This is a genomic window from Rhizobium sp. NPDC092011, assembly GCF_044756305.1.
Classification (GTDB): Bacteria; Pseudomonadota; Alphaproteobacteria; order Rhizobiales; family Rhizobiaceae; genus Rhizobium.
In genome coordinates, this window is record NZ_JBIVSO010000010.1 from 114,059 (window position 1) to 171,729 (window position 57,671).

General features: G+C 58.6%; 50 protein-coding genes (2 of these 50 running past the window's edge). 13 read left to right on the forward strand and 37 right to left on the reverse strand.

Features of this window, described 5'->3' with window-relative positions; genetic code table 11:
• Window positions 1-192, reverse strand: the 5' portion of a protein-coding gene (locus ACIQJ2_RS28940) for a hypothetical protein (RefSeq protein ID WP_199143478.1). 183 nt of this gene lie to the left of the window's left edge; 192 of the gene's 375 nt are visible here — the first part of the coding sequence; the start codon lies at window positions 190-192; the stop codon falls past the left edge of the window.
• A gap of 308 nt (window positions 193-500) precedes the next feature.
• Here ACIQJ2_RS28940 and ACIQJ2_RS28945 point away from each other — a divergent pair, with 308 nt between their 5' ends.
• Both ACIQJ2_RS28945 and ACIQJ2_RS28950 read left to right on the forward strand, forming a co-directional pair.
• Window positions 501-1,499, forward strand: a complete 999-nt coding sequence (locus ACIQJ2_RS28945) for a Gfo/Idh/MocA family protein (protein WP_400672401.1) — start codon at window positions 501-503, stop codon at window positions 1,497-1,499.
• A 349-nt stretch (window positions 1,500-1,848) separates the two neighbouring features.
• On the forward strand, window positions 1,849-2,697 hold the full coding sequence (locus tag ACIQJ2_RS28950; RefSeq protein ID WP_400672403.1) for a sugar phosphate isomerase/epimerase family protein: 849 nt from the start codon (window positions 1,849-1,851) through the stop codon (window positions 2,695-2,697).
• Window positions 2,698-2,784: 87 nt separating this feature from the next.
• Here the strand turns inward: ACIQJ2_RS28950 and ACIQJ2_RS28955 are convergent, their stop codons facing one another.
• Window positions 2,785-3,672 carry a sugar phosphate isomerase/epimerase family protein gene (locus ACIQJ2_RS28955; protein ID WP_400746658.1) on the reverse strand — a complete coding sequence of 296 codons (888 nt, stop codon included), beginning with the start codon at window positions 3,670-3,672 and terminating at the stop codon, window positions 2,785-2,787.
• Between the two features lie 122 nt (window positions 3,673-3,794).
• Between ACIQJ2_RS28955 and ACIQJ2_RS28960 the strand changes: the two genes are divergently transcribed.
• Window positions 3,795-5,282 (forward strand): GMC oxidoreductase, encoded by a 1,488-nt coding sequence (locus tag ACIQJ2_RS28960; protein ID WP_400672409.1) that lies wholly within the window; start codon window positions 3,795-3,797, stop codon window positions 5,280-5,282.
• 147 nt (window positions 5,283-5,429) lie between these two features.
• Here ACIQJ2_RS28960 and ACIQJ2_RS28965 read toward each other — a convergent pair whose 3' ends face one another.
• The 4 genes from ACIQJ2_RS28965 to ACIQJ2_RS28980 all read right to left on the reverse strand — a co-directional run bounded on the left by ACIQJ2_RS28965 (window position 5,430) and on the right by ACIQJ2_RS28980 (window position 8,247).
• Window positions 5,430-5,861 (reverse strand): thioesterase family protein, encoded by a 432-nt coding sequence (locus ACIQJ2_RS28965; RefSeq protein WP_199143499.1) that lies wholly within the window; start codon window positions 5,859-5,861, stop codon window positions 5,430-5,432.
• Window positions 5,858-6,574: a glutathione S-transferase family protein gene (locus ACIQJ2_RS28970; protein WP_400672412.1), complete on the reverse strand. Its 717-nt coding sequence runs from the start codon at window positions 6,572-6,574 to the stop codon at window positions 5,858-5,860. Before ACIQJ2_RS28970 ends, ACIQJ2_RS28965 begins: the two co-directional genes overlap by 4 nt.
• A 490-nt stretch (window positions 6,575-7,064) precedes the next feature.
• On the reverse strand, window positions 7,065-7,652 hold the full coding sequence (locus ACIQJ2_RS28975; RefSeq protein ID WP_400672415.1) for a hypothetical protein: 588 nt from the start codon (window positions 7,650-7,652) through the stop codon (window positions 7,065-7,067).
• 115 nt (window positions 7,653-7,767) lie between these two features.
• Complete coding sequence (locus ACIQJ2_RS28980; protein ID WP_400672418.1) at window positions 7,768-8,247, reverse strand: hypothetical protein; 480 nt, start codon at window positions 8,245-8,247, stop codon at window positions 7,768-7,770.
• Window positions 8,248-8,465: 218 nt separating this feature from the next.
• On the opposite strand from ACIQJ2_RS28980, the gene ACIQJ2_RS28985 reads away from it, so the two are divergent.
• Window positions 8,466-9,518: a YwqG family protein gene (locus tag ACIQJ2_RS28985; protein ID WP_400672421.1), complete on the forward strand. Its 1,053-nt coding sequence runs from the start codon at window positions 8,466-8,468 to the stop codon at window positions 9,516-9,518.
• On the opposite strand, the gene cysG is transcribed toward ACIQJ2_RS28985, so the two are convergent.
• The 11 genes from cysG to ACIQJ2_RS29040 form a co-directional block, all read right to left on the reverse strand.
• Complete coding sequence (gene cysG / locus ACIQJ2_RS28990; RefSeq protein ID WP_400672424.1) at window positions 9,515-10,984, reverse strand: siroheme synthase CysG; 1,470 nt, start codon at window positions 10,982-10,984, stop codon at window positions 9,515-9,517. The genes ACIQJ2_RS28985 and cysG overlap by 4 nt on opposite strands.
• Window positions 10,956-13,610: a molybdopterin-dependent oxidoreductase gene (locus ACIQJ2_RS28995; RefSeq protein WP_400672426.1), complete on the reverse strand. Its 2,655-nt coding sequence runs from the start codon at window positions 13,608-13,610 to the stop codon at window positions 10,956-10,958. The genes cysG and ACIQJ2_RS28995 overlap by 29 nt, the downstream gene beginning before the upstream one ends.
• 27 nt (window positions 13,611-13,637) lie before the next feature.
• The gene (gene nirD / locus ACIQJ2_RS29000; protein ID WP_199143513.1) at window positions 13,638-13,988 is read right to left on the reverse strand and encodes a nitrite reductase small subunit NirD; all 351 of its coding nucleotides are present in this window, start codon (window positions 13,986-13,988) and stop codon (window positions 13,638-13,640) included.
• A 4-nt stretch (window positions 13,989-13,992) separates the two neighbouring features.
• Window positions 13,993-16,443 carry a nitrite reductase large subunit NirB gene (gene nirB / locus ACIQJ2_RS29005; RefSeq protein ID WP_400672429.1) on the reverse strand — a complete coding sequence of 817 codons (2,451 nt, stop codon included), beginning with the start codon at window positions 16,441-16,443 and terminating at the stop codon, window positions 13,993-13,995.
• Between the two features lie 4 nt (window positions 16,444-16,447).
• A complete protein-coding gene (locus ACIQJ2_RS29010) occupies window positions 16,448-17,245 on the reverse strand; it encodes an ABC transporter ATP-binding protein (RefSeq protein WP_400672432.1) in 798 nt (265 codons plus the stop codon).
• A 10-nt stretch (window positions 17,246-17,255) separates the two neighbouring features.
• On the reverse strand, window positions 17,256-18,110 hold the full coding sequence (gene ntrB, locus ACIQJ2_RS29015) for a nitrate ABC transporter permease (protein ID WP_400672668.1): 855 nt from the start codon (window positions 18,108-18,110) through the stop codon (window positions 17,256-17,258).
• Between the two features lie 38 nt (window positions 18,111-18,148).
• On the reverse strand, window positions 18,149-19,447 hold the full coding sequence (locus ACIQJ2_RS29020) for a CmpA/NrtA family ABC transporter substrate-binding protein (protein WP_400672435.1): 1,299 nt from the start codon (window positions 19,445-19,447) through the stop codon (window positions 18,149-18,151).
• Window positions 19,448-19,810: 363 nt separating this feature from the next.
• Complete coding sequence (locus ACIQJ2_RS29025) at window positions 19,811-21,085, reverse strand: CmpA/NrtA family ABC transporter substrate-binding protein (protein WP_400672438.1); 1,275 nt, start codon at window positions 21,083-21,085, stop codon at window positions 19,811-19,813.
• 34 nt (window positions 21,086-21,119) lie between these two features.
• Window positions 21,120-21,707, reverse strand: coding sequence for an ANTAR domain-containing response regulator (locus tag ACIQJ2_RS29030; RefSeq protein ID WP_199143525.1), 588 nt, complete (start codon window positions 21,705-21,707; stop codon window positions 21,120-21,122).
• A gap of 8 nt (window positions 21,708-21,715) precedes the next feature.
• Window positions 21,716-22,018, reverse strand: a complete 303-nt coding sequence (locus ACIQJ2_RS29035) for a hypothetical protein (protein ID WP_199143527.1) — start codon at window positions 22,016-22,018, stop codon at window positions 21,716-21,718.
• A 284-nt stretch (window positions 22,019-22,302) separates the two neighbouring features.
• A complete protein-coding gene (locus ACIQJ2_RS29040) occupies window positions 22,303-23,103 on the reverse strand; it encodes an aminoglycoside N(3)-acetyltransferase (protein ID WP_400672441.1) in 801 nt (266 codons plus the stop codon).
• Between the two features lie 472 nt (window positions 23,104-23,575).
• Here ACIQJ2_RS29040 and ACIQJ2_RS29045 point away from each other — a divergent pair, with 472 nt between their 5' ends.
• On the forward strand, window positions 23,576-24,637 hold the full coding sequence (locus ACIQJ2_RS29045; protein WP_400672443.1) for a Dyp-type peroxidase: 1,062 nt from the start codon (window positions 23,576-23,578) through the stop codon (window positions 24,635-24,637).
• A gap of 1 nt (window position 24,638) precedes the next feature.
• The gene (locus tag ACIQJ2_RS29050) at window positions 24,639-25,463 is read left to right on the forward strand and encodes a family 1 encapsulin nanocompartment shell protein (protein WP_400672445.1); all 825 of its coding nucleotides are present in this window, start codon (window positions 24,639-24,641) and stop codon (window positions 25,461-25,463) included.
• A gap of 134 nt (window positions 25,464-25,597) precedes the next feature.
• On the opposite strand, the gene ACIQJ2_RS29055 is transcribed toward ACIQJ2_RS29050, so the two are convergent.
• The 3 genes from ACIQJ2_RS29055 to ACIQJ2_RS29065 form a co-directional block, all read right to left on the reverse strand.
• Window positions 25,598-26,509: a glycosyltransferase family 2 protein gene (locus ACIQJ2_RS29055; RefSeq protein WP_400672447.1), complete on the reverse strand. Its 912-nt coding sequence runs from the start codon at window positions 26,507-26,509 to the stop codon at window positions 25,598-25,600.
• Window positions 26,510-26,514: 5 nt separating this feature from the next.
• Window positions 26,515-26,808 (reverse strand): hypothetical protein, encoded by a 294-nt coding sequence (locus ACIQJ2_RS29060; RefSeq protein WP_199143537.1) that lies wholly within the window; start codon window positions 26,806-26,808, stop codon window positions 26,515-26,517.
• Between the two features lie 417 nt (window positions 26,809-27,225).
• Window positions 27,226-28,614 (reverse strand): TIGR03808 family TAT-translocated repetitive protein, encoded by a 1,389-nt coding sequence (locus ACIQJ2_RS29065; protein ID WP_400672449.1) that lies wholly within the window; start codon window positions 28,612-28,614, stop codon window positions 27,226-27,228.
• A 692-nt stretch (window positions 28,615-29,306) separates the two neighbouring features.
• On the opposite strand from ACIQJ2_RS29065, the gene ACIQJ2_RS29070 reads away from it, so the two are divergent.
• Entirely contained in the window at window positions 29,307-30,203 is an 897-nt protein-coding gene (locus ACIQJ2_RS29070) for a fructose bisphosphate aldolase (protein WP_199143541.1), read from the forward strand.
• 184 nt (window positions 30,204-30,387) lie between these two features.
• Here the strand turns inward: ACIQJ2_RS29070 and ACIQJ2_RS29075 are convergent, their stop codons facing one another.
• On the reverse strand, window positions 30,388-31,281 hold the full coding sequence (locus tag ACIQJ2_RS29075) for a DMT family transporter (RefSeq protein WP_400672452.1): 894 nt from the start codon (window positions 31,279-31,281) through the stop codon (window positions 30,388-30,390).
• A gap of 170 nt (window positions 31,282-31,451) precedes the next feature.
• Here ACIQJ2_RS29075 and ACIQJ2_RS29080 point away from each other — a divergent pair, with 170 nt between their 5' ends.
• Window positions 31,452-31,913, forward strand: a complete 462-nt coding sequence (locus ACIQJ2_RS29080) for an Lrp/AsnC ligand binding domain-containing protein (RefSeq protein ID WP_199143543.1) — start codon at window positions 31,452-31,454, stop codon at window positions 31,911-31,913.
• On the opposite strand, the gene ACIQJ2_RS29085 is transcribed toward ACIQJ2_RS29080, so the two are convergent.
• Window positions 31,910-32,125: a hypothetical protein gene (locus ACIQJ2_RS29085; protein WP_400672454.1), complete on the reverse strand. Its 216-nt coding sequence runs from the start codon at window positions 32,123-32,125 to the stop codon at window positions 31,910-31,912. The two genes, ACIQJ2_RS29080 and ACIQJ2_RS29085, sit on opposite strands and share 4 nt — an antisense overlap.
• Window positions 32,126-32,299: 174 nt before the next feature.
• Between ACIQJ2_RS29085 and ACIQJ2_RS29090 the strand changes: the two genes are divergently transcribed.
• Window positions 32,300-34,444 carry an EAL domain-containing protein gene (locus ACIQJ2_RS29090; protein WP_400672457.1) on the forward strand — a complete coding sequence of 715 codons (2,145 nt, stop codon included), beginning with the start codon at window positions 32,300-32,302 and terminating at the stop codon, window positions 34,442-34,444.
• 49 nt (window positions 34,445-34,493) lie between these two features.
• On the opposite strand, the gene ACIQJ2_RS29095 is transcribed toward ACIQJ2_RS29090, so the two are convergent.
• From ACIQJ2_RS29095 to ACIQJ2_RS29105, 3 genes are all read right to left on the reverse strand, one after another.
• Complete coding sequence (locus ACIQJ2_RS29095) at window positions 34,494-36,404, reverse strand: potassium transporter Kup (RefSeq protein ID WP_400672460.1); 1,911 nt, start codon at window positions 36,402-36,404, stop codon at window positions 34,494-34,496.
• A gap of 505 nt (window positions 36,405-36,909) precedes the next feature.
• Complete coding sequence (locus tag ACIQJ2_RS29100) at window positions 36,910-38,730, reverse strand: ABC transporter ATP-binding protein (protein WP_400672462.1); 1,821 nt, start codon at window positions 38,728-38,730, stop codon at window positions 36,910-36,912.
• 905 nt (window positions 38,731-39,635) lie between these two features.
• On the reverse strand, window positions 39,636-40,307 hold the full coding sequence (locus ACIQJ2_RS29105) for a DAPG hydrolase family protein (RefSeq protein ID WP_400672464.1): 672 nt from the start codon (window positions 40,305-40,307) through the stop codon (window positions 39,636-39,638).
• 83 nt (window positions 40,308-40,390) lie between these two features.
• Here ACIQJ2_RS29105 and ACIQJ2_RS29110 point away from each other — a divergent pair, with 83 nt between their 5' ends.
• Window positions 40,391-41,086, forward strand: coding sequence for a TetR/AcrR family transcriptional regulator (locus ACIQJ2_RS29110; RefSeq protein WP_400672466.1), 696 nt, complete (start codon window positions 40,391-40,393; stop codon window positions 41,084-41,086).
• A gap of 131 nt (window positions 41,087-41,217) precedes the next feature.
• Here ACIQJ2_RS29110 and ACIQJ2_RS29115 read toward each other — a convergent pair whose 3' ends face one another.
• The 12 genes from ACIQJ2_RS29115 to ACIQJ2_RS29170 all read right to left on the reverse strand — a co-directional run bounded on the left by ACIQJ2_RS29115 (window position 41,218) and on the right by ACIQJ2_RS29170 (window position 55,020).
• Complete coding sequence (locus tag ACIQJ2_RS29115; protein ID WP_400746664.1) at window positions 41,218-42,330, reverse strand: helix-turn-helix transcriptional regulator; 1,113 nt, start codon at window positions 42,328-42,330, stop codon at window positions 41,218-41,220.
• A 281-nt stretch (window positions 42,331-42,611) separates the two neighbouring features.
• Entirely contained in the window at window positions 42,612-42,917 is a 306-nt protein-coding gene (locus tag ACIQJ2_RS29120; protein WP_400672471.1) for a hypothetical protein, read from the reverse strand.
• Between the two features lie 311 nt (window positions 42,918-43,228).
• On the reverse strand, window positions 43,229-43,567 hold the full coding sequence (locus ACIQJ2_RS29125) for a hypothetical protein (RefSeq protein ID WP_400672474.1): 339 nt from the start codon (window positions 43,565-43,567) through the stop codon (window positions 43,229-43,231).
• A 292-nt stretch (window positions 43,568-43,859) separates the two neighbouring features.
• Window positions 43,860-45,374, reverse strand: a complete 1,515-nt coding sequence (locus ACIQJ2_RS29130; RefSeq protein WP_400672477.1) for a malonyl-CoA synthase — start codon at window positions 45,372-45,374, stop codon at window positions 43,860-43,862.
• A gap of 362 nt (window positions 45,375-45,736) precedes the next feature.
• Window positions 45,737-47,182 carry an amidase gene (locus ACIQJ2_RS29135; protein WP_400672480.1) on the reverse strand — a complete coding sequence of 482 codons (1,446 nt, stop codon included), beginning with the start codon at window positions 47,180-47,182 and terminating at the stop codon, window positions 45,737-45,739.
• 125 nt (window positions 47,183-47,307) lie between these two features.
• Entirely contained in the window at window positions 47,308-48,447 is a 1,140-nt protein-coding gene (locus ACIQJ2_RS29140) for an ABC transporter substrate-binding protein (RefSeq protein ID WP_400672483.1), read from the reverse strand.
• Window positions 48,448-49,163: 716 nt separating this feature from the next.
• Window positions 49,164-50,189 carry an extracellular solute-binding protein gene (locus ACIQJ2_RS29145; RefSeq protein ID WP_400672485.1) on the reverse strand — a complete coding sequence of 342 codons (1,026 nt, stop codon included), beginning with the start codon at window positions 50,187-50,189 and terminating at the stop codon, window positions 49,164-49,166.
• Window positions 50,190-50,209: 20 nt separating this feature from the next.
• Complete coding sequence (locus ACIQJ2_RS29150; protein ID WP_400672487.1) at window positions 50,210-51,037, reverse strand: ABC transporter permease; 828 nt, start codon at window positions 51,035-51,037, stop codon at window positions 50,210-50,212.
• 1 nt (window position 51,038) lies between these two features.
• The gene (locus ACIQJ2_RS29155; RefSeq protein ID WP_400672489.1) at window positions 51,039-51,956 is read right to left on the reverse strand and encodes an ABC transporter permease; all 918 of its coding nucleotides are present in this window, start codon (window positions 51,954-51,956) and stop codon (window positions 51,039-51,041) included.
• A gap of 4 nt (window positions 51,957-51,960) precedes the next feature.
• On the reverse strand, window positions 51,961-53,028 hold the full coding sequence (locus tag ACIQJ2_RS29160) for an ABC transporter ATP-binding protein (protein ID WP_400672492.1): 1,068 nt from the start codon (window positions 53,026-53,028) through the stop codon (window positions 51,961-51,963).
• Window positions 53,025-53,999, reverse strand: coding sequence for an agmatinase (gene speB, locus ACIQJ2_RS29165; RefSeq protein ID WP_400672495.1), 975 nt, complete (start codon window positions 53,997-53,999; stop codon window positions 53,025-53,027). The genes ACIQJ2_RS29160 and speB overlap by 4 nt, the downstream gene beginning before the upstream one ends.
• A 103-nt stretch (window positions 54,000-54,102) precedes the next feature.
• Complete coding sequence (locus ACIQJ2_RS29170; protein ID WP_400672498.1) at window positions 54,103-55,020, reverse strand: LysR family transcriptional regulator; 918 nt, start codon at window positions 55,018-55,020, stop codon at window positions 54,103-54,105.
• 152 nt (window positions 55,021-55,172) lie between these two features.
• Between ACIQJ2_RS29170 and ACIQJ2_RS29175 the strand changes: the two genes are divergently transcribed.
• The 3 genes from ACIQJ2_RS29175 to ACIQJ2_RS29185 all read left to right on the forward strand — a co-directional run.
• Complete coding sequence (locus ACIQJ2_RS29175) at window positions 55,173-55,538, forward strand: cupin domain-containing protein (RefSeq protein WP_400672500.1); 366 nt, start codon at window positions 55,173-55,175, stop codon at window positions 55,536-55,538.
• 66 nt (window positions 55,539-55,604) lie between these two features.
• The gene (locus tag ACIQJ2_RS29180; protein ID WP_400672502.1) at window positions 55,605-56,993 is read left to right on the forward strand and encodes an NAD(P)/FAD-dependent oxidoreductase; all 1,389 of its coding nucleotides are present in this window, start codon (window positions 55,605-55,607) and stop codon (window positions 56,991-56,993) included.
• A 29-nt stretch (window positions 56,994-57,022) separates the two neighbouring features.
• On the forward strand, window positions 57,023-57,671 hold the start of the coding sequence (locus tag ACIQJ2_RS29185; protein ID WP_400746660.1) for an aldehyde dehydrogenase family protein. 794 nt of this gene lie beyond the right edge of the window; 649 of the gene's 1,443 nt are visible here — the first part of the coding sequence; its start codon is at window positions 57,023-57,025; the stop codon falls past the right edge of the window.

Here is a 57,671-nt window from a genome sequence, read left to right on the forward strand (position 1 = left end):
GATCAGCAGGTTGCGCATCACGCCAGTCTCTTCCTTCAGGCGCTCCAGCTCCCCAATCAGAGGGGAAGCTTTCAACCTATGACCAATCACCTCATCGATCGCCTTCTCGGCCAGCCGCGTTCGCACCGCAAAGAAGCGTGCAATGAAAAACGTGCAAACAACTGCGCATAAGGTGAGAATGAGGTACGGCATGGCGAGGCTCCTGTAACCCAATAGAGATTGGGGTGGAGAGCCGAGGTTTCAATAGATGTGACGTGCTGGCACGAGCGATAAGGCCTTGGACCAGCCCTTAGGGATGGGGTGCGGCAGTCCGGCTGGCTGTGCGCCGCGTCCGGGTCCGGATCCTCAGTCCCAAGTCGGTCCTTATCCGTCTGGGCGCAGGGCGTAGCCCAGATACTGGGATGGTAGATTTTCTGTCGCTGCTGGCAGATTTAAAGCGCTTTCCTTCTCCTTGGGCAGCAGGTATCGCCTTTGCAAGACGATGAAACTGGGGGCATGGCATGTTGCGTTGGGGTTTCTTGGGGACGAGCTTCATTTCCCATACGATGGCGAAAGCGGTTGCCAGAAGCGCTGGGTCCCAGTTAGTGGCGGTTTCAGGGCGTGATCAGGATCGGCTTGACGCCTTTGCCACGCAATACGAAGTGCCAAGACGGTATGACAGCTTGGACGTCGTCGCGAAGGACGGAGATGTCGACGTGATCTATGTCGGTCTTCCCAACAACCTCCATGCCCACGCTGTGATTGCCGCTGCCGCGCAAGGAAAGGCGGTTCTCTGCGAGAAATCGCTGGCAACGAATATGGAAGACGCACGTGCGATCGCAAAAGCGGTTAAGGATAGCGGGATATTTTTCGTCGAAGGGCTGATGTATCTCAGTCACCCGATCATCGCCGCATTCGGTGATATTGTCGAGTCCGGCCGCCTGGGGCGTCTGCGCACGGTTTCGGCGACTTACGCCGCAGATATTTGGGATGTCGTCAATCCGAATGGCAAAGGAACCATCTTCAATCTTGGGTGCTATCCGGCCTCTTTGTTACACTATGTCCTGAAAAAGGGTTGCGGTGACGCCGTGTTCGCGCAAAGGCATGTCCAGGCTACCGGCAATCGCTCTCCAAAGGATCGGAACATTTGTGATGCCACCGCGATCCTCAAGTTCGACAACGGACTTATTGCTGGCATAACGAGTACCGACAGCTTCGGTATGTCCCACGAGTTCATCGTTAGAGGGGAGCTCGGCTCGGTACGGTTTCTCACCAACCCATGGCTGCCCGCGGTGGGCGAAAACAGCCTCGAAATCGAAATTTACGGCCATCCGATCGAAAGGCTAACGCTCTCATCGGGCTATGATGCTTTCGATTATCAAGTCCAGCTTGTAGAGGCGGCCATCAGAAATGGGCAGCGCGAAGCCATGTCGCCGTCACCAAGTCTTGAGGACTCGCTGCAGATAATGGACTTTCTGACAGAATGGCAGGCGCTGACCGAAAGCGCCACTCCCGATTGATGCAGATAGTCTCGCTTGCGTGTGAGCGCATACGCGGGCAAATCGCCATTTGACGGGCGACGTTTGCGGTCGAGTTGCATGGCATCAATGATGTAATGAATGCGATGAGCGCCAATACCATGATCGCAAGCGCCAAACTCAACATTGTCCACACCAATCCGGCAGCCCGCGATTGCTGCAGGGGCGCGGATAGCGGAACGATCCGCTCAAGACCCACTGACGTCGCGGCGATCCAATGGCTAGGGCGTGGCGCGTATTGCTTCTTGCCTTTCAATGGCCGATTGATCGGTTCCATATTGGCTGACATAGTTCCGACGCACTTCCGCCCATAGCAAGCAAAGATCCATCGATGACCGAATCTGCCAATCCCCCCGCATTGTCCGTTTCCGCTCGCCCCTTGGCGAAGATCAGCCTGAAATGGGGCATGGTCGATGAGCCTTCGCTTTCTATCCTGGAAAAGTTCCAACTGTTGCGGGATCTCGGCTATGACGGGGTTGAACTCGACTCGCCCAATGATTTGCCGCTCGACGAGGTTCTGAACGCCCGCGACAAGACAGGTCTTGCTATCCCCGGCCTCGTCAATTCTGTGCACTGGAAGCATCCCCTGACGGATCCCGATCCATCGGCGCGCCAGGCCTGTGTCGATGCGATGGTCAAAGCGCTCCATGAGGCAAAGCTTTACGGAGCCACGACGGTGCTGCTCGTTCCCGGCGTCGTCAATGCAGGTACAAGTTACAAGACCGCTTACGAAAGAGCCGGCGAGGAAATCGCCAAGATCTTGCCCGCGGCGGAAGCGAGCGGCATATCGATCGCGCTCGAAAACGTGTGGAACGATTTTCTGCTGAGCCCACTCGAAGCGGCGGATTTCATCGATCGCATCGACCATCCGAAGCTCGGCTGGTATTTCGATGTCGGCAATGTCCTCCGCTATGGCCGGCCGACGCATTGGATCGAGGCGCTCGGCAAGCGCATCCTGAAGATCGACATCAAAGAATACAGCCTTGAGAAGATGAACAGCGAGGGCCCGTGGAAGGGCTTCGATGTCGAGCTGGGCGAGGGCGACTGCGGTTGGGCTGAAGTGAACAGGGCCCTGTCTGATGTCGGCTATTCCGGCTGGGCCTCGATCGAGGTGCCGGGAGGCGATCGGAAACGCCTCGCCGATCTCAAGAAGCGCGTCGACCGGATCGCCGCGCTCTGATTTTCAGATTGCAAGAGCAATTCCAGGAAAAGTGCGTAGCGGTTTTCCGCCCGGAATTGCTTAAAACAAAATGCTAGAGGGCAATGTTCAGCGGCCGGCCGCGGCCGCAAACATTGCCTTGGCATTCTTCAGCCCGATTTCGCAGCCGAATTGCGCCGGCTCGTTGCCTTCATATTCCAGCGAGACGAAGCCGTCGTAACCCGAGGCGACGATGTCTTCGACGATCGACCTGACCGGCAGATCGCCATAGCCGAAGACCGCGCCGCGGATTGCCTGGCCGCCGATGGTCTGCAGCCAGTCTGCGCCCGGCGCTGTCTGGCGCACGTAGAAATCCTTGATGTGGATGAAGCTCGCTTCCGAGAGACAAGCACGCGTGCCGGTGAGCGGATTCTCGTCGACGCACAGGAAATTGCCGATATCGACCGTCAGTTTGAAATTCGGCAGGTTGACGGCATGCTGAAGCCGCTTCATCCGCTCGCTTGAATTCATGAAGAAGCCGTGATCCTCGATACTGGTGGTGACGCCGTAGCGGCCCGCATGCGCGGCAAGCTCATGGGTGGCCTCAGTGATGACTGGGAACGCCGCTTCGAACTGGCCCGGGTCGGTCGCACGCAACGACCATGGCACGACATCGTGGCGCAGGAAGCGGACGCCGAGCTTGTCGCACAGCTCGACATAGTGCTTCAGCCGGCTGAGCTGGAATGCCCTCTCACCGTCATCGATGAAATTTCCGGACGTGCAAATGCCGGAAATGGGTACGCCGCTTCTCTGCGATGCGTCGGTCAGCCGTTTCAGCATTTCCGCATCATTGCCGAGTTCATACTGGACGTCCTGGCCTTCGGGCGCGACGGAATGCGTCGACAGTTCGACATGATCGCCGCCATGTTTGCCGACCCACGCAAAGATATCCTCGATCTGCATGGCGCCGCTTTGCATCAACGAACGGAAACTGTATGAACTCAAACCTATCTTCATCATGCCTCTCCTCGAGCGCTTTCATCAAAACTTTGTTCGACAACTTAACAATGCCTGTTGACTTCGGCTACGATACATCTTTGTCTAAAATCAAATTGATTTAACAATAGGGAATAGCAGAAATGTCTCGTCAGTCTGCCGACGTCGTCATCATCGGAAGTGGCCCGACCGGCTCGGCCTATGCGCGTGTCATCAGGAATAATTGGCCGGAAGCGCGGATTCTGATGGTGGAAGCCGGTCCGCAGATTCTGCCGCAGAAGGGCGCGCATCTCGACAATATCGCCGACCTCGACGAACGCGCAGCCTTCGAAGTGCGCGCCCAGGGTGGTGACCGCAGCCCGCGCATGCCGATCAACAAGGAGGAATGGGAGGCTCGGCGCGCCGGTGGTTTCGATCATTCGTTGCTGCGCCGTTCGGGTCTGTTCATCGCCAACGACGCCGATGCCCAGGATGAGAACCTCTTTGCCGGCTTCTCGGCGGCCAATGTCGGCGGTATGGGCACGAAATGGTCGACCGGCACGCCTGTCCCATCCGAGATCGAACTGGTGCCCTTCATCCCCACCGATGAAATGCACGGGGCTCTCGCCTTATCGGCGCAATTGCTCGGCACCAACAAGGACCCGCATGCCGGCGATGCTGCAGCCATCGCAATGCGCGAGCGCCTGGGCGAGGCCTTCAATTCCGGCCGCACACCCGATCGCTTCGTCCAGCCGATGCCGCTTGCCGCAACGCCCGGTCCCGGTGGCCTACGCTATCATGGCACCGATGTCGTGCTCGGCGATCTCGTCGATGAGCCAGAGGAGAGCTTTCAGATACTCTCCGAAACCGCATGCCGTCGGGTGATTCATGAGAATGGCCAGGTCACGGGTGTCGAACTTACGCGCGCCGGCTCGGAGGAAAGTTTCACCGTCCGCGCGGGCACGGTCGTCGTTGCTTGCGATTCGCTGCACTCCCCGCAGTTGCTCTACGCCTCGGGCATCCGTCCCGAAGCTCTCGGCCGCTACATCAACGACCACTATATCGTCTCGCAGATCACTGAGATGCAGACGGATGAGTCCATGAGCGCGATGAGCTGGATTCCGGCCACCCGCGATCTTCCCTATTCGGTCACTATTGCCCCGGCCAGCCTGCGTTCGATACCGCATACCAGCGAAATGAGTGGCCAGCCGGTCGGCATGGGCGTTTTCGTACCCTCCGATATCAGCGCCGAGAACCGCGTCACTTTCGACGACAATCGCCGCGACTGGCTTGGCCTGCCGGCCATCTCCATCCATTGGCGTCAGTCGGAAGGCGACAAGGCGCGCCTGGAAGATGCCAAGGGCCTCGCCCAGCGGGTTTCGGCCATTATCGGTCGCCCGGCAGCCGGCTTTGCCACTTTCGTGCAGCCCGTCGGCTCGTCGCTGCATTATCAGGGCACGATCCGCATGGGCGAACGCGACGACGGCACCAGCGTCTGCGACAGGAATTCCAAGGTTTGGGGCTTCGCCAACCTGTATGTCGCCGGCAATGGTGTCATTCCGACGATGACCGCCACCAACCCGACCCTGTTCAGCGTCGCTCTCGCCAGCATCGGCGCCCGCCAGATCGCCGCCGCGCGCCGCACCGCCTGACCGGGGAACCGTCTGAGCGGCGACGCAGGAATTTGAGGTTCTGATCGTCGGATCCGCCCAGATGAGGCAGATCTCTGTCGTCGACAGTGGCTATTCATCGAATGGGCCGAAGGGTCGCATTCATATATTGAGAGGTCGGATCATCCGCTAAGATGGACCGGCCTCCGTGTGACGGCTCAGCCATTCGGTGGCGCCAGGCGAAAGCGGGCGGGATTTTCGCGTTGCCTCATCGACCTGCACGATGACGGTTTCGGCCGTTGCCGCCAAGCGACCGTCCTGAAACACTGCCTGCGCCAGAGTGAGAGAACTCCTGCCGACGGAAGCGACGCGAGTACCGATTGTCACCTCGCCTGGCCAGAGGATCTCTGCGCGAAAATCGAGCGCCAGTCGGGCGACGACAAAGGCGCAGTCGGGCTCAGCCACTCGGGCCCTCGCATCATAGAGAACTTCGACGCGACCGGTTTCAAGAAAGGTCGCAAAGACGGCATTGTTGACGTGACCCTGTCGGTCCGTATCTCCATAGCGGATCTTGTCTACGGAGTGCCATGGGAACTGTTCTATTCTAATATCGGTCGTCACGGCCTTGTCCTGTCGGAGGCAATTTGTCGGGCGGAGCGAGCAAGTCCTCCGAAAGCGTCGAGAAGGCGATCCCGCCAATGGAAAACCGGATCGTCGGCTTCGAGCAGCTCAACCGGGCTCGAACAGCGCGCCCACATGAACATGCCGAACACGCAATAATCAGCATAGGCCGGCGCCGCGCCGGACACATAGGGGTATTGCCTTAAAACATCGCGCAGCGGCGCCAAGCTCTTCCGCAATGCCAGGAGATGCGCAGGGCGATCCGCGACGACTGCTTCAAGGCTCTCGCCGAAGCGCTTCTCGCGCGATGCGCGGAAATAGGCCTGATCGACGGGGGACAAACAGTCGTGAATGTCGAGCAGAATGACCCGGGAAATCAGCGAGAGCAGCGTCCTGTCGGCCCAACTGTTAACGAAGCCCGCGAGCGGCACCGTTGCACTTGCTTCAAACAGAAGAGGGGTATTCGGGTACCGTGCGTCCAGATGCTGGGCGATGCGCCAGGAATCGCTTACGATCTCTGCGCCATCGATCAGCACCGGTACATTGCCCTGACCGGAGAAGGAGATGGCATCCTTTTCGGTGAAGCGCCAGGACCGGCTTTCCGCCACCAACCCCTTATGCGCAAGCGCCATGCGCACCTTCCAGCAATGTGGGCTGAAAAGCAGCTCCGGGTCGGCACCGGCAAGTTCGTAGAGTATCATGCCCGAGCTCATGTCATTGGCCTCCGACAGCGCTAGCAAACTGACCGAAGAGGCACATGCTGTCACTCTTGATCGGGTAAATGCAGTTGAAAATCAAAATGAGGTCTTCTGTGGTTCGGATGCTTGCGCAGGCAGGCCCAATCTCGCGGCCGTTCATACCTGTCTCACTACGGCGGTAGATCATCTCCAGTCCTCGGCAGCATCGTCGCGACTGCTTGTTTCAGACGATCATCAGCTTTGGTTGAGGTGTCAAGAACGAAGCGAGATGAGCGTCGCGAAAAGGAGGCCGATTGTCGTCGATGAAATCACAGCGGCTGTGTCAGTAGTTTGCCGGCGAGGTGGAACGCATCCTAGGTGAACGCGGCGCTGCGAGCCTCCGCCGTTCGCTGGTCGCCGATACTTTCGACATCGTTCAACGCGGCACAGCCGGCCGTCATTGGCTCCGACAATCGTGCCCTCCGCCTTGAACCTACGCGGCGCCAGCTGCAATGCCGACAGCTTGTTAGTCGCTTCGGTTCGCGGGCAGCTTCTCCGCCAAAAGGGCGAACAGCACATGCCGGTTGCGCAGATGATCCTCATCCACGGTCAATTCCCGCTGCTCATCGGCAATATGCAGGATGCGGCTTTGCGCCCCCATATTGGATTGGCTGACGAAGCGGATTGTGCTGATTGCGGCGATTGGAATGCTGCCCTTGCGCAGGGTCAAGAAATTCTGGTCCAAAGATGCACCCGGACCGAATGAGACCTGTTCGCCCCTCTCCAGCGCATGGTGCGCCTTGCGCCAGAGATGCGGCAAGGTTCTGTCCTCCAGTAATCGTTCCCAGATGGCTGCGGCTTGCCAAATATCCCAGCGCAGCAAAAGCCGCTTGCCATCAGACAGTCGAATTTCGGTCGCAGCCTTGCTGACGTAGGATCCAATGCCGGTCATATCCGCATAGGGATAGGTCTTCCCGCCATAGATCATCGCCTGTTCGTCGAAGGTCAGCCGCTTTGGGCTGAACACATAATAGGCAAGGGTCGACCATTGGCCGATCATCATCAACACCATCAGACCGCCAAGGATCGCGACGCTGGCCGGAAGTGTGGCCAAGCCATAGCGTCCGGCATAAGCACCGATGGCGCTGGCCGCGATTGCGCCCGTCAGGCTTATGAGCAAGGAGCGAAGAGGGAGCCGCCGTTTCGCGTGGAGCGCAGAAAATTGTGCGTCACCCATTGGATTGTGCGTGGCTGGCCGCTGCCGCATAAAGGCTGCATAGCCGCAAATATTCGTCGCGCTTTATGCGGAAATGCGTGGCGACGACAGTATGGCTCTTCGCGGGATCGCCACCCCGCAGGGAGATGATGCTGCTCGTCTTGATCACGCGATAGGTATCGATCCAGTCATTCTCGACCACGGTTGGCCATGCCATCAACTTGTCGAATCTGCGCGTGCGCAGGTGCAACCCGGCCTTTGAGAGCACGATGATCGGTTGCCTCACATAGCGAAACTGCAAAAGCAGGGCCGCTGCGGCCGCCAGAAAGAGGATGGCAAAGCCGATCGCCCAATTCGTCTTGTGTGTGGACATCAACAGCGCGCTCAATGCGCCGCCGGCGATGATGTAAAGTGCCAGCCGGATCAGGATTTTCGGTACGGACGCGAAGATTTCATAGGGCTGCTCCAGTTGGCGCAGCGTATTTTCGTTCAAATATATGGAAGTGTCCGAAGTCCGGGTCGCAGATGAGGTTGTCATGGGAATCATAATCCATTCTTCATATGGAAGACGTCGAGATTAAAAGCCGATGCGGCGGCGGAATCATCTAACGCCACCGTATGTCATGGATATAGTCGGATAGATGCCTATGTCGATCCTGGCGGCGATCGTCGATCTGACGTGATCGGGCAAAAAGTCTGCTGGAGAAAGTGATGAACAGACGTCTTCCGCGCACTCGCGAAGAACTTCGTGCTTCCCTACAGGAAACGGAACTGCCCGAGGATGTCGTGTCGCAGCTGGTGGCTCAGGCGCGGCAGGCGCTTCTCCTGACCACGACGGATGCGGACACAAGCGAGATTGCGCTTGGAGAAAGCCGGCTCGGCGGCGCACCCGACCTGCCGGTCGGGATGGCGTGGCCGGAGCGCCCGGCCTATCCGGATGGAGCATTGCGGGCCGCACAGCACCGGCAGCACGCCGCCTATCTGCTGGAGGCCTCGCAAAAGCCCGGCTCCTGGATGACGCAAGAGCAAGGGGCGGAATTCAGCCGGAACGAACAGCTCCGTGCCGATGCGATGGAACGGCCCTTTCCACTCGCATTCTTCGGCCAATTCGACCTTGCGGCGCTCTCCAAGATTGAGGGGTTCGATGCGATGCTGCCGGCCGAGGGGCGTCTTCTCGTCTTTTACGACTCCTGGGAGCTCCCGGAGGAGTTTTGCCCCGAAGCGGCCCTTGGCTGGCGCGTGATCTGGGACCGGTCCTCCGCCGCATCGCTAAGGCGTGCTTCGATCCCCGAGGCACTTCTGACAGTCGCAGGCTGGACGACGGTCTTCAAGCCGGTGCCGATCTCGGCCACGCCGATCGTCACGCCGATCTCGCCGGACGACAGGAATTGGGATGCCTTCGATCTCACCGATGACGAGTTGTACGACGCCTATGACGATTGGCTTGCACAGTTCGGCAAGCCGGACAAGAAGGGCGGCGAGAACCATCAGCTCGGCGGTTATCCGCGCACGCTGCAGAACGGGTTGCAATCGCGCGCTCAACTTGCCGCCAACGGCATCAACTGCGGCCGCAGCGATGCTTGGGACACGCCCGAGGCGCAGGCGCTTCTACAGGGTGCGGGGAAGTGGCGGCTCCTGCTTCAAATCGGCGTCGACCAGAACGCCGGGATGGAGGGGCCGGGGGCCTTTTACGTGATCATCCGCGACGAAGATCTTGCTGGCCGCCGCTTTGAGCGCGCGCGTGTAACCTACCAGTGCGATTAGAGCCATTCCACGGCCCGAGCCGGAGTTGCGGTAGGATGTTCGGTGTGCGGGGCCGCCGCTGCCCAGGCTGAAACAGCGCCGCCGACGGCGATCAATACGGGGTTTTCGTAGCCGATCCTCCCTATGCCCTCGGCAAGAATTTCGAGGCTGCCATGCCATTGCTGCTGCGTGCTGCGACTGATGTCGGCCATGATGACGGCTGGAGTAGAAGGCTCAAGGCCCTCAGTGATCAGCCTGTTGGCGATGAGCGGTGCCGTCCTTCCGCCCATATAGAACACGGTTGTCGTATGGGGGTCTGCAACGGAGGCCCAGTCGATATCGGCCGGTAGTCCGCCATGGCGGGAATGGCCGGTGATGAAGCGCACGGATTGAGCGTAGTCGCGGTGAGTGAGCGACATGCCGAGGCAGGAGGCCATGGCGCTTGCCGCCGTAATGCCGGGAACAATGTCGACGGAGATGTTTTCGCGGCGAAGATGGTCGATTTCCTCGCCGGCGCGACCGAAGACCATCGGGTCGCCCGATTTGAGGCGAACGACGCGCTTGCCGGCCTTGGCGAGGGCTAGCATGGTGGCGTTGATATCCTCCTGCTTGCAGCTTTCGCGTCCCCCACGTTTGCCCACCAGCATCCGTTTGGCTTCGCGGCGCGCAAGTTCCAGCACCTCGCTCGAAACAAGATCATCGAACAGGATCACATCGGCAGCCTGCAAGGCGCGGACGGCTTTGAGCGTCAAAAGCTCAGCGTCGCCCGGGCCGGCACCCACGAGGGTCACATGGCCGGCAGTCTTGCCATCGCTGAGAACAGGGTTGGCGGTTGCGAGCAGGTCCGGCATCATATCAGCGTCGGGCTCTGCGCCTCCAAAGGCGCGATCGACGAAACCTTCCCAGAAGCGCCGTCGTTGAACCGGGGACAGGGCCTCCGTCACATAGGAGCGGATGGTCTGGGCAAATCGAGCCCATGATTTGAGTGAGGGAGGAAGCAGCGTTTCGATGCGCCGACGGATAGCCTGGCCGAGAATGGGAGCGGCGCCGTCCGTCGAGATGCCTATGACCACGGGTGAGCGGTTGACGATCGAGCCGAACTTAAATTGACAGAATTGCGGGATATCGATGACGTTTACGGGAACCCCTGCAGTGATGGCGCGATCGTGGAAGTGGCGAGCCTCCTCCTTGGTTTCGCAGTCGCCGACCGCCAAGGCAAAGCCTTTGAAACATGCCGACTGCCAGGGGGCATCGTGGTGGATGAACTGGCTTCTTCGCTCCCCGAAGACTTCGGAAAGCTCGGCAGCTGGGCAGAAGACATGCACCTCCGCGCCGGCAGCCGCCAGAAGTTCGGCTTTCCACGCCGCTCCGTCGCTACCGCCGGCCACCAGCACGGCCTTCCCCCTGATGTCAAAGAACACCGGCAGTGAGGCGAGGGTAGCGATGCGCTCCTGTCTGTCATTCGGCTGCTTGGCGAAGGCAATCATCGATAATCCCTCTGATTTCCATGCGGCAGGAGCCACAATTGGTTCCTGCCTTGAGGTGCTGGCCGATAGCCTCGACCGAATGACAACCGTCCGCGACGGCGCCTGCGATCTGGTTGATGCCGACCGAGAAGCAGGAGCAGACGGTGGCACCCGGATCGATTTGATCCGCACCCGGCCGGCCGGCGAGCACCGCAAGGCGCGCCGGCACCGTCTCAAGGGGCGTGTCGAGTTGGCCGACGGCCCAGTCTCGCGAAACGGCGACAGGTTCCGGCGCGAGATAGAAGGCGAGCAACAGCTTTTCCCCTTGAAAAAAGCCATGGCGTTGCTGCCGCGTCGAGTTGTCGACATAGGCGAGATGCTCGCTGCGATCTGACAGGCCGAAAGTATCGCGGCACCATGTTTCGACATGGTCGAGCGCCTTGTCGAAGCCGAACTCCACGCGCCAGCCGGACGGCGCTTTCGCGATCGCCCAATAAGGAGCGTCAAGTCGCGCGGGGCGGGAGGCGGTCACCGCAAAGCCGTAATATGCCATTTCGGCGGGCCGAACCTGGGCGCCGGTGTTCTTGAGGGCGGGCTGACCGGAGAGGGGATCGGTACGAGGCGCCAGCAGAGCCGCCACACGCGCATTGGCCGAATAGGCATCGTTCCAATGCATCGGGACGAAGACGCCGCCGCGCGGCTGGCGTTCGGTGAGCAAGGCGCGGAGCACGACCGAACCGTAGCAATTTTGCACTCTTACCAGGCTTGCCTTGTCGATGCCGAGTTTTGTGGCGTCCACCGGGTTGATCTCGACGAAAGGTTCGGCGAGGTGCGATGAGAGCCGTGCCGCCTTGCCCGTGCGTGTCATCGTATGCCACTGGTCGCGGATGCGGCCGCTATTGAGCGTGAAAGGTGTATCCCTCGTCGTGCGATCGTCGCGCGCGGATGTGACGGCAATGAACCTGGCCCTGCGGTCCGGCGTGTAGAATTTGCCGCCGGCGAAGAAGCGGGTGACGCCCTCGTCGACGCCTTTGCGATGTGGCCATTGGAACGGCGACATTGCCTCGAAGGCATCGGGCGAGATACCCGCCTTTGCGCCGATGTCGAAGTCGCGCATGCCGCCATTTTCGAAGCCGGAAAGGGCCGCGTGCTCGGCAAAAATCTCTGCTGGACTGCTGTAGTCGAAACCGCGGAGGCCCATACGCTTGGCAACCTCGGCCATATGCCACCAGTCGGGCCTTGCTTGGCCGGGCAGGCCTAAAAAATTGCGCTGGCGGGAAATGCGTCGCTCGGAGTTGGTGACGGTTCCGTTCTTTTCGCCCCAGCCGGCTGCGGGCAACAGTATATGGGCGAGCGCAGCGGTGTCGGTGTTCCTCTGGATGTCTGAGACGACGACGAAAGGGCAGTTGCGGATGGCGTCGCGTACGCGATCGGCATCCGGCATAGAAACGACCGGATTGGTGGCCATGATCCATAGCGCCTTGATGCGCCCATCCGCCACGGCCTCGAACATCTCGACGGCCTTGAGGCCAGGCTTTGCGGCGATAGTTGGCGATTTCCAGAAGCGCTGCACCCGATCGCGCGCGGCCTCGTCCTCAAGGTCCATATGCGCTGCAAGCATGTTGGCAAGGCCGCCGACTTCTCTTCCTCCCATCGCATTCGGCTGGCCTGTCAGGGAAAATGGTCCCATGCCCGCCCTGCCGATGCGTCCTGTCGCGAGATGGCAGTTGATGATGGCATTGACCTTGTCAGTGCCAACAGAGGATTGGTTGACGCCTTGGCTGTAGCAGGTCACCACCTTTTCGGTCGTTTCAAACAGGCGGTAGAATGCGCCGAGTTCGGCGACAGACAGCCCCGTTTCCTCCGCGACATCTGGCAAGCTTCTGGTTAGGGCCGCTTCCAGCGCATCACGGAAGCCGACTGTGTGCGCCGATACATAGTCGTGGTCGAAGGCCGGCGATCCGGCGAGATGGGCAAGCAGGCCATTGAAGAGGGCGACATCGCCATCGCTTTTGATCGTCAGGTGCATGTCGGCGAGATCAGAGGTGACCGAGCGCCTGGGATCGATGGTGACGATTTTCATGCCGGGCCTGACTTGTCTGGCCGCCTGGATCCGCTGGTTGAGCACCGGATGGCACCACGCAAGGTTCGAGCCGACCAGCACGATCAACTCGGCAAGTTCGAGATCCTCATAGACACCCGGCACCGTGTCTGTGCCAAAGGCGCGGCGATGGCCGGCAACGGAGGAGGCCATGCATAGCCGCGAATTGGTGTCGATATTGGCCGATCCGATGAAGCCCTTCATCAGCTTGTTGGCGACGTAATAGTCCTCCGTCAGGCATTGGCCCGAGACATAGAACGCAACCGAGTCCGGCCCGTGTTCGGCAATCGTCTCGCTGAAGCGACGCGCCGTGAGATCGAGAGCCTCGACCCAGCTCGTCGCCTGGCCCTCGATTTCCGGATAGAGCAACCGGCCGTCGAGATCGATGGTTTCGGCAAGCGCGGAGCCCTTCGAGCAGAGGCGTCCGAAGTTGGCGGGATGGTCGGGGTCGCCTCTCACGGAGACCTCGCCGTCGTCATCCACCCTGGCAATAACACCGCAGCCGACGCCGCAATAGGGACATGTGGTCTTGGTTTCAATGGCCATGGGGTCTTCTCCCACGCTCTCTCATCCTCACTCCGCCGCCATCATCAGGCTGTCGAGCGCAATGAAGAGAGCGCCATCCTCGATGCGGATGGGAAGGGTCCGCACCTCGCCCTGGTCCGCTCCGAGTGCCTTGCCGGTCTTCAGCGAGATCACCCAATTGTGCAGCGGACACGTCACGGCCGTCCCGTGGACGATGCCTTGGCTCAAAGGGCCGCCCTTGTGCGGGCAATGGTCCTCGATGGCGAAGACCTCGTTTTCGGCCGTGCGGAACACGGCAATCTTGCCTTGCGGGGTTTTCACGCATCGCGCTCCGCGCAGGGGAATGTCTGCGATATCGCCGATTAGATGCCAGCTGTCGTTTGGCCAGTTCATATCCATCTCCTCACTCCGCAGCGTGCGAGTAACCGATCGTCGCCATCGGCTTGAATTCGTGCTTATCCTTGCCGGAGACGCGCTCCGACCAGGGATCGACCTGTGCAAACGTCTGGCTGAAGACGAAGCGCTCGTAGTAGGTCTTGCGTTTGCTGTCGTCCTGCACGATCTGGCGGCGGATTTCTTCAAGGCCGGTGCGCTTGGCCCATTTGTAGATGCGTTCGAGATAGCGGGCCTGCTCGCGATACATCTGCGTCAGCGCCACGATATGTTCGAGCGCTTCATCCTCGGTCTTGACCAGGCCCAGGACTTCCGTGCCCTTGATGTCTAGGCCGGCGGCACCGGCGAAATGGATTTCGAAGCCGCTGTCGACGCAGATGACGCCGATGTCCTTGCAGGTCGCCTCGGCGCAATTTCGCGGACAGCCCGAGACGGCGAGCTTGAGCTTTGCCGGCGTCCATGAGCCCCACATGAATTTTTCGATGCGGATGCCGAGGCCGGTGGAATCCTGCGTGCCGAAGCGGCACCAGTCGGAGCCCACGCAGGTCTTCACCGTGCGCAAGCCCTTGGCATAGGCCTGGCCGGAAATGAAGCCCGCCTTGCCGAGATCTGCCCATACTGCCGGCAGGTCCTCCTTCTGCACACCGAGAAGATCGATGCGCTGGCCACCGGTGACCTTCACCATGGGGATCTCGAACCTGTCGACCACATCGGCAATGGCGCGTAATTCGCTGGAATTGGTGACGCCGCCCCACATGCGCGGTACCACCGAATAGGTGCCGTCCTTCTGAATATTGGCGTGCACCCGCTCGTTGATGAAGCGTGACTGGTAGTCGTCGGCATATTCATCCGGCCAGTCGCAGACGAGATAGTAGTTCAGCGCCGGACGGCATTTCACGCAGCCGCAAGACGTCTTCCACTCAAGTTCCTGCATCACGGCAGGGATGGTCTTCAGCTTCTTGGCCTTGATCAGGCGGCGCACATCGTCATGGCCAAGCTCGGTGCAATTGCACATCGGCTGCACGGCTTTGGGATTGTAGGCATCGCCAAGCGTGATCGACATAAGTTGTTCGACAAGCCCGGTACAGGAGCCGCAGGAGGCTGAGGCCTTCGTATGGGCACGCACATCATCGAGCGATGTCAACCCCTTGGCTGATATCGTCGCCGTGATCTTGCCCTTGCAGACGCCGTTGCAGCCGCAGATCTCCGCATCATCCGGCAAGGCTGCAACGGCCGCCATAGGGTCCAGCGGCGACCCTCCTTGATAGGCCTGGCCGAAGATTAAGGTGTCGCGCATCTGCGAGATGTCGGTCGCCTTCTTCTTCAGGTCATTGAACCAGGCGCCATCGGCCGTTTCACCATAGAGAACGGTGCCGATAATGTGATTGTCCTTGAGCACCAGTCGCTTGTAAACGCCGCCGGCCGCATCGCGCAGGACAATTTCCTCGCGATCGTCGCCATCGGCGAAATCACCGAGCGAGAAGAGGTCGATGCCAGTGACTTTCAGCTTTGTCGGCGTGTCCGAATGCACGAAGGCGGCTGAGCGGTCACCCGACAGCTGCGATGCTGCGACCCGCGCCATCTCGTAGAGCGGGGCCACCAGGCCATAGACCTGTCCACCGACTTCGGCGCATTCGCCAAGCGCCATGATCGAACCATCCGAGGTCTGCATGCCGTCGTCCACGACGATGCCGCGGTTGACGGCGATGCCCGCTTCCTTGGCAAGGGCGATATTGGGGCGGATGCCGACGGCCATCACCACCAGCGTCGCGGGGATGATGCGGCCATCATCAAGCTCGATGCCTTCGACCTTGCCGTCGCCGATAATCGCCTTGGTGTTGGCTTTGGTAATGACTTTGATGCCGCGATCCTCGACTGCGCGCTGCAGGAGATAGCCGGCGGCCGGATCGAGCTGACGCTCCATCAAGGTCGGCTGCACGTGCAGAACGGTCACATCCATGCCACGCTGATTGAGGCCGGCGGCAGCCTCCAGACCCAACAGGCCGCCGCCGATGACGACGGCTTTTTCGCGCGATTGGGCGGCAAGCAGCATGGCCTGCACGTCGTCGAGGTCGCGATAGGTGATGACCCCGCGCAAGTCCTTGCCCGGAACCGGAATGATGAAGGGTATGGAGCCCGTGGCAATGACCAGCCTGTCGTAGCTTTCGGTCACACCATGATCCGACGTCACCGTCTTGGCGATCCGGTCGACGGCGACGATCCTGTGCCCCTTGTAGAGGGTGATGTCGTGCTTGATGTACCAGCCGTCGCCATGGATGATGATCTGTTCGTAGTCTTTCTCGCCCGACAGCACCGGCGAGAGCATGATGCGGTCGTAATTGACGCGCGGTTCGGCGTTGAAGATCGTGATCTGGTAGAGACCGGGTGCCTTTTCGAGAAGGTGCTCGAGCATGCGTCCAGGCGCCATGCCGTTGCCGATGATGACGAGTTTCTGGGTCATGATATCACTCCGCAGCTTCGACGAAGCGGTGGCGTTCGTAGAGGAACGTCAACACGGCCTCGCGGCATTTGAGATAGGTTTTGTCGGATGCAAGCTCGATGCGATTGCGCGGCCGCGCGATCGGCACATGGAGGATATCGCCGATATGGGCGGCCGGACCGTTGGTCATCATGACGATACGATCGGAGAGCAACACCGCTTCATCGACATCATGGGTGATCATCACCATGGTGCTAGCGAGCCGGTTGTGGATTTCCATCACCGCATCCTGCAGATGGGCGCGCGTGAGCGCATCGAGCGCGCCGAAAGGTTCGTCCAGCAACAGGATCTTTGGCTGCATGGCAAGTGCGCGTGCGATGCCGACGCGCTGTTTCATGCCGCCGGAGATTTCCGCCGGACGCCTGTCCTTGGCATGCGCCATCTGAACGAGGTCGAGGTTACGCATCACCCATTCATGGCGTTCGGCCTTGGTCTTCGTGCCGCGAAACACTTTCGAGACGGCCAGATTTACGTTTTCGTAGACGCTGAGCCACGGTAGCAAACTGTGGTTCTGGAAGACCACGGCGCGATCGGGGCCGGGTTCGTTAACCTCACGGTTTTCAAGGAGCACCGCCCCGGCGGAAACCGGGGTCAGACCGGCAATGAGATTGAGCAGGGTCGATTTACCACAGCCGGAATGGCCGATGATCGATACGAACTCCCCCTTGTCGATGACGAGTTCGATACCCTTCAGCACCTCGGCGCGCTGGCCGCCGCGATCGAAATACTTGTCGATATGATCGAGTTTCAGATAAGCGTTCATCCTGTTCTCCTCAATTGCTCGTCATGCCGCGGGTCACGACGGCGCCAAGGCCGGCGACCAAACGGTCGAGGAAAAAGCCGGTGACGCCGATATAGGCCAGCGCCACGATGATGTCGGGCAGGCGCGAGGAGTTCCACGCGTCCCAGATGAAGAAGCCGATGCCGACGCCGCCGGTCAGCATTTCGGCGGCAACGATGGCAAGCCAGGAAAGCCCGGCACCGATGCGAAGACCCGTGAAAATGTAGGGAGCGGCGGCCGGCACCATGATGCGGAAGAAGAATTCGATCTGGTTGAGACGCAGGACCTTGGCGACGTTGCGATAATCCTGCGGAATATTGCGAACGCCGGTCGCCGTGTTGATGATGACGGGCCAGATGGAGGTAATGAAGATCACGAAGATCGCCGAAGGATTGGAATTCTGGAAGGCGGCGAGCGAGAGCGGCAGCCACGCAAGCGGCGGTACGGTACGCAGCACCTGGAAGATTGGATCCAGGCCACGCATCGCCAGGACCGATTGCCCGATCAATGCGCCGATCAACACGCCAGCGACAGCGGCAAGACCGAAACCATAGGCGACACGCTGCAGCGAGACGAGCACGCGCCAGGCAAGTCCGATATCCTGCGGACCGTTGTTGAAAAACGGATTGACGATGAGATCATAGCTCTCCTGCCAGACCTGTGAGGGCGGCGGCAGGCTCGCGCCCGGTTGCTCGCAGAGCAGCTGCCAGATACCGAGCAGAAGGACCAGAACCACAAGAGGCGGTAGGGTGTTGCGCAGGATGGCAAGCCCGATCTGACGAATGTCGATGCTGGAGGCAGGACGACTGGAGAGGGTAACGACTTGACCCTTGAGCGCTTCAGGCATTGTTGGACCGGATGCGTGTTTGCGTGCGAGAGCTGACATTATGATGCCACCTTGATCGAGAGGCTTTCGAGATAGGCAGAGGGATTTTCCGGATCGAAGATCTTGCCGTCGAAGAAGGTTTCCTTGCCGCGGGAGACCGAAGCGGGAATGTCCGAAGTGGCGACGCCGAGTTCCTTGGCGGCATCGCGCCAGATATCCTGGCGGTTTACTTGCCCGACCAGCGCCTTGATGTCGGTGTTGGGCGCGAATTTGCCCCAGCGGATATTCTCGGTGATGAACCAAGCATCATGGCTTTGATAGGGATAGGACACGCCATCCTTCCAGAACTTCATGTAGAGATCCGTGCCCTTGGCAAGGCGGCCGTTGCCGTAGTTGATGTCACCTTTCAAACGGCCGAGCACGTCCTTCGGCGGCACGTTGAACCATTGCCGTTTGCCAAGAATGGCGGCCATTTCCTCCTTGTTGTCCATGCTGTCGCACCATTGCTGGGCTTCCATCACGGCCATCAGCAGGGCTTTGGCTGCCTTCGGGTTCTTGTCGATCCAGTCGGCGCGCATGCCGAGCGCTTTCTCCGGATGACCCTTCCAGATCTCGCCGGTCGTACAGGCGGTGAAGCCGATACCCTGGTTGACGAGTTGTTCGTTCCACGGCTCGCCGACACAGAAGACGTCCATGTTGCCGACCTTCATGTTCGCGACCATCTGCGGCGGCGGCACGACGATGGTCGAGACATCCTTGTCGGGATCGATGCCGCCGGCGGCCAGCCAGTAGCGGATCCACAGATCATGCGTGCCCCCGGGGAAGGTCATGGCCGCCTTGATTTCCTTGCCCGCGGCTCTTTTCGCGTCAAAGGCGGCCTTCAGTTTGGAGGCATCGAGCTGGACGCCGGTATCTGCATATTCCTTGGCAACCGAAATGCCCTGGCTGTCGTAGTTGAGGCGCGCGAGGATCGCCATCGGCACAGGCTGGTTGTTCTGCGTTACCTTGCCTGTGTGCATCAGGTAGGGGAGTGGGGAGAGAATATGAGCGCCATCGATGCCGTTCGCCGCTCCACCAAGCACGAGATTGTCGCGCGTCGCGCCCCAGGATGCCTGCTTGGCGACATCGACATCGGGCAGGCCGTGTTTTTCGAATAGGCCTTTTTCCTTGGCGATAACCAGCGGTGCGGCATCGGTGAGCGCGATATAGCCGAGCTTGGCGCCTGTCACTTCAGCTCCATTAGTGGCTGCAAAGGCGCCGGAAGGGAAGGTCGTTCTGACCGCGCCGATCAGAGCCGCTGCCGCAGACGTCTTCAAAAGGTTTCGGCGTGTGACGCCACCGGACAGGATCTTGTTCACTTGCAGCTTCCCCTTGTTGCTTTTGACGGAAGAATTTCAGGCACAAAAAAACGCCGCTCGGTCGATGCAGCCCGGGACGGAATGGAAGCCCGGAGCAAGAACCTTGCGACGTCGATGTCTTTGCGAGCGCGTTATCAGCGCATTGCGTGCCCGGATCGCCGTTGATCAAGGCAGGTTTAACAAAGCAATATACGTGCCAGTTTTTGAAGTGAGGTGTAATCGAATGAAAACGCTCGATTATTTCAAGAGCGCGCGCACGTATTGGTTTCGTGCGATGATGCTGCAACTGCAAATGTTTTAGGCGGTTGTCATCCTGCGATCAAAGATCCTGCGCCTATTTTGTGCAGTGCAGCGTAGTTGCCGTCAAATATCCTCAATGGAAAGCTGCGCTGCACGCGCCGCCTTTACGGCAAATCCACCGACATAATCAGCCATGTCCATGGGATCGAAGATGTGCCCATCCATGAAGCGATCACCCTCCATATCGCCCTCCATGCGGATATCCGCATCATCTGGCCCGGCGTCCTCGCCGAGCGCCAGCCTGTAGAGGTCCGGGCGATAGGCCGAGGCGGCGATTTTCATATTCCGTTTGGAAAAAGCGATCTGCCCCCAGCGGATCATCTGGCTGAAAATCCATAGAGCCTGGCTTGGGCGCGGATAGTTGGCATAGCCGCCATGGAAGGAAAAGTATCGATCGATGACGCGCCGATTTCCCTTGTCGTCCAGATTGAATTCGCCGGCCAAAACGTGGCGGATAATATGGGCGGGGGCGGCGATATAGCGCTGATCTGCGAGCGCCTCAGCAAGCGCGTCGTGATTTTCCGACCGGTCGCACCAGCGGGCTGCGGCGTCCAGCGCAACGATCAGGCGTGAAACCGTTTCGGGATGGCTTTCGGCCCATTCCGGGCGCATGCCGATCACCTTCTCCGGGGCTGATGGCCAAATGTCCTGCTTGGCCGCGACGATGCGGCCAACGCCGCGCTCGGATGCAACCATGTTCCAGGGAGCGCCGACACAGAAGCCATCGATGGCCCCGGCCGCAAGCGCATCGGATGTCAGCGGCGGCGGAACGACCACGAGCTTCACGTCCCGGTCGGGGTCGATGCCGCCGGCGGCAAGCCAGTATCGGAACTCGTAATTGTGAGACGAGAACGGGTAGGTCATTCCGAACGTAGGAGGCGCTTCGCCGCGGTCTTTCATGCCGGAAAGCACTGCGGCCAGCGCTTTGGAGTTTTCGAGCGCGCTCGCCTGTTGAGCAATCCCGACATGGTCGCGCATACGCTCGAACAGCCTGACCGAGAGAGTGATCGCGCTGCCACCTCGGCCGAGCGAGAAGGGAGTGATGGTCGCCGAGGGGTTGGAGCCGAGGCCAAGCATGGAAGCTACCGGCATCGGTGACAACATGTGCGCGATGTCAAATTGGCGGAAGGCCAATCGGTCGCGGACATTGGCCCATGAGACATCCTTGACCAGTTCGAGCGCCAGTCCCTCTCTGGCAGCAAAGCCGAATTCGGCTGCAGCGATCAGGACGGAAGCATCGACGAGCGGAATAAAGCCGGCACGCAGGACCTTCTGCTCTTTGCCGCTGACGCGTTGGGGGGCGACAAGCTTGCTACTGGAGCGTTCGACTATCGTCATCTTTTCCTACCTCGGCCTTCTGCCATCAGGGCGATCACATCAGCAGTCCAGCCGCCGTCACCACACTCTGGGCGATTTCGGAGATTTTCTTCTTCTCGTTCATGGCCGTCTGACGCAGGAGTGCGAAGGCATCCTCCTCTGACAGGCCGCGCATCTTCATCAGAATGCCCTTTGCGCGCTCGACGATCTTACGTTGTTCGAGGGCAGATTTTGCCTCGGCAAGCTCTCTTTGAAGGCGAGAGAAGGCATTGAAGCGGCTGACCGCCATGTCGAGGATGGATTTGACACGCTCCTTCTTCAATCCGTCGACGACATAGGCCGAAACACCTGCGTCCATGGCCGCCTCGATCTGCGCCGTATCGGATCTGTCGACGAACATCGCGATTGGTCGGCCGACGGTGCGGGTCAACTGAAATAGGTGCTCCATCATGTCGCGATTCGGATTCTCGATATCGATGACGATCACATCGGGCTTGAGTGCCTCGATGATGCGGGCAACACCATTGACTTCGTGAATGACGGTGACCTTGCCATGCCCGGCCTCACGCAGCCCTTCCTCTATGATCGAGGCGCGGATGACGTTTTCGTCTATGACCAGAATTGTCAGCTCGGAATGAAGCATTGCCACCTTCAATCGATGACGCCATGCAGATAGATCGCGAAACCTCCAACGGATATCAACAGGGACCAGAACGAGGACAGATTTCTTCCAAGCGCGAGGGCAATCGTCATGCCGCAAGCGACCAGGGCTGCGCCGGCGAGGAGGCTGTGATCGGCGAATGACAAGCCGATCGCGCAGAGGAATATGCTGGTCGAAACCGTCACGAGCGCGAGGCGGATGCGCGACATCTCCGGCCCCGAGATGAAGATCGACGAGCAATCCGCCCAGCTGAAGCCGATGGCAATGCACAAGAACGGCAGAAACGGTCCCACCTGAGATCCCTTTTTGAACTCACTGTGCCAAGCAATTGGCGTGCCATGAGGTAACGCATTGGAAATGCAGGGGATCGTCCCATCGTGGCCGATGGGGACGCGAAGTGAATGCCTGTTTGATAGGCACCCAACGCGGATGCTGGGCAATCCGGAATAGGCGCGCTTGGGCGTTACGGGCGGCAGGTGCCAGCCTATGGGAGGTCCCTAAAGTCGCGAACGGTGTACGCCCCGGCTTTCGGTCGTTTCTGCTTCGCGCAAGCCTGATCGATCGGTCTTGACGTCGCTCAACCCCACATGCTCACGGCGTGGTCCACGATGTCTCTCATGCGCGTAAACTGCGCGCGAGCCTCTCCCAAAGGTGCCTGGGTGACGAAGCCTGCGTCCGTGGCGGAAGCGCCGACCGTCAGGAATTCGTCATCGTCCATCACCTCGGCAATTTCGAAGTCTACCCAACGCCTGATGCCGTTGACGATGAGTGGGGCCCCCTCCTTTATCCTGGAGCGGTCTGGCCATCGCCGTTGCTCAGCAAGGTGCAGCGCCGTGCAACGGTTGAAATCGACACCGACCAGAAGAATCCGGGCATCCAGCCTGTAGAGCGCGCCGAGCGGCGAGCGTTCTCCCAGGGGATCTTCAAGGGCATGTTCTCTCGTGATTTCCCCGGCCAGCGATCCGAGAGCGGCGAAGGATGCTGAAGGGTGGTGGCTTCGCGCGGCGCCGGGCCAGGTTCGAAAAAGCTCGGCAACTGCTCCCATGTTTCTTGTCGGCGTCGTGCGAGCATCGAACGGAGGCATGCTGGCCTTGATTGGCGCGATCCATTCCTTCGGCACCGGAGGCATGCCCCAGTTTTCGGGATTGGTGATCTGGGCCGAATGGGCCGGCATCACGATGGTGCCAGCCGGGCCCACAGCCTCGATCAGCGCCTGGATGACCGTGACCGGCCCACCGCAGACCCACCCCAAGGAGGCGAGCGACGTATGCACCATGAGGATGTCGCCGCGGCCGATGCCGATCTTGCTGAGATCGACGGTCAGGCTGTCGACGGTGACCGGGGATTTGGTTCGGGCGATCTGATCCGCTTCGCTCATGGCGTTTTTCCTGCAGCTTGTTTCGTTGGCGTTGCCGGGTGGCAGAGGCCGGGCATCGCCGCGATGATACCGTCGCCAGAGTGAAAATATAGCCACCACGTCCCGTTTGCGGTGGTCGGCGGATAGCCGCATTGATCTTCAATACAATTGACGCTGAGACAGGTATGTTTCCGGCCGAACGGATCCGGGTGGCGAGACGTTGCCAGTCGAATATTGCCGAGTTCCGCTTGCGGGAAGGGCTATAGGATGATGAAACTGCGTTGGGTTTCTATCCCAACCCGGGGGCGTCACAGGGCTGTTTCGAGAGGTGGTCGCTTAAAAAGAAGATGTTCTGGGCGCGCGGCCTCACCGGTGCAGTCGCCAGTGGAAATCGAAGTGGAAAATAAGCGCTATGACTTTGATGCGCTTGCGCTAAATATCGTTCCTTACCCGCTTGCCGGGTGTGATACATGAAGGGTCCAACGGATAGACCATGGCAACAGACGATACGAAACCCATTCCGCAGCCCGTTGTCGCCCGCCTCACGCGCGCGGCGATCTTTCTCGTCCTCACCATCAATCCCGGCCGTGAGAACGTGGAGGCCGTCCGGTCAGTCTCAGCCGATCTCGCCGCTTTGCTTCGTGCCGTCGGGTTCCGCGATCTGGAAGGCAGACTTTCCTGCGTGATGGGCTTCGGATCCGAGGCGTGGGACCGTCTTTTCGAAGGGCAACGACCGCGGGAGCTGCATCCCTTTAAGGAAATCCGCGGCGTCCATCACGCTGTTTCCACCCCGGGCGACGTGCTCTTTCACATTCGTTCGGCGCGCATGGATCTCTGTTTCGAGCTGGCGATGCAAATCATGTCGCGGCTTGGTGGTGCGGTGGCGACCGCAGACCAGGTCCAGGGATTTAGCTATTTCGACGACCGCGACCTTATCGGTTTCGTCGACGGAACAGAGAACCCTGTCGATCAGGGAGCGATCGACGCGGCGATCATCGATGACGAAGATCCGGCCTTTGCCGGCGGCAGCTATGTGATCGTCCAAAAATACCTGCACGATCTGAAGAAATGGAACGCGATTCCGGTTGACGTGCAGGAAGGTATTGTCGGGCGCAAGAAGTTCACCAATGTCGAGCTCGATGACAGTGTCAAACCGAGCTTCGCGCATAATGCCCTGACGACGATCGTCGAAAATGGCAAGGAACTCGATATCGTCAGAGACAATATGCCGTTTGGCGATGTCGCGAAGGGTGAGTTCGGAACCTATTTCATTGGCTATGCAAGGTCTCCTGCGCGCATAGAACAAATGCTGGTCAACATGTTCGTCGGCCGCCCGCCTGGGAACTACGATCGCCTGCTCGATGTCAGCCAGGCGATAACAGGCAGCCTGTTTTTCGTTCCATCGGCGACGTTCCTGGAGAATATCGATCCTGACACGGCTCCGCCAACAGCCGAACCCGCCACGGCGGGCAAGCCGGATGAAGCAAAATCTGCTGTTCGCAATGAAAACTCGGACGATTCCCTCGGGATCGGCTCTTTAAAGAAAGAGGTTTGACATGAACAATCTTCACCGGGAACTTGCACCCATTTCTGAAAAGGCCTGGGAACAGATCGAAGAGGAGGCGAAGAGGACGCTCAAGCGCCATCTGGCTGCGCGTCGTGTCGTGGACCTCGATGGGCCGAAGGGCTTCGATTTTTCGGCCACTGGCACCGGGCACATCAAGAAGGTCGCAAGTCCTGGCGATGGCGTCCAGGCTTCCTTGCGGGAGGTCAAGCGGGTCGTCGAGCTTCGCGTTCCCTTCGAACTCTCGCGATCTGCCATCGACGACGTGGATCGCGGCGCGGAGGATTCTGACTGGTCTCCAGTCAAGGAGGCGGCGCGCAAGCTCGCTTTCAGCGAGGATCGCGCCGTATTCGAAGGTTTTGCACCTGCGGATATCCAGGGGATTCGAGAGGGCAGCAGCAACCCTGCCTTGACCCTTTCCGCGAGCATCAAGAACTATCCGGATGTCGTTGCGAGGGCCGTGAGCCTGCTGCGCCTTGCCGGCGTCGAAGGGCCTTACGCCCTGGTTCTTGGCGAAGACGCCTATACTGCCGCAAGCGGCGGAAGCGACGAAGGATATCCGGTGTTTCATCATCTCGAAAAGATCGTCGATGGTGGGATTTTCTGGGCGCCGGCGATCAAGGGCGCCTATGTCCTGACGACCAGAGGCGGCGACTTCGAACTCGATCTGGGTCAAGACATCTCGATCGGCTATCTCAGCCATTCCGCAACGACGGTCGAGCTCTACTTTCAGGAAAGCTTCACCTTTCGGGTGCTGACGGCCGAGGCAGCGGTTTCCCTTTTGCCTGCACCCGGGGAAGCGGAAAAGGGCTCATAGGCTGAAACGACGGGAAAGGGGTTGCCCATGTCCAGCGGCTTCCATTCCTCGCAGGGGCAGTTTTGGGCGGGCCTGAGATTGCCCGCCATCCCCTTCGGCATCCCACGGATGTGATGCCGCCTGGATCTGAACGCTCAGCGCAGCGAAAGAATGCGTTTCGGATCGATCTTGCCGCAGAGCAGGTCTTTAAGAGCAAGGAGATTGCCTCTCAACCGTCCGCGCCGGTCGACAAGGCCTTGCGGTCTCATGCTGCCTATTATGTTCGCGCAAGTGTTCCCAATCGCGAAACGCAACGCTCGCGGCCACCCCATCGTACCCTTGCGCGCGACATAGACTGAATTCGCGATTTGCGAGTAGCCGAACTTCAGACCGGACGTGCGCCCGCGTTTAACGCCCCGATGGACGCCGCGCAGCGCGTCGGCAAGCACGATACGGCCTTCGCCGGCAAGCTGGCCCGAGAAGTCGATATCCTCATGCCAGCCATAGAGTGGCAGATTTTCATCGAAGCGTGCGCCAATCCGCATGATCGTCGCAAAGCGAAACGCCATGTTGCAGCCATAGAGGTTTTTAATCGGCGCAACAGGCGCCTTGCCTTCCTCAGGCGCTGTGTCGCTTGCTAGAATTGAAAACGCCTCCGGCAGATTTATGCCTGAGCCACGGATGCCGTCGGCAAGAACATGGCCGGTCGCGGCGATGATGTCCGGATTCTGCAGGAAGAGACGTTCAGTCTCCGCAAGGAACCGATCAGCTGGAAGAAAGTCGTCGTCGAAGAAGACGATCAGATCCGAATCGCCCGCGGCGTCGAAGATGGCATTTCGTTGGGCGCTCGACCCCTGTGGGCCGACGACATGCTCCACCGGAACAGCAAGCCGTGCCGCGTGGTCCCAGTCAACGTCACCATCGGCAACGGGGCAGACGAGGATGCGATCGGGACGTCTGTCCTGCCGTTCGATCTGCTCGAGCGTTTCCCGAAGGACCTCGCGGCGTCCTGTGGTGGCGATGCCGACGACAATGATGGTGGGCTTGGTTTGGGGGGTGTCGATCATGATGCCTACATTGCGATCCAGCGAACAAGGGTTAGCAAGGGACGAGCGGCGGCCGCGCCCAGCGACCCAAGCAGAATGCTCTTAATCTCAAGCGGCACCAGAAGCGTTGCGGCTCCGGCGGATATGCCGCCATAGACCAGATTGCGCCTTGCGATACCGCTGTCCCAGCGCGCGGAGAGAGGTATGACACGGCGCGATTGAACCAAGGCAATGGTGCAGTAGATCACATTGCCGGCCAGGATGCCGAAAGCGACGAGCGACTGATAGAGGTAGGCGCCCAGGGCAGCGATCTTGGCCATCAGGCCGCGATCCTTTTCAAAAGGAATCCATCAATCATGTCGCTGGCCCCTACCCAACTCAACGCCTGAACGTATCTGCCTCTGCCTTTCAACCCCATGCGATAGCGCAAAAAGATTAATAGAGGCGCCAATCTGTGCCTCGTTTGACGCAAAGGGCATAGCGGGTCTTGGAAGCTGGTGGCGTGGCCATCAGGGTTTGCTTGTCGAGCGCCAAGCAAACCTTGCGCTCCGGTGCCATCCCTCCATTGCATGCCGGCGACGACAAAGAGATCCAACGCGACAGTGTCGACTGCTGATTGCAAGACCAAGCGATTTTTGGCTGGGGGTCAGCGTCTCGGAAAAAGCCTTCATTCGAGGCAGGTCAGGCGCAGAAGAAGAGCCCAGCCGGAAGTCGGCTGGGCTCGGCATGGCGACTAGTTAGGCATTCGCGCGGTTCATGCCGACGGTAAGCGCCCCGGAGCTGGTCTGGGTGGCATTGCCGTAATCGGCGTTCGGTGAACCACCATTCGTGTCTCGCTGGAAGAGAGTACCGTTGAAGCTGTACGAGACGATCGCGCCCGAGATCGGATAGTTGAGATCGGACACATTGGTAATGTTACGGTAGCCTCGAACAATGTTCGAGCTGACAAGGATAGACGAGGCGGAGCCATTGGCTGAGTAGGCTATCCCCATGGGGCAATTGTTGATCAGGTTGCCCGTTGCCATGATATCCTTGGCGGCATCGTTGACCCCGAGCCCAATGGCCGCCCCGGCGGTCGCGCAAATGACGTTGTTAGTGACGATCGTATTGGTTTCCACCGTAATGCCGCGGCCGGTGGTCATGGATGTCGAACCATCGGGGTAGGGAATGGCATTATTGGTGATGTTGTTGACATTGTTGTTCGACACCACGCAGCGATCCGCAAGGCCGTCACCATAAAGCCCGGAATTAGCGACCGCGATGCCAAGTCCGGCGGTATCGACGTTGTTTCCGCTAATGATGCAGCCGCTCAGATTTTCACCGGCGCCCGGCGCTTCGATAAAGATCGCTACTTCGCGCAGGTTCCAGCAGTAGTTGTTGACGACGTGGCAGTTGGTTGCCGCATTCAGTCGGATGGCGGAGAATTTCGTATTGAAGATGTTGTTGCCGCTGACTTTGACGTTGCCGGCCCTGTAGACGAGGATTCCGTTGCCATATTGGCCGGTGCCGCCGGCTGCGTTGTTGACCCAGTTGATCGTATTGCCTGATACCAACGAACCATTGCCGCCGAGCGAGCTGGTCCAGACGCAGATGCCGTTGTTGTTCAGCGTGCTGAGACTGTTGTCTTCGACATAAACCGCGCAATCGATGGAAAAAATCCCGGTATCGCAGCTGGCGATACGATTGTCCGCTATACGTCCACGCGCGTTGCTGGATGCAAGGACCCCAGCCGCCGGCGAATTCATGATGTTGCATTCCGAGAGAATGAAGTCCGTCGTCGACGATCCCTCGAAGCGAAGCAAACCAGCTATTCCAGAAGCGGTGATTGCCTGGTTGTTGCCGTCGAAATTGATGCCGCGAATGACGACATCCGGAACGTTGCTCACATCCAGCAGATAGGGAGCCGCGGCGCTTAGCCTGACGGTTACGGTGCCTTGTTCGGCGAACATTTCAAGACGGTTGCCGCCGCCGCTCGCAGCGTCGACAAGGATCTGGGTGGTGAGATAGACACCGGGGAGGAGTTGAAGCGGCTTTGAACTATTGCGTGCATTATTAATGGCGGTCTGCAGATTTGCTACAGCCGACCAACCCGTGCCCGGCGAAGAGGCTGCCTGTGTAATGACCATCAAATTATCGAGTGATTTCTGATATATAGCCATGGCTTCCCACTTAGGTTTTGATGTTTCAAAGAACCATGCCCTTCGTCGCCGAAGGACGCTATGGTTGTACTTTTTCTTTGTGGCGGCATATTGTTGGAGGTGTGATTTTCTCGAGTGTGCGACCGCTACGCGTGTGTTGATTTGATGGCGTCGTCGCGAGACAAACCATGCGCGGCTCGGTCAAAATGACGGCGCGATGTTAGCGTTGGCTTTCATTCGCGGACCGATGTCCAACCTCTCATTTTGTGCCGCAAATATCCGATGATTGCCAAGCGCCTTGAACTTCCTGACAAAGCCATGCATCCTCTGGACCGAGCGATCAGACGCGCAACATGTCCAGGAGGAGAGCGGCCCTGAATGTTTACAGGGTCCGTAATTGCTCAGTAGAGTTGCGCGTGCGGTCTCGCAGATTGGCGCTTTCTGTTGAATATGCCGGATCGCGCATTGGTTTTGTCATCAGACATTGCAACCAAACAGGCACTTCGGGGACCTGCGGGAGGAGAAAAATCAAATCGATTTAAATATTAAAATCGATTTAATGATATTGAATTTGTTCGTATTTCTTTGAATCCCGGACTTCCTGCTCTGGACAGCGCCGGTTTGTTCTGGTCGATAGTTACGTCAGTTCTTGGGGTAGTCGCAACATTGATGAGGAAAGCATGGCCGACGCAAAACAGATGTGGCAAATGTCCGAGAAGGGGGGCTTCATTGCCGCCCTTGATCAAAGCGGTGGTTCCACTCCTGGAGCCTTGCGCCTCTATGGAATCGCCGATTCCGACTATAGCGGCGACGAGGAGATGTTCCGCCTGATGCACGAGATGCGCGTGCGCATCATGACGGCGCCTAGTTTTTCCGGCGACAAGGTCATTGGTGCCATCCTGTTCGAAAGAACCATGGATGGCGAAGCCAAGGGCAAGCCGGTGCCAGCCTATCTATGGGAAGACCGCGGCGTTGTGCCCTTCCTCAAGGTGGACAAGGGTTTGGCCGCAGAAGAGAATGGCGTGCAGGTGATGAAGCCCATGCCCGATCTCGACGCTCTGCTCGCGCGTGCCGTGAAAAAGGGGATCTTCGGCACCAAGATGCGTTCGGTGATCGCCAATGCAGACAAGGTCGGCATTGCCGCTGTCGTGAAGCAGCAATTCGAAGTGGGCCGACAAATCCTTGCACATGGCCTGATCCCGATCATTGAGCCGGAAGTCTCGATCAAGAGCCCGACGAAGCAGGAAGCGGAAGCCATCTTGCGCGACGAAATCACCAAGGAACTCGATGCCTTGCCGGAAGGTGTGCGGGTGATGTTGAAGCTGACGATCCCGACCGTCGCAGATTTTTATGCGCCGCTCATCGCCCATAAGGCCGTTATCCGCGTCGTGGCCCTGTCAGGTGGCTACACACGCGCCGATGCGTGTGAGAAGCTTAGCCATAACCATGGCATGATCGCCAGCTTCTCGCGTGCTCTGACGGAAGATCTGCGCGTCAGCATGAGCGATGCCGAATTCGATGCTAGCCTCGCCACCACCATCGACCAGATCTACGCTGGTAGTGTCACAAAGGTCTGAGCCACTGGTCCTGGGGTTCTCTGTCATATTGAACAGGGAACCCTGGCAACCATAGTGGCGTTGTTACCGTACCTTCCAGATGGAGGGGCTGATAGCGAGTGGTCTCTAGTCGCGCTTCCAAGGGATTGGCTCGGGCAGCAACGTGTTCAATCGAACACCAGTCGGAATTCTTGAGCTTTACGCATCAGGTTTTCCGCAGTGCCGGCATCGCCATGCCGGCGATCATGATGAGAATAGCCATCAGCTGGGCCGGCGTCGGGATTTCCTCAAGTACCATCATGCCCGTCAATGTCGTTGCAATCGGGATGCAAGGCATGAACAGCGACGCAATCTGCGGTCCGAGTTGCCTTACGGCATAGCTATATAGAAATATCGCGGCAGCACCGGCGAGGAGCCCCTGAATTGCGAGCTGAATGCCGATCTCGCCAGCCGATGCCGCGCCGAGACCGGTTGGCGCCAGAACATGGACGAGCGGCACCGGCAAGCAAGATAGAAAAATGACAGCAGCCGTTGCGGTAAGTGCGTCTACGGACCATAGCCGAATGAGGATTGCGTAGGCGGAAAACATGACGCCGGAACCCGCAAACAGAATATCCCCGCGCCATGCCTCGCCCACATCGCTATTGCCAGGTAACGCAAAGAGTGCCAGCCCGCCTATAATGGCGATGATACCAACCATGCATACCCTCGAAACCGGGTCCCGGAAGACGATGTAAGAGAATAAGAACGAGAAGAACACGATCGAGGCGGGACATATCGCGGCAGCATGCGAGGCCGGGGCGTAAGTCAGGCCAGTGTTGATGATCAATGGGTAGGGGAAGCCGGCGAGCATAGCCAGCACAACTGCGCGCCGCCACCCGAGGGCCTTCATCTTTGCAAGGCCCGTTCGCCAGATGATGGGCACAAAGGCAAGGGCGGCCCCTGAGAAGCGCAGGCTGGTGATGTCTGCCGATGTCAAATGCTCCCGCAGGCTGAAACGGGCCGCGACGAATTGGACGGCGGTGATCGCCACCATTGTCAGTCCGGCTGCAAGCGCAAGCCTTCGATTCGGCTTTTCCTGCCCTTCCTCCATGCGCATCCCACTCCCTCCATCAACGGGAAGCTGGTTCACGGAAGGCCACTTTCTCCGCGTTTCGACCCGTTATGAAAGAGCAGGCTATTGCGAGAAGCGATGCTAAGAAATATACTCATTTCGCTCTTTGTGAGTGAATATCACCCAAAATATGGTGAATTTGCGTGGATATAGAAGTGAGCAATCTCGACAGCATCGACCTCAGTCTTCTCAGGCTGCTGCAGGAAGACGGAAGGCGCACCACCCTCGATCTCGCCGATCGTGTCGGCTTGTCGCCGACGGGTACGAGCCAGAGAGTGAAACGGCTGTTCCGCGAGGGTTTCATTAAAGCGGTGAGGGCGGTGCTTGATCCGCAGAAACTTGGGCGTGGTACGATCGTGTTCATTCAGGTTCGGCTCGATCAGACGGCCCCGCATGTTTTTGATCGTTTCGCGGAAGCTGTCGCAAACGCACCTGAGGTGCTGGAATGCCATATGGTCGTCGGTGGTTTCGACTATCTGGTGAAGGCCAGAATAGCGGATATGACCGTGTTTCAGGAGTTTCTGCAAAGGGTCATCCTGCCGTTGCCGGGGGTCCGCGAAACGCACACTTATGCGTCCGTAGCCGATGTGAAGCCAGACGCACTTCTGCCGGTTTAGCGTTCCTTGGAAATCGCCGGCACAAAGGCCGGCATGCCTATTCCGACAGGGTCTTCGCAAAACCGTGCTCGCAGAACTTCGGCATCACGCTGCAACAGGCAACGCTGGCGGGCAAGCTGGTCAGCAGGCGATGTCGCCGATGCGAGCAGGATTGCGGCAAGCACTCGTTCACCATGATTGCAGCTTGTCTCCAGCGGTCGATCGCCGTTCATCCGAGGATAACCTCGCGAAAGCACAATGCTCTTTGACATCTGTGCCGAGGAATTCCATTGACTAAAGGCGTTATTGCGGATCGCAAATTGCCAGTCTCAATCTCTGAGGTGGAGCTAACCTCATATGCGGCCATGCTGCATCGAGGATCTGCGGATCCTCATCCTGATATCGACTTGAGCGAGCAACAGAGTTGGCTCGAAAACATGCTCAATCAGATCCCGGACTATATCTATGTGAAGGATCTGGAAGGCCGTTTTCTGTTTGCGAACCAGGCAGTTGTTGCCAATAACGGGCTGTCGCATCTAACGGAGCTGGTAGGGCGGACCGATTTCGACTTTCTGCCAGCTCATGTTGCGGAAATTGCCGCCGATGTCGAGCGCCGCGTCACGGAAACGGGCTTGCCTCATTTCGGCAGCGAGGAGCTGGCGTTTCGTAGCGGCGAGGAACAATGGTTGATGTTCACGCGGGTTCCGTTGAGGGACGCGTCGGGAGCGATCGTCGGCGTTGTCGGAGCCTCCCGCGATATCACCGCCCAGAAATCCGCGGAGCGCCGGATGCGCTCGCAGTCCAATCTCCTCGAAATGATCGCGCGAGGAATGCCGCTTCCCGAGTTCCTCCAGGAACTCGCGCGAATGATCGCGCAATTCGCAGAAGGTGTGCATGTTGCACTGCTGACAACAAGCGCGGATCCCGGGCAGCTGCGGCTGGCTGCAGCGCCTACCTTGAATAAGGAATATCGCAGGCGCTTGAACACAACGCCCATCGGATTGTCTTCCTCCGACCTTGCCGCGACCGCTGCAGCACTCAAGCTTGCCTTTGATCGGACCCATATCTCCGAAATTGACCATCAGTGTCAGTGCCTGGCAATTTCCGATGCCGACGGTCAGATGGAGGGGGTCCTTGCACTTTATTCCTCGCAGGACGCACGGTATCAGCCCGGCTTTTCCGACTTTGTCTCGATTGCAGTGCATATGGCCGGCATTGCAGCCAGTCGCCACCGCGCCGAGGCTCGGATTCGGTTTCTGGCCGATCACGACCCGCTGACAGGAATGGCCAACCGCGCATTGCTGGATCGAAAACTCACCCTTGCGATGCAGAAAGCCGATTTTCGAGGAGGCGAGGTCGCGCTTGCATTCCTCGATCTCGACAACTTCAAACTCGTCAATGATAGCCTCGGTCATTCGGTGGGCGATCAACTCCTAAAAATTGTTGCCGACAGGATCTACGAGCTGGCAAGTGACCACGGTTCTATCGCCAGAATTGGCGGAGACGAGTTCGTGATTATCCTTGAGGACATGGATATCGAGAGCTCTCTCGCGCTATTGTCATCGATCAGAGACGCGGTGGTGCGCCCGATCGCACTCGACGGGATCGAGCTCAGAGTGACCTGCAGTATCGGCGTCGCCAGCTATCCCAGCCATGGCAAGTCTGCCGGAGAGCTGCTCGCATCCTCGGATATGGCCATGTATCGCGCGAAGGAGCTGGGACGCGACGGAATAGCCTTGTTCAACTCGGAAATGACTGCTGCCGTTCGAAAGAAGCTCTCCCGGACAGACGAGCTTCGCCAGGCAATTCTCCGCGAGGAATTTGTGCTGCACTACCAGCCGCAAGTGGATTTTCAGACCGGCAAGATCAAGGCCGCGGAAGCGTTGGTTCGCTGGAAACATCCTGCCGATGGTATCGTCTACCCCGGCGATTTCATTGGACTTGCCGAAGAAACGGGCCTCATCATGCCGATTGGCGAGTGGGTGCTCAAGACTGCCTGCAGGCAGGCCAGGGCGTGGCAGGACCAAGGGCTTGGGCCAATCAGGATCAGCGTCAATGTTTCCGCAAGACAGTTCCAGGAAAAGTGCTTGATCAAGACGGTGGCGGATGCACTGAGTGAGGCCGCGCTTGACCCATCATGGCTTGAGCTCGAGATCACCGAAAGCCTGATCATGAAGGACCTTTCCGGCTCGATTGCCAGAATGCACGAATTGGAAAAGCTGGGTGTAAAGCTCGCGGTCGACGATTTTGGAACAGGCTATTCAAGCCTCAGCACACTCAAAAGATTTCCATTGTCGCGCCTCAAGATCGACCGGTCCTTCATCACAGATATTCCGCAGGATGCCGACGATATGGCCATCACGTCGGCCATTATCTCACTTGCCCAGAACATGGGCCTGGAGGTTGTTGCGGAAGGCGTGGAGACGGAGGAGCAAGCACGTTTTCTAATCGAAAGCGGTTGCAACCAGATGCAAGGCTATCTCTATAGCCGCCCCGTTGACGAGGAGCGCTTCGGTCGACTGCTCGAAGTCGACGGTGGCGCGCATGGATAGGCGACCGACAAACATGACCGGGCTTGACCGTGATCGTTAAAGCCGATCTCTAAATCTCGATCTCCGTTCCGAATTCCACGGCCTGTTTTGGCGGAACTTTGAACCAGACGGCGCTTCTTTCCGAATTGTGCTGCACGAACGCGAATAGAATCTCGCGCCAATGTGACATTGCACGGGAATGTTCAGAGGGAATAATCGTCTCGCTGCCGATGATGTAGGAGAGGGCGCGTGGCTCGAAGCCATCCAAAAGGCCACGCTCCAAGGCTTTTTTGATGGCGTGCGGAACGTCTGGTTGTTCGGTAAAGCCATAGCTTATGACGACGCGGCTGACGCCAAACCCCAGTTCGGTCACCTCCGTCCGCATGTCGTCCTTGATCCTCGGCTGCTCGCTCGATTGTACGGTCACGAGGAGAATGCGTTTGTGGAGAGCATGGTTATGTCGCAGGAAGTTCGCCATGGCGAGTGGCATTCCGGTCTTTGCCGAGGTCAGGAAGACAGCGGCTCCCGGTAGCCGGATAAGGTTCGGGTCCGCAATCTTGCGGCGCATCTCTTCCTCGGGATGTCTGAGGTCGATACGCATTTTCTCGACGATCTGCTCGCCCCGCCGCCAGGTCAGCATGACGAAGGCGATGAGGGCGGCGAGCAGGAGCGGGAACCAGCCACCTTCGAGCAGCTTCAGGCTGTTTGCCGAGAAGAAGACGGCATCAACGATGAAGAAACAGCCGTTCACCGCAATGACGGCGAAAATGTTGTAGCCCCATTGCCGTGCGATCAGGGCTGCCAGAACCGTTGTAATGATCATGAGTGCGGAAACGGCGATGCCGTAGGCGCCGGCCAGTGCATCGGATGAGCGGAAGACGAGTACCGCGGCGATCGTGCCGATCGCAAGAAGCACATTGACGAAGGGAATGTAGATCTGGCCGATTTCATGCGCTGCCGTATGCTTGACGTGCATGCGGGGCAGGAAGCCGAGTTGAATGGACTGCTGCGTCAGGGAGAAGGCCCCTGAAATGATGGCCTGACTTGCGATCACGGTTGCGGCTGTCGCAAAAAACACCATCGGATAATGCGCCCAGTCTGGTGACAGCTGGAAGAACGGATTGTCGCTCGCGCCGGGATTGGCGAGCAGATGGCCGCCCTGGCCAAGATAGTTGAGGGTCAGGGCGGGAAGAACGACGCAGAACCAGGCGGTGCGGATAGGCCCGCGCCCGAAATGCCCCATATCCGCATACATGGCCTCGCCGCCCGTCACGGCAAGGAATGCGGCGCCGAGAATTGCAAATCTCACCCCCCAGCTCACCTCGAGCAGGAACTCCAGAGCCTTGAGCGGGTTCAGCGCGGCAAGGATAGCGGGGCTTTCCAGAAGGCCCTTAAGGCCCAGAAGCCCTATAGCGATGAACCAGAGGAGCATGATTGGCCCAAAGACACGGCCGATGGTGGAGGTTCCGTATCGCTGAACGGCAAAGAGGCCGACCAGCACGGCAATGGTGATGGGAACGACATAGGTGCCGAGCGAAGGTGCGTCGACCTTCAAGCCTTCGACGGCGGAAAGCACCGATACCGCCGGTGTGATCGTGCCGTCGCCGTAGAGGAGGGCGGCGCCGACGAGCCCAACGACAAGCAGGATAGCTCGCGGCGAACGGGCAGGGGCTTCACGAGCATGCAGCAGCGCCAGCATCGCAACGATCCCTCCTTCACCGCGATTGTCGGCGCGAAGGATTAGAACGGCATATTTGAGCGAGACGATGAAGATCAAGGCCCAGAAGATGACGGAAACTGCACCGATCACCGCCTGGGCATCCGGCGGCGCCCCGTTCGCTGCAGCCCGCACTGCCTCCTTAAGTGCATAAAGCGGGCTTGTGCCGATATCGCCATAGACGATACCGAGCGCCGCAAGCGGCATTACAAGGGCCTTCTTTGCCGGGAGCTCCGGCGATTTGCTGCCTGTCGTCGCTACCATCGCTCCCCCTGCTGTTTGGGTTGAGCCTATATTCGTGCATGCGCTTTGTGAAGAGCTTATGATGACGTTATCAAACGTCGGTCCACTTGCTGCTTATTAGCAAGCAGCTGGCTAAGTATTACCTGAGGTGCGCAATGGCTTGACAGTATGCTGGGAAGGCCTCAGGCTCTCTCCTGAGTGCGGGTGTTCTATCTCTGGGTGCGGTTGCCTGGGTGGTTTCAATTGCCTCGATTGGGAGGTCTAAGCATTGGTTGATATTAACTGCTTCAGCCCTTTGATTTTACGCATATCGCAGCCGCAAGATCGCTGCTCGGTTTTGTGTGACATGCTTTGGCTTCGGCCCACTCGGGATCAAGCGCGCTTACCGGCATCTAGGCGGCTGTTGGAGTCGATATTGAAGAAGCGGCGCCGGACAGGCGCCGCCAGGACGAATAGTTGCGACGATGCATCCTCTTCCTGATGTTTCAGGATCAAGGATGCATCATCATTCCCCGCGGCTATGTCCCTAGTCGATCAGCCCTTCGCTTGCGATACCTTTCGTCAGTTCCAGGGCCTGGCGCTCGAACAGCCCGCGGTAGATTCCGCGATTGCGGCGAATGAGGCTGGCATGCGTCCCTTCCTCGGCAATATGTCCGTGTTCGAAGACGAGCAGCCGGTCGAGTGCGCGCACGGTCGACAATCTGTGAGCGACGACAAGCGTCGTGCGCCCCTCCATCAGCCGTTCCATCGCCTGTTGGATGAGCATCTCCGATTCTGAATCGAGGCTTGAGGTGGCCTCGTCGAGGATCAGGATCGGCGCATCGGCGAGGAACGCACGGGCAATGGCGATGCGCTGTCGTTCGCCGCCGGAAAGCTTGATGCCGCGTTCGCCGACAAGCGTCGCGTAGCCTTTCGGCAAGGCTTCGATGAAGTCGTGGGCACTGGCAAGCTGAGCTGCCCTCCTGATTTCCGCGTGTGAGGCCGTCGGCCGTGCATAGGCGATATTCTCCGCCAGCGTGCGGTGAAACAGGATCGGTTCCTGCTGCACGATCGCGATCTGGCGACGAAGGGAGGTCTGCGCCACCTTCGAAATATCCTGCCCATCAATTGAGACTGTGCCATGGTTTACATCATGCAGGCGCTGGATCAGCTTGATGAAGGTAGTCTTTCCGGAACCGGAATGACCGACGAGGCCAACGCGTTCGCCCGGCTTGATGGTGACCGAGAAGTCCTTGTAGAGAGGATCATGATGGTTGCCGTAGTGGAAGGTGACCCGATCGAATTCGATGCGGCCGGCCGTCACACGGAGAGCCGATGCACCCGGAACATCCTCCACACCCAAGGACTGGGCATGGATGGTGACAAGCTCTTCCATGTCATTGACCGAGCGCTGCAGGTTGCGGATATGCATGCCGATTTCACGCAAATAGCCTTGAAGGATGAAGAAGGCCGTCAGGACGAAGGTAATGTCGCCCGCATTGGCCTTGCCGTTGGCCCAGAGCCAAAGGGCAAGACCCAGCACACAGCCGCGCAACAGGCTGAGCAGCACACTCTGCAAGGTGCCGTTCAGGGTGCCGCGTGTCCAGGTGCGAGCGGTACGATCCCGCCACTTGCGCATGACCGTGGCGAGACGCTTGTCCTCCCGGTCTTCGGCGCCGAAAGCCTTGACCACGGCGTTGCAAGTGACGGCATCGGCAAGCGCGCCGCCAAGCCGCGTGTCCCAGCTATTGGCCATGCTGGCCATCGGCGCGACATAGCGCAATGCCATGATGGCCGTGAACGCGATAAAGATGACGGACCCGGCGCCAACAAGCAATCCCATCATCGGCCAGTACCATGTCATCAGAACTGTCGAGCCGATGAGCATCACCAGCGATGGGAACAGCGCGATGAAGACGGTATCGTTGAGCAGGTCGAGTGCCCACATGCCACGGGTCACTTTGCGGACGGTAGAACCGGCGAAGCTGTTGGCATGCCAATCGCTCGAAAAGCGCTGAATGTGGAAGAAGGAATTCGCCGCGATCTCCGACATCGACCTCAGCGTAAAACCGATAATGGCGGTGAAGGTGGCGTGCCGGAGGATGACGGCGCCGATTGACAGCGCCATCAGCCAGCAAAATGCGTTGAGGGCATTGTCCCACGTCGCGACGTCGCTGGCGTGGCCGGACACCACCGCATCCACCAGGCGACCGGAAAACAAAGGCGTGAGCACATCGGCAAGCGTAGCGAGCATCACCGTGAACAGCATGAAGACGGCGCGACCCGGCTGAAGCTTCCAATGAGCCCAGCAATAATGAAAAACGCTGCGAAAGGACCCGCTGCGGCGGGATTTGAAACCGAGAGCCATTGATGTATCCGGCTTTCGCCGGCTCCGTCACAGGGAAAAGAACGTCCGCGCGCGATCACGCGAAATGGTTTGGTGAGCTGCGATCGATGAGAAGGTTAGCACCAGTTCATCGGGTTCTGCCGCGTTGGAGACGCGCCGGCTTCAAGCGTTATTCGCGCAAGCCGCTGGGGAGTTTGAAAAAATAGCCATCGAAACTCCCTGGAACCGTGTTGAAAGATTATCAATCCTAGATTGGTTAAGCGCGCAGGCCAAGTCAAATTTCGCGATGTTTTTGGCTAATTTTTGAGCTGCGGCATAGTTGCAACATCGCTAGGGTCATTAGCCCTTTCACCAAGGAGCCATTCCTGAGCCATCAAAGCGAGCTTACAGGCCCGGTTGCAAGATGTCCGGCCGCGAGGCGGTGCCGATCATAAGTCGGAGGCAGCCATGCGGAATGGTATTGGCGGAGCGGTGGAGTGATCCTCGTTCGCTGCTGTCGAGCTCCAGGCTATCAGCTCGGCTCGCTCCGTGAACGGCAAGCCACATCGGCGCTACCAGCCGGATCGGCGGCTCCTCCATGCCATTGTTACTGGCGCCCCCCTTTGCTGCGGCAACTCGTTGAAATCCTGGCCATGGGTGATGAACTACCGGTGATCTGGTGTGGCCAAATCCGGATGGCTCCTGGATATATGGTGACCGAAGGTTGACCTACCGATTTTGCGCGCGATGTGTCTGTCTCGCGCGGTGGTGTGGTCCCAGGAGCAATGTCGGCTTGGCGCCGGCTTAATATTGAACTATCCGACTTTGCCCGTCCTCGGCAGGATAAAGCGCTCTCGTTTCCTTTGCACCGTGAAAGCGCTCCATCCTCTTGCTTTTTCAATCGCATTTGGCTTCTTTAATGTATCATCGCCGTGCCGTAGCTTCTGTCACCAGATATCCGCCGGCCGCGGATTTGTGGCGTCTCCGTAAAATAAGGAGGGAAGCGCCTTTGCCAGATAGGTAAATTCTGAATGGCAATGTCGCATCAGGCCAAGACCAATCTCGTCGGGCACGGGATGAGCATCAAGGCCCAAGACAAACCTGCTCCGCAGAACCAGGCCTTCATGGTTGTCTCTTGCGACATGCATCATCCTGCCTCCGGTCGGCACGCCGGCGTCGTCGAGGACGACGTCATCTCCGAAGCCTATGCCAGCGCAGACGATTGCGGAGACGACATGGTTTGCGGTTGCGCGTTGTAAGTCCTCTGCGTCGAAGAATTCTGCGGGTTCCAGAAACTTGATGGTTGCCGTCACGGGCGGAATATCCCCCAACGATTCCGTCGCGCGTATTGTTGCGCCGATGAGGTTCTTCCCTTTTTCCCAGTTGCTGTCCCAGCCCAGATGGTGCCGATGATCAAGGGGATGCCACCAGCGCAGATGCTCGTCGGTTTCAAAATACGTGAACCACCAATCGAGCATTGCGCCGGTGCAGCCACGCATTGCCGTCCTGCAGGCAACAACAAGCGCTCCTGAGGCCAGGCGTTCAATCCCCATCTCAAGCCTCATCGGACCCGGATCAAGCATTGCAGCGAGGGTATTCGCATCATGTTGGTTTTGCATTTTTCGGTATCTCCATTTAGGAAACGATTATCGTTTCCTAAATGGAGATCTATAGGTGCAATGAACATCGGTCAAGGAGAAGCATGTTGGAGAAACGAGGCAGGGGGCGCCCGACCCAAGACAAGGAGGAAGTTAGGCGCAAAGTCCTTGAGGCCGCCGGTCGCGTCCTTCTGGAGGCGGGGTTCTCCAAGTTCAGTATAGATGCGGTTTCCCAGGCGGCGGGTGTTGCCAAGAAGACGATCTACAGCTTCGAGGATAGTCGCGAGGAGCTGGTCGGTCAGATCGTTGCATCTTGGACCGAGCAATTGGATGCGAGCTCCTATGGCAGCGCAGGCGCCGCCGGCGGTGGCGATGCGGTTGGCGCACTAAAGGAATTGCTCTTCCGCATTTACCGCATCGCTCTTTCAAGGGACGCAGTCCTGTTGTTTCGCCTCATATCGGGGGAAGAGAAAGCGCGCGCGCTGCTGGCCGAAACCTACAACAGGAATGGCATCGAGAAGGGCGTAAAGGCGTTGTCATCGTGGCTTCAGCACCGACAGGCGTCGGGAGAAGTCAAGCGCGACGATCCCGATCGTCAAGCACGTACCATCCTCGCGGTCTTGGTCGCAGAACCCCTGCGCCAAGCCTCTATCGGAGTAGCAATTCCGTTTGACGATGCTGACGACGTTGTCGCCGAGCATGTCGGAAATTGTGTCAACTATCTAGCCCCGCTGATATTTGAGCGGACCTTGCCCGATATGATGGGCGCGGCCCGTGCTGAGCCTCTATCGCCGGGTTGATTGTGTTTTCCCTCTTTGACTCAATGCGCCTGTTCAATGGAGACTGGGTGGTGGCAAAACAATTCCGGCTCAATGTATCCATGCACGCTTTTGAACCGTTGCCGTCGACGAACTGCCTCGTATTCGGGCAGTTATTTTGCCAGCGTGATCTTGTTGGCGAGGGCGATAAGTTCGGATTGGCGACCCGTCTTCGTCTTGGCGAAAATAGCCCTTAGATGCGTGCGTGCGGTTTCATATGACAGTTCGTATGTTTCGGAAATCTCCCGGAGGGAAAGACCTTCGCACAGCTTCGAGAGAATAAGCGCCTGCTTCGGAGTCAGGTTGAACAGGCTTTGGAACCTCTCCGGCCGTGCGGTTTTTTTCGCCTCCGCGTCCTCGATAAGACACACCCCGATGGATTCTGAAAAGAAATCCGGCAAACTCCCGCCCAACCTTTGAATCCGCAGATAGAGCGAGCGGGCGGCTTCCCTTTCGATCTCCACCAGGGCGGGCGCCTCTGGGTCGGCCAAGAGCCATTTCTCGTCGATGACGGCCTGCATCCTCCTCCGGATCCGCGCGGTTTCCTCGTGCTTTCGGGATTTCAACTCCCTGTTTGCGACCATCAGCTCCTTGCCGAGCATCCGCTCGGCATCGCTTGTGACCCGTGTCACCTTGCCGAACCGATCGAAGAAAATGGCAGCAATCCCTGCCATCTCAAAAGCGTCCGACATGCCGTCGACCCTGCTCGTCGACAATCGCTGCATAATATTCGCAGAAGCCATCAGCCGCTCTCGCATTTGAATGAAAATGGCCACTTCCTCGTTGCTATAGCCGCCGGGATCAAGTCCGCGATGCAGCGCGAGGGCCAGTGGGTCATCGGGGTGGACGCTCCAGGCGATCAGGCATGCACTGCCCATACCGTGCTTGACGTGGAATTTGAAGTAAGCGTGTTTTTCAAAGGCCTCCGGGGAGGTATATTGCTGGTCGCGGACAATTCCGTCGCGCTTCAGGAAGGGCAAGCCGCGAAGCCGCCACTCATTCTGATGCCATCCGCCATTGAAGTAATCTTGGAGAGGGGCGGCCATCGAATCCGTATGGATCACCAGCTCGGGATTGCGATTCGAGACGGGAATGATGTTTGCGCCGAATGAGCCGGTGGCAGCGGCTATATCGGTGATGACGTCCTTCCAGAGTGACGTATCGAAGGCCGCTTCCAGAGAGCGGTCAAGCGCGCGGCCCAGAGCCGCCAAATTGATGCCAGACATCCCCAATCATACGGTTTCCCGCCCCAGTTCCCCCAATAATAGACTAGTCTATACACTTGACGGTTGCATCCTCCATTTGGAGTAGATCAGGTGCTCGTGAATGTTTTGCGCCCCGAAGGCTCGCCCGACCGCCGCCCGGGCTTGGAACAGTGATGCAGGCTGTGACCTGGCAATGTCGGATATTTGATATCAAAATCTCGTCCAGCGGCGGGGCTTGAGTGAGGCGTGCCCTGGACTGTGCCATCCGCCCCGATAAGCTGCGTCTGCCGGGGGTGCTGTTATCAGATTCCTGACCCATCGAGTTGCTGGGCGTCATCGCCCTCCCATGGCGAGGGCATGGAGGCACGACTATGGCTGGCCAGAGGCATCGGCATCCAGCATTTCAGCTCCGGCTCGGCATATTCGACAATGCGGCCGGGCGCGGAATCCGAAGCGCGCCATCCTTCCGTGCCGAACTGATCGCCATGCGACCAATAGGCGAGGTCAACTTCCGCCGGTCCCTGCTCGGACGGGCGGATCGTTACAAGGATCCGGCTGCCGTCTCTCGGTGCGCTTGCCATGTGGCGCCAGCGGTTCTCTTCGTCCATTTTTTCCTCCTGCCCCGTTGCAGCCCTAAGTGTCTCCTCGCCGTCGAAAGTGGTCAACTCAAACTTTTATACAGGCTATACGGCGTCTTCCGCCGGAACCATAGCGTCAGCCGATGCAGGTTCCCTCTCGAAAGGTCCACACGGAAGAAAAAGCCGCACTAGAAGGGGGAGGTCAATCGAGCCCTGTCGCGCAAACCCGCAACGGCATTCGCCGACGGGCTCGCGCAATCCCAGTAACGGCCTCGCGCCTGCAATTATATGCAAACGAAGAGATAGGGCAGTTTTCCAGCATTCCTCAAAAGGGAAATGTGTTAGACGTAGGCTTCCCGCTGGCCGAACTCGGCGGTTGCATCGAAATTCTTGGTGCCGATCCGATCGCTTTCGCCTGAAAGCGTCGAACCCGATGGGTGGTTCTGTTCTTCCGCACCTGCTGTGGATTTCGACTTGTCGGCACTCTGCAGCTTTTGAAGCTGTGCCTGCAGCTTGGTGATCTGCTTTTGCAGCGCGGCTCTTGTCTTCTCGTCCGTCGCTTTGGCGAGCTCTCTATTCTTTTCCTTGATCGTAACTTTAAGCTGAGCCTCGGTGGCGTTGGAGGATGACGAATTGATAGTTGCTGTCGCAGTCGAAGGCGAGGAAATTGCGGACACCATACGGGTTTTCCTTGGTTGGGGGCCTTATCAGTCTCGCATGGTTTGAGTTAACGCCCTGCTAAGTGAGCGCGGTGCTGCGTATCGAAATAAGCCGCAGCGGCCGGAGTATGGAGGGGCACGACAAATGTCGGCTTCAGGCATGTAAGGCCTGGGTGCTCGCCGTGGGCTTAAATCAGGAAAGCATCTTCATTCGCGGATATCGGAACACATACGGGGTCGATACAGATCATGCTGTCGTTGCGGGTGTCCAACAGCGCTTGTAGGTCACGCCGCACTGTTTCGCATCTTGGCCTCAGCTCTTGCTGTAAATCTTCGCATAGGCCTCACGAAGAAGATTCTTCTGCACCTTGCCCATGGTATTGCGCGGGAGTTCATCGACGAAGATAACGCGCTTTGGCTGTTTGTATCGAGCAAGGCGGTCCTCCAATCCATCAAGGACCGTCTGCTCGTCGAGCCCGATATCCTTGTCCGCGACGACGATAGCCGTAACGCCTTCGCCAAAGTCGGGATGCGGAACCCCGATTACGGCGCTTTCGACGACCCCTGGCAGACTATCGATCTCGGTCTCGACCTCCTTCGGGTAGATATTGTATCCGCCTGAAATCACGAGATCCTTTCCACGGCCCACGATGTGAACATAGCCGCGCTCGTCTATCTTCCCGAGGTCGCCGGTGATGAAGAACCCGTCTGCGCGGAATTCGGCGGCGGTCTTTTCGGGCATGCGCCAATAGCCCCTGAAGACATTGGGACCCTTTACCTCGATCATGCCCGTCTCTTCGCAAGCAAGCGTGCGACCGGAGTCTGGATCTGTGATGCGTATCTCGACGCCCTCCAGGGGGAACCCGACGGTGCCGGCGATCCGATCCCCGACATAAGGATTGGAGGTGTTCATGTTCGTCTCGGTCATGCCGTATCGTTCGAGAATGGCATGACCGGTCTTTTCGGAAAAGCCGCGATGCGTCTCAGTAAGCAGCGGCGCCGAACCGGAGACGAACAGGCGCATGCCGGCGGTCGCTTCCCGTGTCAGCCCGGGATGCTGAAGCAGACGGACATAGAATGTCGGAACGCCCATCAATACGCTCGATGTCGGCATCAACTGCAGGACTTCATGCGGGTCGAACTTTGGCAGAAGATACATCGACGCCCCGGCGAGCAAGGTAACGTTGGTGGCGACGAAGAGGCCATGCGTATGGAAAATCGGCAGCGCATGGATCAATCGATCGGCATGGGTGAAACGCCAGGCGCGGCGCAAGGTGACGGCGTTCGAGAGGAGATTGTCATGCGTCAACATGGCCCCCTTCGAGCGACCAGTCGTTCCCGATGTGTAGAGTATCGCAGCAAGGTCATCGCCTTCCCGCCTGACATCGGCGAAATCGGCGCTCTTGGTGCGAGCAAGATCGAGCAATGAGCCGCTGCCTGTATCATCCAGCGTTGTGACATGGGCGCCATGGGCACCGGCGATCGCCCGCGCACCTTCGAACGATTTCGATGACACGACGATGAGCTTCGGTTCGGCATCGCCAACGAAGTAGTCGAGTTCCTTCAGCGTGTAGGCCGTGTTGAGGGGGAGATAGACCGCTCCGGCGCGAAGGCAGGCGAGGTAGAGCATGAGCGCATCCGGGCTTTTCTCCACCTGGACTGCCACTCGATCGCCCGGCAACACGCCCAGCTCGGAAATCGCCGCGGCAAGACGCCCGGAGCGATCGAACATGTCCGCATAGGACAATCGCCCGCCACCAGGCGTTTCGATGAAGCATGCGTGTGGTGTTGCGGCATTGCGGATCGCATCGAAAAGGTAGTTGTTCATAGTGGTATTTCCCCTGAGACGCTTCTTTTGGTGCGGCGGCTTCATTCACATGGGGGATCCAGGATCCCACCTGACCATCATAAGTAGCCTACGAGTGGATGCGGTCGCAATGACTTAGCCACCGTCGGCAAATGCTTCCCGGCCGATCTCGCTTTATTTTGCCTCATAGAGATAGTCGACCGGGGACTGACGGTTTCTCGCATCGTGCCCAATTGCGGCCAAGGGTCACCACAGGAGCTGTTGTCGCCGGACATCGGGATGATAGATCGCTTCTGCTGCACCTTGGTCGCGGAAACGATCCATCTTTCTATTTTTCTGGCACTCCGGGCGGAAGATCGTCGCAGATTTTTCCCGGAAGTGCTCTAGGGGCGATGCGTCACGATCGGGTCTATCGGACCGAGAGGACCGCCCAGATTGGCTTCGACGATACGGGCCGCCGCCAGCAGCGCTGCCTCCCCCCGAGGGTGCCCGATCAACTGCAAACCGACAGGAAGCCCGTCCTTGTTCAGGCCGACGGGCACGGAGATTGCCGGAAGACCTGCGACCGTCGCCAAATATGAAAACCGCAGCCAGCTGATATAGTCGTCAAGCGGAACGTCATCGACATGCGTCGGATATTCCTCCTCTATCGGGCCAGGCATCAGACCAACCACCGGACATGCAAGAACATCGAAATTCTCTAGGAAGCCGACCATGTTGTCAAAAATTCGCGTGCGGCCATATTGGGCATCGTAGACATCTTCGATGGTAATGGCTTTTCCAAATTCGATATTTTCGCGAAGAGTGTCCTTGAAATGACGTTGCACCTCGGCTGGCGTTCGACCCGGCAGCGCGGCCCAAAGCATAGAACGAAGAACACGATAGGTTCGATCCAAGTCCGGTAGCGGCGGGCAGGCCTCCTCGACAACAGAGCCCGCCCGCTCCATAACGAGCAATGCTGCACGCAGATGCTCATCCATTGCCTTGGACGTTACGGCAAACCCGTTCATATCGGGAGTGTAGGCGATGCGAAGCTTGCCTTCCGCCCGAATGACCGCATCTTCATACGGATCCTGCGGAGGAGGATGGGAAATGGGTGACCTTGGGTCGAACCCCGCCATGGCGTCGAGGAACAGCGCGCAATCGCGTACGCTGCGTGCCATGGGACCCTGTACGCCTTCGGTGTGAAACTTGATCGGACCGGGGCCTCCGCCTGTAATCCCCGGGCTGGGCCTCAGGCCAACCACGCCACAATAGGCCGCCGGTGTGCGTAGCGATCCGGCAAGGTCTGATCCGTGCGCCAGCCATACCTCGCCCGTAGCAAGTGAGGCCGCCGCACCACCGGAAGATCCGCCTGCATTTTTTGAGGTATCCCATGGATTTCGGGTCATGCCGAACACGGCGTTGAACGTATTCGCGCCTGCGCCAAATTCCGGAGTATTGGTCTTGCCCGTGACGATGCCGCCGCGCGCCTCGAGGCGCAATACCAGCGGATCGCTCTCCTGGGGCACATGGTCGGCGAGCCCCTTTGACCCCATCGTCGTGCGTACGCCGGCAACATTGGTCAGGTCCTTGATGGATATCGGCAGCCCGCAAAGCATATTGTTCGCAGTCTCAGTGCGGGTTGCTATCTGGTGGGCCGCTGCTTCCGCTCGATGCCGGCAGAGGGTTGGCATCGCGTTGACTTCGGGTTCGACTGCTTCAATCCGATCGTAAGACACGCTCAGAAGGTCGGACGGGGTGATTTCCTTCCGCCGCAACAGCTTCACGATTTCATGGGCCTCTTTCGCTGAGAGTTCCGAGCCGGTGAATTTGGCAAATGACGCCATCAGATAGCCTCTCCATGGTTCCAGAGCGTGCCGCGATTCTGACACTGTCTCCCTGCGCTCTGGTCTTTGATGTTGCGCATGACGCTGGCATGGCCCAGCCGGGGCCGCGCCGTTATAATCGGAGACTATTCGGCCTGCGGCAGCGCATACCAATCACTTGTCTTGACGGTCCATTTCCCTTCGACCAGCTGCATGACCTTCGTGGCCTTCATGGGCGAATGGGCTTTCGCGTCGCCAAAGACATAGCTGCTGCCGGCCATCGGATAGTTGAGCTTCTGACCCTGCTTCAAGGCGGATGTAACGGAGCTCCGCGTTACCTCGCCGTCGATCCCGGATATCGTGTCGATCATCACCTTGGCGGCGAGATAGCCACCTTGCGAGAATGCCGTCTTTTTCAAGCCGGCCTTCTCCATGGTCTTGGCCCAGGCGGCATTGGCCTCGCCATCCTCCGTATACGGCTCCCACTCGGTCCCGACATAGACAGGTTGCTTGCTGTTCGCGAGGGATGTCGCCACACCTTCGGTATAGCTCGCTGCGAGAAATAACCAGCTGATGCCGGAAATCTTCTGCGTATCAGCAGTCTTTACCCATTGGACCGCTCCCGGCTCCACATGATTGGTCAATACGGCGTCGCAGCCTGCATCGCGCGCGCGAATGAGATAAGGTGTCAAATCCCCTTGCGGCGGCAGTGTCATATCGACAAGCGCTATTTTCTTTCCTCTTGCCCTTTCCCACGCGGAGACCGCATTGGCATAGGCTTCCTTGGTGCCCCCGATGATGATGAAGAACGCACATAGGTTCTTGGCTTTGAGGGTATTGCTCGCATAATCGAGCATCACGGTGCTAAGCGTGTATGGTCCGACATTGACGGGGGATATGCTGGGAGCATTGAAGCAAACAGGGTCTATGCCAACGGCCGGAACCGAAAGAACGCCATTTTTATTATAGATCCCTGCGTTGACGGAGCAATCGAGATGACTTGCGCCGCCAGCAAGTGCAACAACATTTTGATTGTCGATCAAGTCTCTGGCTGCCTGGGATGCAACCTGTGGATCACCTTTATCATCGGCGATAGTATAGTCAATCTTACACCCGTTTATACCGCCGGCGTCGTTGAACTGATCAAACGTCGCCTTGGTGGCATTGGGTGCATCGGAAAAATCGGACAGACCAGTAATCGTTGAGATTGCACCGATATGAATAGGTCCATTCTTGCAAATGGGAGATGCTTGTACCGGCGATGCTCCGCAAGCGGCAGCCAGCATCGCAAAGGCTGATCCGGCGAGGATGCCATAGGATTTCTTCATTTTGTTCCCTCTTTCTATCCGATGCTTCTGGTGGCGCCGGATGTATTTCTAAGCTCTCTATCGATGAGAACGTCCTCTATCTGGCCATGATTTTAGCATTGCGGTGTCGCGCATATGCTATGGTACGGTGTTCGTCGCTGAGACTGGCACCGTCTACATATGTGTTGGAAGTCACCTGAGTTAGGCCGATGTTATGGCTCTCCTCCCCAAGAGCGCATCTCCCAAACGTCACACGTCTAGCGCTCGCAGATGAAGCGAGTTGCCAAATGTTCAATATTTGAACCTGTTGTTCGAATATTAGAATTGACCGCGCGGTCATGCCTGTCAAGTTGTTTTACATGTTAATTATATAACAAAACGGACGCATTTTGGCGACCGAATTCGCTCCCATCCAGATAGAATATCTGCCGTATTTACAAAGGCCGCTGCGGGATGCGTCGCCACACGATATTCCGGGAGTAGATGCAAGCTAGGGCAATGCCAGGAAACATGCGGCAGGAATCTTCAATTTGAAATTCACGAAAAATAATGGAATGGAGCACTTCCGCGCTTTAAAGAAAGCGGAAGTGCTCCAAGTCAGTGAACGCGCTTGTGAGGATAATGCTCAAGGGAGCCTGAATGCCGGGCGTCGCCTGCCATCAACCGTCGCAGCCGCAACCAGTGCGTTTCTGCACCTACTTCTGCAGGTCGGTCCAGATCTTCGTATAGATCTTCATCACCTCGGGTGAGCAGGTTTCAGCCGGGAAGCCCGCCTTTGCCAGGTCCGCCGGGATGTTGACCTCCGGCGCCGTCTTCATATCTTCCGGCATGAACTTCTCGGAGCCGATAATTCCATTGCCATACCGGGCGTAGGCCGAAATCATCGCGGCATTCTCGGGCTGCATGACGAAGTTCATGAACAGCTTGGCGTTTTCCACGTTCTTGGCATCCGAGAGGATGGCAAGATTGTCCATGAAGACAGGGAAGCCTTCTTGCGGGAAGCCGAATTCGAGCTTCGGATTGATAAGACGGCTTCTGAAGGAAGCACCATTCCAGTTCATACCGGCGGCGATATCGCCCTGAGCCAATTGCTCGACCGTTCCGTAATCGATCGACAGCCAGTTCGGTTTGGACGCGACAAGCAGGTCCCGGACCTTCTTCAGGACCGTCATGTCGTTGGAGCAGGTCTGGCCGCCGACATAGTGGACCGCCAGAGCCATGATGTCGTTCATTTCAGGAACGATGTTGATCTTGCCTTTCAATTCCTTCGGTGGGTCGAACAGGATGGCGGAGGTGTTGATGTTGCCTTTATAGACGTCCCGGTTCACCGAAATGCCGACCGTACCCCATTGCCAGGGCACCGTGTAGTGCCGGCCCGGGTCGAAGCCGGGATTGCTCCATTTAGGATCGACATTCTTGAAATTCTCCATCTGGTCTGGCCGCGCTTCCAGAAGCAGGCCTTTCTGAACCCAGATCGGAACGTAGATGCCGGCCGGAACGACCATATCGAAGCCATGGCCTCCCGCCTCCACCTTTGCCAATGCCGTGTCGTTGCTGTCGTAATCCGTGACAGTGACCTTCACATTATAGGTTTGCTCGAATTTCTTGATCATGTCCGGAGGCGTGTAGTTGCCCCAGTTGTAGATATTCAGTTCGCCTCCAGCCAGGGCTGGGCTGGCGAACAACATTGCGGCGGTAGCTGATGCGATGAGATTTTTCATGTTTCCCCTCTCTTCTTGCTTCAGGAATGATTTGTCTTGGTATGGTTCTCGCGGCTGATGAGAAAGAACACCACGACCAGCACCACGGAGATGACGAACAGGACCGTGGCGATAGCGTTGGTTTCGGGCGTGAGGCTGCGCCGCATCTGCCCCAGCATGTATGTTGGAAGCGTGTCCTGGCCGGCGCTCTTGACGAATTCGGTGATGACGACGTCATCGAGCGAGGTAACGAAGGCAAGCGTTGCGCCTGCCAGAATGCCCGGCCACAGGAGCGGGAAGGTGATCCGGCGGAACGTGCGCCAGGGCGATGCATAAAGGTCTGCGGCGGCCTGCTCCAGCGTCTGGTCCATGCCTTGAAGGCGGGCCCGAACCGGCATGAATGCAAAGGGTATGCAAAATGCCGAGTGCGCGAGGATGAGATAGCCGAGGCCGGAATAGCCGGTACGCGTCTTGATCCAGGCAAAGACGACGAGCAGCGACACGGCGGTCACGATTTCAGGCACCATCAGCGGCTGGTTGATCAGCGCGAACATGGTGCTGCGGCCGCGGAAGGTTTTGCCCCTGCCCATGGCAAGTGCGGCAAGGACGGCAACCGAGGTCGAAACAACGGTGGCAACGGCCGCTATTGCCAGCGAGCGAAGGGTTGCGGCCTGTACTGTGTCATTGTGCCAGGCGGCGACGTACCAGTCCAAGGAGAAACCCGCCCAGCTGGTCAGGGCCGAACTGCCGTTGAAAGAGAAGATCACCATCAGAACGATCGGCAGATACAGCACGATGAAGCAGAATGTCGCGATGGCGGTGAAGCCCTTTTGCCGGCGAGGGTCGAACCTGTTGGAATGCCTTGCCATCTCATTCTCCTTCATTCGCGGAGGCGCGGACATAGACGATGAGCGCGGCCGTCACCATGACCAGCAAGGTGATCGAGAGAGCCGCTCCGAGCGGCCAGTTCCGCGCCTGACCGAATTGCAGCTCGATCAGATTGCCGACCATCAGCTGCGTGCCGCCCCCGAGAATTCTCGGGATCACATAGGCGCCGAGCGACGGCACGAAAACGAGAATGGAGCCGGCGATGATCCCTGGCTTGACGGCCGGAATGATCACTCTGCGCAGCACGCGCCGCGGGGTGGCGTAGAGATCATATGCTGCTTCGATTAGCGAGAAATTCAGCCGCTCCATCGACGCGTAGAGCGGCAGGACCATCAAGGGCAGATATACATAGACCATGCCGAGCAGGATCGCGAAGTCGGTAAACATCATCTGGATCGGCTGATTGATGATGCCGAGCCATTGAAGAAAGCCGTTCACCATGCCTTCGTTGCGGATCAGCCCCATGATGGCAAAGGTCCTGATCAGAAGATTGGTCCAGAAAGGAATGGTGATCAGCAGCATCCAGCCGTCACGTTGGGTAACCGGGCGCGTTGCGATGAAATAGGCGGTTGGAAAGCCGAGGATCAGGCAAAACACCGTCGTCAGAAAAGACAGCTTCACCGATCGCCACAGAATGGAGACATGGGCATCGGCGAGCGTGAGCGTGCCGTCAAACGGGTCTCTGCTGGCAAAGACGCTGAGCCAGCCATCTAAGGAGAAGTGCCAGACGACCCCGCCGAAATCGCCGGCCGTCAGAAAGGAGTAGACGACGACGATGATCAGTGGACCGACCGCCGCGGCAAGCAAAAGCACGATTGCCGGCAAGAGCAGGAGCCAGCGGTTCCGGGTTTCGCGCCGTCCGGCCGCAAGGGCATCGCGTGAGAGTGAAGCTTTGGCCATGGCGTCAGTCCCTCAGAACCTGAATGGCCTGTGGCTCAAATCCGATGGCGAGACGCTGCCCCCTTTCGAACGTCGGGGTTTTCGTCGGACTGTTCTGGCGGCGGACGACGAACCGCGCACCGTCTGCGAGCGTCAGGTGAAAATGCGTGTCCGTGCCGCAGTAGACGATGTTCTCCAGAATGCCCGAAAGCTGGGCATGCTCGGAGGCATGGTCGAGCGACGTCTGTTCCGGACGGATCGCAAGTGTCACCGTACGATTGGCCGACAAGGTGCTGTCGGGTAGGGCTGCCCTGACCGATGATCCACCGGGCAATGTCACCGAGCCGTCATCGGCAAGCCTTGCCTGGACAAAATTCGTGTCACCGATGAAATCCGCGACGAAGCGGTCGCGCGGATGATCGTAGATTTCACGCGGCGTTCCGATCTGCAGGATCTTGCCCGAGCTCATGACCGCTATGCGGTCGCTCATGGTCAAAGCCTCTTCCTGGTCGTGGGTGACAAAGATGAAGGTGATGCCCGTCTCCGCCTGCAGACGCTTCAGCTCGATCTGCATCTCCTTGCGCAGCTTGAGGTCGAGCGCGGAAAGCGATTCATCGAGAAGAAGCACCTTCGGTTTCGGAGCCAGAGCGCGGGCGAGTGCGACGCGCTGCTGTTGCCCGCCCGACAGTTCCGCCGGTCGTCGCCCCGCCATTGCCGACATCTTGACGAGAGCTAACATTTCCTCGACGACGCGGCGCACGTCCGAGCGAGCGCGGCCCAGCATTTCCAAACCGAAACCAACATTTTCGGCGACGGTCATGTGTGGAAACAGAGCATAGTTCTGGAAGACGGTGTTGACCGGCCGCTTGAAAGGGGGAAGCGAAAGAATGTCCTGTCCGGCCAGACGGATGGCACCTTCGCGCGGACGAATGAAGCCGGCGATCGACCGCAGTAGAGTGGTCTTTCCGCAACCGGATGGGCCGAGAAGCGTGAAAAACTCGCTTTCGCCGATCGTCACGCTGACATCGTTCAAAGCGACGAAGGCGTTGGGGCCGTCTCCGAACCTGACTTGAATACGATCAACCTCGATCAACGTCCGTTCCCCCGCCGTGTGTCTTGTCGGGACGCCTCGACGCGGGGCAGTGCGCAAAGCATTTCATAGAGGAAGTTTGCGGCAATCATCGCGGTATTGCCCGCGGGATCGTAAGGGGGAGACACTTCCACGAGGTCGCAGCCGACCAGGTTCAATCCGGCGCAGCCGCGAATGATCTCCAGTCCTTGGATGGTTGTCAGGCCACCCACCTCGACGGTGCCGGTGCCCGGTGCGAAGGCCGGATCAAGACTGTCGATATCGTAGGTCAGATAAACAGGCGCATCTCCGATTGTCCGGCGAATATCGGCCATCAAGGGCGTCAGGGATTTCCACCAGACCTCTTCGGCCTGAATGCAGGTCCAGCCCTGCTTGCGTCCCCAGTCGAAATCCTCGGGACTGTAGCCCGAACCGCGAATGCCGATCTGGAATACCTTGTCGTTCTGAAGGCAACCGTCTTCCCAGGCTCGTCTGAACGGGCAGCCGTGAGCGACGGTTTCGCCGAACATGTGTTCGTTGGTGTCGGAATGCGCATCGACATGGATGAGCGCGACCGGACCATGGCGTTCCTTGATAGCTCTCAAGATCGGCCATGTGAGCGTATGGTCGCCGCCGAGCGTCAGCGGGATCGTCTGGTGGCGCAGGACGCCGCGATAGAAGTCGGTGATGATGTCGACCGACTTCTTCAGGTCGAAGGTGTTGATCGGAACATCACCAATGTCGGCGACTTGCAGCACGTCGAAGGGAGCTGCCCCAGTCGCCATGTTGTAGGGGCGGATCATGCGGCTCTCGTCGCGGATCTGGCGCGGTCCCAGACGGGTACCCGGCCGGTTCGACGTGCCGATATCCATGGGGATGCCGATGAAACAGGCGTCCAGGTTTTCTGTTGACGAGGCGGAGGGTAACCGCATCATCGTGGCGGGTCCTCCGAAGCGCGGCATAGTGTTGCCGCCCAAAGGCTGGTTGAAAGACATGCGACCTCCCAAAAATGTCACTCGATGGAGTTTGGGAGGAGGTCCGCGCGGTTAACATTCCATTGTGCGGAAACTAGCGTTGAGAAAAGCCAATGTATCGAGCTTAGATCGCCGCGGGATCGCACTCGAGGACACGCGGACGAGGCGGTGTTCGCACGCGGTTTCTGTAGAGGCCGACAAGCATGTCACTGAAGACCTGAAATGTCTTCGGATGTGCGCCGCTCTTGCAGACCAGCTGCATCGTGCAATCGAAATTATCCTCGTGCGGCGGCAGTTTGCGAAGCCTTTCGGCGGCAAGATAAGCTTTGGCGAGATGATCGGGCAGGAGGCCTATATAGCTGCCACTCAAGACAAAAAGCAGCTGTGCCTCGATCTGGTCGACGATCCTGTCGGCTTCGATGACCTGCTGGCTCTTCTTGCGCTCGCGGCTCCAATAGCCGCGATGGACCCATATGCATTTGTCCATGTCGTGCTGGGTGATGTTCTCGCCCGGCACCGAAAACAGCGGATGCGCCTGTCCGCAATATAGAGAATGGCTTTCCTTGTAGAGGCTCGTATAGGATAAGCCTTTGATCTTGTTGTCGAAGCTTCCAATCCCGGCGTGAATGTCGCCCTCGGCCAGACGGCGAAGTATCCCGCCCGGCTTTTCGATCTCGATCTCGATGCGAATGCCAGGCGCTGCATCGTTCAGCCTGTGTACGGCCTCGGTGAGCTTCAGTGCCGGATCGGAAGCCACGCAATCGACAACGGCAATCTTCAGCTGACCGACGAGACTGCCCTTCAAGGCCGTCAGGGACATCGAATGGTTGTCGATCCGGCGCATGAGATCGACAGCGATTTCATGCACTTGCCGACCCTTCTCGGTGAGCTGGAAGCCGCGCCTTCCGCGCTGGCAGAGGATGACGCCCAGGCGTGTTTCCAAGGCGGTAATGTGATTGGATATCGTCGGCTGGCTCAAGCCGAGTTCAGCTTGCGCAGCCGAAAACCCTCCGTTGCGGACCACGGAGTCGAAGACGGACAAAAGGTGAAGATCTGCTCCCGATATTCTCATGCATTCATTGAAAACGGCAAATCCAACGCGATGTAAAGCGTGATTTTTGCGGAGTCCCGCGACCCCTATCCTCCTGCTGAACGGCGAACATGTCGCCGCATGTTTTGACAGGAGATCCTATTATGAGTTCAGTCATTAGACTTTCCCGCGATGGCTTAAGCGGCGGCGCAATGGAAGCCTGCTCGGTCGTTCCACCAGAGGCTGTCGTGAGTGGATCCCCAAGCGAGACCGGCGCGATGCACTACGAAGCGGGAAAGGGCAAGTTCCTCGTTGGCACGTGGGAATGCACGCCCTATGCGGAAATCCTGAGCTATCCGGAATCCAGCGAATTCTGCGTCGTGCTTTCCGGGCGGGTGGCGCTGACGGGCGCGGACGGCGTCGTTCAGGAATTTCGTGCCGGCGATTGCTACATCGTGCCCAAGGGATTTGAAGGCCGTTTCGAGGTGTTTGAGACCCTGCGCAAGATCTACGTTCTCTTCAACGATTGAAACCATTCCCGCAGGAAGGCCCGGATGGCGGGCCCTTCGTCCTCTGATACGTCATGTGAGATATTCATGCTTGTCGATCGCGCCCTGGCGAACGCTACTTTCCATCCATTCTGGCTTGATCGGCCGGATGCGCCGTCACCCGAAGCGTCGTTGATCGGTCGGACGGAGGCGGACATGCTGATCGTCGGTGGCGGCTTTACCGGACTTTGGGCGGCGATCATCGCCAAGGAGAGCAATCCATCGCAAGAGATCGTGCTCATCGAGGCGGAAAACATTGCCTGCGGTGCCTCGGGTCGGCCCGGCGCGATCGTCTCTACATCGGTCATGCACGGTCTCCACAATGCCGTCCGGGTCTTTCCCAAAGACATCGCAATGCTCGAAACCCTTGGCCAGGCGAATATTGCCGGCTTTCTCCATACGCTCGACCGGCATGGTATAGATTGCGATGCCGAATGGAACGGCGAGCTCACCGTTGCTGTCGGAGCGGCCAATCTGCCGATCCTGCGCGAGGAATATGAGTTGCAACAGCGTCATGGCCATGATGTGGTCCTGCTGGGGCCTGAGGAAACCCGCAGGGAGCTTGCCTCCCCTCTGTTCGAAGGTGGCCTTTGGGCGAAGAAGAACAGCGGCACGCTTCATCCGGCGAAGCTTGCATGGGGGCTGAAGCGCGCCGCGCTCGCGCTCGGCGTTCGCATATACGAGCACACGCCGTTGCGGGCTCTCACCGATGACGGCGATACCGTCACCGCCGAAACCCGGGACGGGAAGGTGCGTGCGCGCAGGGTGCTCCTGGCGACGAATGCGTTTGCGGCCGGCCATGATCACATCAAGCGGCGGGTTGCGATGGTGCGGGACCGGATATTGATGACGCAACCTTTGACCGACGAGCAGATGGGCCGCATCGGTTGGCGCAATCGCCAGGGCGTCTATGATACCCGCACCCAGCTCAATTATATGCGCTTGACGAAGGACAACCGCATTCTGTTTGGCGGTCGGCTCGGCTATTTCTACGGCAGCCCCAGGGATCCGCGGCTGGATCGCACTCCAGCGCCGTATGGGCGGCTCGCGGAAGCCTTCTTTCGCACATTTCCGCAACTCGACGATGTCGAGTTTACCCATGCCTGGAGCGGGCCGATCGGCTTGACGACGCGCATGGCGGTTCATTTTCAGACCTATCATGGTGGCAAGGTGGTCTATGCCGGCGGCTATTCGGGCTTCGGTGTCTCTGCAAGCAGATTCGGCGCCGATATCGGACTGGCGAAATTGACCGGAAGCCAGCGTCCGGAACTCGACTGTGATTTCGCCCGCACCATGCCCGGCACCATACCGCCGGAGCCGTTTCGTTATCTCGGTGCGCGCATCACCATGTATGCGCTCGACACCGCCGAAGCCAAGGGTGGCTGGCGCAATCTTTGGCTCAAACTCGTGGGTAAGCTCGGTTTCCCGCTCTCCTGATTGTTCGACATGCAACAAGGAAGACCATGATGAATTTCGATCGCGATCATACCATCTTCATCGATGGAGCCTGGCAAGCCGGGCAGGGGGCGGAGAAGCTCGAAGTCCTCGATCCATCGACCGGAAGCTCCATCGCAAGGATGGCGACCGCGAGCGGCGAGCAGGTGGGACGCGCTGCCGAAGCCGCGGCCCGGGCATTCGCAGACTGGTCTCGACTGCCAGGCCAGATCCGCGCCGACTATCTTCGCGGTTTTGCGCGCGGGCTGGAACGTCGCGCAGAGGCGCTCGCAGTCCTGCAGATGGCCAATAGCGGAAAGCCGCGGCTCGAGGCGTCGATCGATCTGGGAGACGCCATAGCAACCTTCGACTACTATGCTGACCTGCTCGAACAACTGCAGCAAAGCCCCAATTCCGAGACAAGCCTTGGCGAGGGAAGCCACAAGGGCAGAGTTCGGCAGGAGCCGATTGGTCCGGCGGGGCTGATCGTCCCCTGGAATTTTCCTCTGGTCACAAGCGCCTGGAAAATTGCCCCGGCGCTTGCGGCGGGATGTACTGTTGTCCTCAAACCGTCCGAGGCAACGCCGCTTGTGGAGTTGTGCTATGCCGATCTCGCCGATGAAATCGGCCTGCCGCCAGGGGTTCTCAACATCGTGACCGGTGCCACGCCCGTTGGCAAAG

Excerpts from the sequence above, each read along its gene's own strand:
- ACIQJ2_RS28945 (WP_400672401.1), top strand. The coding sequence starts at position 501 with ATGTTGCGTTGGGGTTTCTTGGGGACGAGCTTCATTTCCCATACGATG.
- ACIQJ2_RS28950 (WP_400672403.1), top strand. The coding sequence starts at position 1,849 with ATGACCGAATCTGCCAATCCCCCCGCATTGTCCGTTTCCGCTCGCCCC.
- ACIQJ2_RS28955 (WP_400746658.1), bottom strand. The coding sequence starts at position 3,672 with ATGAAGATAGGTTTGAGTTCATACAGTTTCCGTTCGTTGATGCAAAGC.
- ACIQJ2_RS28960 (WP_400672409.1), top strand. The coding sequence starts at position 3,795 with ATGTCTCGTCAGTCTGCCGACGTCGTCATCATCGGAAGTGGCCCGACC.
- ACIQJ2_RS28970 (WP_400672412.1), bottom strand. The coding sequence starts at position 6,574 with ATGAGCTCGGGCATGATACTCTACGAACTTGCCGGTGCCGACCCGGAG.
- ACIQJ2_RS28985 (WP_400672421.1), top strand. The coding sequence starts at position 8,466 with ATGAACAGACGTCTTCCGCGCACTCGCGAAGAACTTCGTGCTTCCCTA.
- cysG (WP_400672424.1), bottom strand. The coding sequence starts at position 10,984 with ATGATTGCCTTCGCCAAGCAGCCGAATGACAGACAGGAGCGCATCGCT.
- ACIQJ2_RS28995 (WP_400672426.1), bottom strand. The coding sequence starts at position 13,610 with ATGGCCATTGAAACCAAGACCACATGTCCCTATTGCGGCGTCGGCTGC.
- nirD (WP_199143513.1), bottom strand. The coding sequence starts at position 13,988 with ATGGATATGAACTGGCCAAACGACAGCTGGCATCTAATCGGCGATATC.
- nirB (WP_400672429.1), bottom strand. The coding sequence starts at position 16,443 with ATGACCCAGAAACTCGTCATCATCGGCAACGGCATGGCGCCTGGACGC.
- ACIQJ2_RS29010 (WP_400672432.1), bottom strand. The coding sequence starts at position 17,245 with ATGAACGCTTATCTGAAACTCGATCATATCGACAAGTATTTCGATCGC.
- ntrB (WP_400672668.1), bottom strand. The coding sequence starts at position 18,110 with ATGCCTGAAGCGCTCAAGGGTCAAGTCGTTACCCTCTCCAGTCGTCCT.
- ACIQJ2_RS29025 (WP_400672438.1), bottom strand. The coding sequence starts at position 21,085 with ATGACGATAGTCGAACGCTCCAGTAGCAAGCTTGTCGCCCCCCAACGC.
- ACIQJ2_RS29030 (WP_199143525.1), bottom strand. The coding sequence starts at position 21,707 with ATGCTTCATTCCGAGCTGACAATTCTGGTCATAGACGAAAACGTCATC.
- ACIQJ2_RS29040 (WP_400672441.1), bottom strand. The coding sequence starts at position 23,103 with ATGAGCGAAGCGGATCAGATCGCCCGAACCAAATCCCCGGTCACCGTC.
- ACIQJ2_RS29045 (WP_400672443.1), top strand. The coding sequence starts at position 23,576 with ATGGCAACAGACGATACGAAACCCATTCCGCAGCCCGTTGTCGCCCGC.
- ACIQJ2_RS29050 (WP_400672445.1), top strand. The coding sequence starts at position 24,639 with ATGAACAATCTTCACCGGGAACTTGCACCCATTTCTGAAAAGGCCTGG.
- ACIQJ2_RS29055 (WP_400672447.1), bottom strand. The coding sequence starts at position 26,509 with ATGATCGACACCCCCCAAACCAAGCCCACCATCATTGTCGTCGGCATC.
- ACIQJ2_RS29060 (WP_199143537.1), bottom strand. The coding sequence starts at position 26,808 with ATGGCCAAGATCGCTGCCCTGGGCGCCTACCTCTATCAGTCGCTCGTC.
- ACIQJ2_RS29065 (WP_400672449.1), bottom strand. The coding sequence starts at position 28,614 with ATGGTCATTACACAGGCAGCCTCTTCGCCGGGCACGGGTTGGTCGGCT.
- ACIQJ2_RS29070 (WP_199143541.1), top strand. The coding sequence starts at position 29,307 with ATGGCCGACGCAAAACAGATGTGGCAAATGTCCGAGAAGGGGGGCTTC.
- ACIQJ2_RS29075 (WP_400672452.1), bottom strand. The coding sequence starts at position 31,281 with ATGCGCATGGAGGAAGGGCAGGAAAAGCCGAATCGAAGGCTTGCGCTT.
- ACIQJ2_RS29085 (WP_400672454.1), bottom strand. The coding sequence starts at position 32,125 with ATGAACGGCGATCGACCGCTGGAGACAAGCTGCAATCATGGTGAACGA.
- ACIQJ2_RS29095 (WP_400672460.1), bottom strand. The coding sequence starts at position 36,404 with ATGGTAGCGACGACAGGCAGCAAATCGCCGGAGCTCCCGGCAAAGAAG.
- ACIQJ2_RS29100 (WP_400672462.1), bottom strand. The coding sequence starts at position 38,730 with ATGGCTCTCGGTTTCAAATCCCGCCGCAGCGGGTCCTTTCGCAGCGTT.
- ACIQJ2_RS29105 (WP_400672464.1), bottom strand. The coding sequence starts at position 40,307 with ATGCAAAACCAACATGATGCGAATACCCTCGCTGCAATGCTTGATCCG.
- ACIQJ2_RS29110 (WP_400672466.1), top strand. The coding sequence starts at position 40,391 with ATGTTGGAGAAACGAGGCAGGGGGCGCCCGACCCAAGACAAGGAGGAA.
- ACIQJ2_RS29115 (WP_400746664.1), bottom strand. The coding sequence starts at position 42,330 with ATGTCTGGCATCAATTTGGCGGCTCTGGGCCGCGCGCTTGACCGCTCT.
- ACIQJ2_RS29120 (WP_400672471.1), bottom strand. The coding sequence starts at position 42,917 with ATGGACGAAGAGAACCGCTGGCGCCACATGGCAAGCGCACCGAGAGAC.
- ACIQJ2_RS29125 (WP_400672474.1), bottom strand. The coding sequence starts at position 43,567 with ATGGTGTCCGCAATTTCCTCGCCTTCGACTGCGACAGCAACTATCAAT.
- ACIQJ2_RS29130 (WP_400672477.1), bottom strand. The coding sequence starts at position 45,374 with ATGAACAACTACCTTTTCGATGCGATCCGCAATGCCGCAACACCACAC.
- ACIQJ2_RS29135 (WP_400672480.1), bottom strand. The coding sequence starts at position 47,182 with ATGGCGTCATTTGCCAAATTCACCGGCTCGGAACTCTCAGCGAAAGAG.
- ACIQJ2_RS29140 (WP_400672483.1), bottom strand. The coding sequence starts at position 48,447 with ATGCTGGCTGCCGCTTGCGGAGCATCGCCGGTACAAGCATCTCCCATT.
- ACIQJ2_RS29145 (WP_400672485.1), bottom strand. The coding sequence starts at position 50,189 with ATGAAAAATCTCATCGCATCAGCTACCGCCGCAATGTTGTTCGCCAGC.
- ACIQJ2_RS29150 (WP_400672487.1), bottom strand. The coding sequence starts at position 51,037 with ATGGCAAGGCATTCCAACAGGTTCGACCCTCGCCGGCAAAAGGGCTTC.
- ACIQJ2_RS29155 (WP_400672489.1), bottom strand. The coding sequence starts at position 51,956 with ATGGCCAAAGCTTCACTCTCACGCGATGCCCTTGCGGCCGGACGGCGC.
- speB (WP_400672495.1), bottom strand. The coding sequence starts at position 53,999 with ATGTCTTTCAACCAGCCTTTGGGCGGCAACACTATGCCGCGCTTCGGA.
- ACIQJ2_RS29175 (WP_400672500.1), top strand. The coding sequence starts at position 55,173 with ATGAGTTCAGTCATTAGACTTTCCCGCGATGGCTTAAGCGGCGGCGCA.
- ACIQJ2_RS29180 (WP_400672502.1), top strand. The coding sequence starts at position 55,605 with ATGCTTGTCGATCGCGCCCTGGCGAACGCTACTTTCCATCCATTCTGG.